Consider the following 57,671-nt stretch of genomic DNA (forward strand, 5'->3'; position numbering starts at 1 on the left):
GCACGAAGCGCGCCACCTCCTGGGCCACCAGCACACCGGCCTTCTGCGCCTCCTCGGCGCGGGCGGCGGCGTTCTCCGCCACGAACTTCTGGATGTCGTCCACGTCGTACGCGTGCACCCAGTCCAGCTCCCCCACCTCGGGGGCGATGTCACGCGGCACGGCCAGGTCCACCATGAAGAGCGTCCGGTGCTTGCGCGCCTTGCCCACCGCGCCCACGTTCTCCTTGGTGAAGATGGGCACCGGCGATGCCGTGCTGCACACCACCACGTCCGCCGCGGTCAGCAGCGTGAACAGCTCCTCGTAGGGACGCGCCGTGGCTCCCACCTCGGCCGCGAGCGCCTCGGCACGCGCCAGCGTCCGGTTGGCCACCAGCAGCTTCGTGGCGCCCGCCTGCTTCAGGTGACGCGCGGCCAGCTCCGCCATCTCGCCCGCGCCCACCAGCAGCACCGTCTTGTCCTTCAGCCCGTCGAATACCTTGCTCGCCAGCGACACGGCCGCGCTCGCCATGGAGGTGGCGGCCCGGCCAATCGCCGTCTCCGTGCGCACCCGCTTGGCGCAGCCGAACGCCGCCGCGCACACGCGCGTCAGCTCGCCACGCACCGCGCCCACGCCCTGCCCCTTCTCGAAGGCCTCCTTCACCTGGCCGAGGATCTGCGCCTCGCCCAGCACCATGGAATCCAGACTCGCCGCCACCCGGAAGAGGTGCACCAGCGCGTCCTCGCCGCGGTGCTCGTAGAGGTGCTCCAGCGCCTCCGGGCCACCCAGTTGTTGCAGCTCCTCGCGGGCGCTCTCGCGCACCCGGTTCATGTCCGGCGCGGCCATGTACAGCTCCACCCGGTTGCAGGTGGACACGAGGAACGCCTCGTTGGGGGACTGGGCCAGCCGCTGCAGCAATTCCACCTGCCGGGCATCCGGAAGCGCCAGGCGCTCACGCACCCCGAGGGGCGCCGTCCGGTGCGACAAGCCGATGCACAGGAACTCCATGGCTACTGCCCCCCTCCACTCACGTGGATGAAGTCATACGACGAGAGGAAGGACACCAGCAGCAAGCAGAACCCCGTCATGGTCAACAGCGCGACACGCCGTCCCCGCCACCCGCCAAAGGAGCGGGCACCCACGAGCGCGGCGAACACGGCCCAGGCCACCAGCGTGGCGATCTGCTTGGACGTCCACGTCCAGAAGAAGCCCGGCGCGGCGCTCGAGAAGAAGGCCCCGGTGACGAGCGTCACCGACAGGGCGATGAACCCCACCACCGCCAGCCGGCGGTTGAGGGTGTCGAGGAACTCCAGCGAGGGCAGGCGCGCGAAGAGCAGTCCGAAGCGCTTGCCCTTCACCTGCCGCTCCATCAGCAGGTACATGACCGCCACGCCCGTGGCCACCGCCGACGCCGCCACGCCCAGCAGGGCGATGGTGATGTGCACCGGCAACAGGGGCCGCTGCACGTCCGGGCTCATCACCTGCCCCTGGTCCAGCAACAGGCCCGGCATCAGCACGGCCACCGCCAGCGGGGTGATGAAGGCGCCAATCACCGGCTTGCGGTAGCACACATCCACCACCAGGAAGATGGTCAGCAGCAGGAAGGCGAAGGTGGAGAAGCCCTGGGCCACCCCGACCGGCCGGCCTCCCTGGGCGCCGAAGAGCCCGACGAGGGCCACGGCATGCAGGGCCAGCCCCGTGCCCACCAGCACACGGCCGCCGGTGGCGAGCGCGTCCATCTGCCGGACGAGGTAGACGAGGTAGACCAGCGCCGCGACGACATAGGCGTGGCAGGCGAGGGAGACCAGCGCGTGGTTCATGGTGGAGACAACCTACTGGACCGAGTGCGTCAGCCCATTTTGTTCAGGAGGAAGGCGGCGAGGAGATCCGTCTCGGAGCCCGGCTTGCCGTCCTTGGAGCCGGCATCCGAGGGAGAGAGAGAGACCTCGGCCACATAACCAGGGACGACCTCGTATGCCGTATCTCCGAGCAGCACGGAGTCGGCCATCTGCTCGGCCCCCAGGGCTTGGAGCTGGGCCTCGGTCTTCACCCGGGCCACCAGGTCATTGTCGTCCTCGCCAGTGACGAGCTGCACGATGTGCACCGCGGGTGTTACCGGGTACACACCTTCCTCACCGGTCACCACCAGCACCCCGTCCTTCACGTCCGCTTTGTCCTCCAGTGCCCACTCCTCGAGCTGGGCCTGGGGAAGGAAGAGCCTCATCACCCCGCTAGCTTACACCTCCTCGTCCCGAGCCGAAGCCACATCTACCAAGAAGACCCGGAACGGCTTGCGACGCTTCCGCCCCGTCCGCATCTAAGCAGGCAAAGGACCAGGAAGCGGGTTCTTGCAGGCACCCCGGGCACGTACTAGAGCACGCGCCCCTCTGCTTGGCTGCACGCCGAAGGAGACACCATGGCAGGCCCTGACGTGATGAACATCGGAGACGCGGATTTCGACAAGGAAGTGATCAAGTCCGACCAGCCCGTGCTGGTGGATTTCTGGGCCACCTGGTGCGCCCCGTGCCGGGCCATCGCTCCGAGCGTCGAGGCGCTGGCCACCCAGTACAAGGGCAAGGTGAAGGTCGCGAAGATCGACATCGACAGCAACCAGCAGGTCGCCGAGCAGTACGGCATCCGCTCCATCCCCACCCTGCTCGTCTTCAAGGGCGGCAAGGTGGTGGAGCAGCTCGTCGGCGCCGTGCCCAAGGCGAAGATCGAGGCGGCGCTCACCAAGGCGCTGTAGGCCCCATCCCGCGCGGAGTGCCTCCCGAGGGCTCCGCGCGGGAGGCTCACTCGCCGCGCCAGGTGTCCGTGGGGTTGTTGGCCTTGAGGAGCTCCCACGCGGCCAGGGCGTCCACCACCCGCTCCAGCTCGTTGGGCAGACCGCGGGCGCGGTTGGAGCGCAGGTACTCCTCGGCGAAGGTGCGCAGCCGCATGTCCAGGAAGAGGCGTGCCAGCGACACCTCCGTCTGCCCGTAGAATTCCTCGAAGCGGATGCCGAAGCCGGTGGGGTCGTCCTCGCGGCGCGGCCGCTGCTCGCGGACGATGCGGGCCCTCGCCTCCACGGGTGACGCGCCCTCTTCCAGGGAGAAGCGCACCCGCAGCTCGGTGTCCATGGGCAGGAAGAAGGTGCTCTCCAGGAAGGCCCCGCCCACGCTCACGTTGGCCGAGCGCAGGGTGGCGGTGAAGCGCCGCTCCCCCTCTTCGTCGATCCACAGCTCGAAGTTCGTGGTGAGCCGGGCGCGGGGAAAGTGCCGGTGCTCCACTTCCTCATCCGCCCCCACCTCGATGATGGGGGAGAAGAAGCTCCGGGGCGCGGCCGGGGCCGAAGGCGCCGGGGCGCGGGCGGGCAGCGAGGGCCGCGAGGGCGTCACGGTGGGGATGGGACGGCGGGACGGCTCCACGCGTGGGGCGGGAGCGGCGGGCGGTGCCGCCCGGGCCGGCTCGGGACGCGGAGCCTCTGGGATGACCTCCGTGCGCTCGGTGTCTTCTGCCTGGCCGGGAGCCTTCTTCCGGGAGCCCTTCCTGTCCATCTTCTCCTCCGGGGGAACAGACTCAGATTTCCATACCCCAACCGGCGGGTTTCATACACCATGCGCCGCCTCGTCCGCGCGCGGAGATTGTGATGCTGGGAAACCTCCTGAAGCCCGAGTTCGACGCGCTCATCGCCGCCAAGGACTGGAGTGCCCTGCGGGATGCGTTCTCGGAGATGGATCCAGCGGACGTGGCCGAGGTCATCGAGGATCTTCCCGCGGACGAGAGCGGCATCATCTTCCGGTTGCTGCCGCGCGACATGGCGGCGCTCGTCTTCGAGTACCTGCCCCCGCACCAGCAGACGGAAATCGTCGGGACGCTGGGCCGGGAGCAGTTGAAGAACCTGCTGGACGAGATGGCGCCGGACGACCGCACCCGCCTGCTGGAGGAGCTGCCGGCCGAGGTGACGAAGCGGCTGCTCACCTCGCTGTCACCGGACGAGCTGAAGGTCGCCCGCAACCTGCTGGGCTACCCGGAGAAGAGCGCCGGCCGGTACATGACGCCGGAGTACCTCACCATCCCGGGCAACCTGACGGCGGGTGAGGCGCTGGCGTACGTGCGCGCCCATGGCCAGGGCCGCGAGACGCTGCACGTGCTCTACATCGTGGACGAGAAGGGCCGGCTGCTGGACGACGTGCGGCTGGCGTCGCTGGTGCTGGCGGACCCGAACACGAAGGCGACGGACATCCACGACAGGCAGTTGGTGAGCATCCCGGCCACGGCGGACCGCGAGGAGTTCATCAGCATGTTCGAGAAGTACGACCGGGTGGCGCTGCCGGTGACGGACTCGCAGGGCGTGCTGGTGGGCATCATCACGGTGGACGACGTGCTCGACGCGGCCGAGGAGGAGGCCACCGAGGACATCCAGCGCATCGGCGGTATGGAGGCCCTCGAGGCGCCCTACCTGGACATCGGCATCACCGGCATGCTGCGCAAGCGCGTGGGCTGGCTGACGGTGCTCTTCGTGGGGCAGATGTTCACCGCCACGGCCATGGCCCACTACCAGGACGCCATCGCCCAGGCGGTGTTCCTCAGCGCCTTCGTGCCGCTCATCATCTCCTCGGGAGGCAACTCGGGCTCCCAGGCCACCTCGCTCATCATCCGCGCGCTGGCGGTGCGCGACGTGGAGCTCAAGGACTGGTGGAAGGTGGCGGTGCGGGAGGCGGCCAGTGGCGTTGCCCTGGGCGTCTTCCTGGGGGTGCTGGGCCTGCTGCGCATCCTCATGTGGCCGCAGGCCGGGACCGTCTATGGCCCCCACTACGCGTGGGTGGGCGTGGCGGTGGGCCTGAGCGTGGTGGGCGTGGTGATGTTCGGCACGCTGTGCGGCTCGATGCTGCCCTTCCTGCTGCGGCGGTGCGGACTGGATCCGGCCACCGCCTCGGCCCCCTTCGTGGCCACGCTGGTGGACGTCACCGGCGTGGTCATCTACTTCACCGTCGTCACCACCATCCTCACCGGCCGCGCCCTCTGAGCGCGGGGCCCCGCCGCGCCCTCTGGCCAGGCAGGCGGCCAGGCTCGCTCTCCCCAGGCCCGTTCTGACCTACGGGGTCGGCGTGAGCACCTTCCGAGCAAGAGGCTCGGTCCATGAGGCGATTCCTGCGCGACAACGGGCTGTCCCTGGTGATGTTCGGTTTGTTCCTGCTCTGCTGGCTCGGCCAGAGCCTCACGGGCTGGAGTCACTACAACCAGGACCAGCAAGAGCACGGCCAGCCCACCGTCACCTGGGGCCAGTACCTCACCTCGGGTGAGTTCATCGAGGCCACCTTCGAGAACTGGGAGAGCGAGTTCTTCCAGATGGGGTGCTTCGTCCTCTTCACCGTCTTCCTGCGGCAGAAGGGCTCGGGAGAGTCGAAGCGCTTCGAGCCGGAAGAGGTGGACAAGGATCCGCGCGCGGAACGAAAGCCGGACTCACCCGGACCGGTGCACCGGGGTGGGCTGGCGCTCCAGCTCTATAGCCACTCCCTCACGATCGCGCTCTTCGGCCTCTTCGCCTTCTGCTTCCTGATGCACGCGCTGGGCGGCATGGCCGAGTACAACGAGGAGGCCCGGGTCCATGGCCAGCCCACGCTCGGGCTGCTGGCCTTCATGGGGACCTCCGCGTTCTGGTTCCAGTCGTTCCAGAACTGGCAGAGCGAGTTCCTCTCCGTGGCCGTGCTCGTCGTGCTCTCCATCTTCCTCCGGGAGAAGGGCTCGCCGGAGTCGAAGCCGGTGCACGCCTCCCACGAGGAGACGGGCCGGTGAGCCCGCCCGCTCAGAACATGTGGCGGCGCATGCTGATGTTCACCAGCAGCCCGATGCTGAGCATCACGCTCACCAGCGAGGAGCCGCCGTAACTCAGCAGCGGCAGGGTGATGCCCGTCACCGGCAGCAGGCCGATGACCATGCCGATGTTCTCGAACACCTGCCAGAAGAGCATGGCCACCACCCCCACCGCGGTGAAGGCGCCGAATCTGTCCCGGGCGTTGAAGCCCACCCCCAGCCCGAAGGTGAATATCAGGCCATAGAGCACCAGCAGGAGCACGCACAGGACGTAGCCCTGCTCCTCGGCCCACACGGAGAAGATGAAGTCCGTGTGCTGCTCGGGGAGGAAGGACAGGCCCGTCTGCGTCCCCTCCTTCCAGCCCTTGCCGGACATGCCTCCGGAGCCCACGGCGATCTTCGACTGCGCCGCATGGTAGCCGCTGCCCCGCAGGTCCGACTCCGGATCCAACCACCCGGAGATGCGCTTGCTCTGGTGCGGCTTGAGATGGTGCCGGACGATGGTGGTGCGCGGCTCGGGCACATCCCGCACGTAGTCGTTCCAGATGACGATGGCTCCGGCGAGGATGCCCGCCACCATCACCGCCACCAGGTACCAGCGCACCTTGCCGAACAGGATGACCGTCAGCGAGGACAGGAAGATCATCAGCGCGGTGCCCAGGTCCGGCTGCACCAGCACCAGCGTGAAGGGCACCATCACCACGGCCACCGGCTTCACCAGCCGCTTGAGGCCGTAGGAGCCGTCTCCGGGCTTGAAGTCGTCGTGGTACACCTTGGCCAGCATCAGCAGCACGCCGATCTTCATGAACTCGGCGGGCTGGATGCGGATGGGTCCCACGACGAACCAGCTCTCGGCGCCCTTGGCCTTGTGGCCGATGAAGCGCAGCGCGATGAGCGCCAGGATGTTGGCGATGTAGATGGGCAGCGCCATCCGGTGCAGGACGCGGTAGTCCACCAGGCACACCACCATGCCGATGCCCAGGCTGACGCCGAGGTAGATGGCCTGGCTCGTCCACACCGGAGAGGCCTGCGCGCGCGAGGCCGAGGCCAGGTTGTAGATGCCCAGCCCCGACACCGCGAGCACGCTCAGCAGCAGCCCCCACGGAATGTGGGGCACCATGCGCCGCTCAATCCGCAGCTGCATCATCACCTCCAGCCACCGCGCGGGTGAGCACGTCATTCACGCTCGGCGCGTCCGGCAGCGTCGAGACGTAGGGCGTGTTCTGCCGAGGCGCCGGGTTGGCCGCGTCTTCCTTCTTCAGATCGAAGTACTTCTTGATGACCGCCATGCCGGCGGGCGCGGCGTCCGAGCCACCGTGGCCACCGTGCTCGTTGACGACGATCACGGCGATCTCCGGATTTTCCGCGGGCGCGAACCCGGCGAACCACGCGTGGTCACGCTGGAAGAAGTCCATCTGGTGCGTCTTGAGACGCACCGCGCCGATCTTCACCACCTGCGCGGTCCCCGTCTTGCCCGCCACCGAGATGTCCTTCAACCCCGACTGCACCATCGCCCTGTAGGCCGTACCACCGGGAACCATCGCCGTGGCGACCAGCCCCTCCAGCACCGCCTTGAGGTGCGCCTCGGGAATCTCCACCTTGTTCACCACCTGCGGGTCGAACTGTTGCAGGACCTCACCGTCCAGCCCCTCGATGCGCTCGACGAGCTGCGGCTTGTACAGCGTGCCCCCATTGGCGATGGCGGCGTACACCATGGCGAGCTGCAGCGGCGTCACGTTGTCATCGCCCTGGCCGATGGCGCTGTTGAGCGCCATGCCCTTGGTGTAGCCGCCCGGAGACACCTTGTCGTGGTACTGGCTGGACGGCATGATCCCCGGGACCTCGGCGAGCACGCCGATGCCCGTGGGCGAGCCCAGTCCCAGCGCCTTGCCCATCTCCGCGATGGGATCCAGGCCGAGGGTATCCGCCACCTTGAAGTACCAGGTGTCACACGAGTACTGCAGCGCCGTCTTGCCGTTCACCGGCCCGTGGCCGCTTTCCTTGTGGCAGCGCCACGTGCGCGCGCCGAGCCGGTAACCACCCGGGCAGTTCACCACCGTCTCCGGCCGGAAGAGGCCCGACTTGTAGGCCGCCAGCGCGGTAATCACCTTGAAGGTGGAGCCCGGGCTGAAGTGGTCCGCGGAGATGCGGTTGATCATCGGCTGGAGCGGATCCCTCGACAGCGAGGCCATCTGCGACGGGGTGATGCGGCCGGTGAGCAGGTTGGGATCGAACCCCGGGCGCGACACCACCGCGCGGATGAGGCCCGTCTTCACGTCCACCGCCACCACCGCGCCCGCGGCTCCCGGGAAGGCGCGCTCGGCCTCCTCCTGCAGACGCATGTCGATGGACAGCACCAGGTTGTTGCCCGGCCGCGAGGACACCACCGCGTCCTTGCCCAGCTTGTCGCTGAACTCCTCGAGCACCCTGCCTCGCGCGTTGACGACTTCCTTGCGCACGCCGTCCGTGCCCCGCAGCGTGGACTCGAAATAGCGCTCCAGGCCACGCCGGCCGATGTAGTCCCCCAGCGCGTAGCGGGCCCCCTCGGAGTTGAGCCTCTCCAGCTCGTCCGTGGTGATCTCGTTCATGTACCCGAGCACGTGCGAGAGCACGCTCCCGGTGCGGTAGTTGCGGTGCGGCACGGGCACCACTTCCACGCCGTCCAGCATGTCGCGCCGGGCGTTGATGCGGTCGTACTCGTCACGCGTCAGATCGATTCGCACCGGCAACGGATGGAAGGGAGCCGTGCGGCGCGCCGCTTTGATCTGATCCTCCATCTTCTTGCGCGTGGGCTCGTCCCAGCCGAGCAGCTCGCCCAGGCGCGGCAGCACCTCGACGGCGCAGTTGGTGCAGAAGGCCGGGGTGATGAAGGCGTCGAAGGAGGGACGGCTGTCCACCAGGATGCTGCCGCGCCGGTCCTTGATGAGACCGCGGTCCGCGCGCAGGCGCACCTCCTTGACGAAGTTCGCCACGCTCTTGGCGGCGTACTCCTCGCCCTGGATGATCTGCAGGCGGTAGAGCTGGACCGCGAGCGCCACCATGCCGGCGATCATGGCCAGACCCACCCACACGAAGCGGCGCTTGAGATCGCGCCCTGGAGTCGTCTCGGACAGCGTCGGAGGCGTCAACGCAGCAACCCCGCGGAAGAGGAACGATCCTGCGACGCCTCGAAGCGCCGCAACAGAGGATAGAGGAACACCGCCACCACGCCCGTGAGCGTCACCTGCAACGGCAGGCCCGGCAACAGGGACGAGGCCACGCCGCCTTCCTTCGTGGTCATCCACGTGAAGAAGCTGGCGAGCAGCCCATGGCCCACGTCCGCGCCCATGGCGAAGAGGACGAAGGCCGCGCGGCCGCGCACTTCCACCAGGCTCACCACCAGCTTGCCCACCAGGAAGGTCAGCACCGCCAGGAAGGTGAAGAGCCCCGTGGGCTGGCCGCTCATCAAGTCCAGCAGGTAGCCCACCGAGAAGGAGGAGATGGCGCCCTCCAGCGTCGTGGCGCGCACGGCCAGGAAGGCCACGAGCACCACCGTCACGTCGATGCGGCTGATGGCCAGGCCCAGCTGCTGCACCACCACCGACTCCAGGGTGAGCAACAGCAACGCCAGTCCGAGGGTGACCAGGAACTTCATCTAACGCTCACCTCCGGAACCACCAGCGGAACCCTGCACCAGGGCGCCGAACGGGCTGCCCATCACGAGCACCTCCTCCAACCGCGTGGTGTCCACCGCGGGCTCCACGTCGCCACCCAGGAACATGCCATGCTCCGTCTTCTCCAGGCGCGTCACCTTCCCCACCACCAGCCCCGGCGGGTACACCCCGTCCGTACCGGAGGTGATGATCTGATCTCCCTCCTGGACATCCTCGGTGCGCAACATGTTCTCCAGCCGCAGCGGACCCTTGCCCGCCCCGGCCGCCGTGCCCCGCGCCCGCGAGCGCTGGACCCGCACACCCACCCGGCTCTGCAGGTCCGTCACCAGGGCCACGTCCGCCCACCCGCCCGTGGCGCGCACCACCTGGCCGATGATGCCGTCCGGCGTCACCACGGACATGCCGCGGAACACGCCGTCCTTCTCACCCCGGTTGATGCGCACCGACAGCAGCTTGGCCACCGGATTGACGCCGATGACCCGCGCCGGAATCTCCGGCCCCGGCGCCGCCTCCGCGTAGCCGAGCAGGCCTCGCAGCCGCTCGTTCTCCGCCCGCGTCTCGCCCAGCGCCTGCACGGTGGCCCGCAGCTGCAGGTTCTCCGCGCGCAGTTCCTCGTTGGCCTGGCGCACCTCGCGCAGGTCGATATAGCCGTACACCACGGCCTTGACCCCATCGATGAGGCCAATCAGTCCGCGCTGCAGGGGGGCGGAGACACCAATGACCGCCCGGTCCACGAAATTGGGATCGCGCCCCCGCCGGCCCGTCGTCAGGAAAGCCCCGAACGGGTACAGCAGCAGCACACCCACGATGAGAAGCGTTCGGTAGCGCTTGAGAAGCGACAGCACTTCGTGAAGGTCCGTGTAGGAGAGAGGGAGCGGCAGCTACGACAGGGGGCTCGCTAACTACTCTGAATCGCTTGCATTTTCCGGGGTGTTGCTCTAGGCAGTCAAGGTCTTCACGGAGGGTGGCGTTTCATCGTCCACCATCCGGCCGGGCACCCAACACACGCGCGCCGCGAATCCTTCCACTGGGGGGGAAACACCCGGCGCGTCTCAAGGCAAAAGGCATCATGAAGGACGCTCTCGAGCCGCGGAAGGTTGTCGTCTACCTCTTCATCGCCGCGATCGCGGTGGTGTTCACTCTCCAGTTCGGACCTGGCAGCTCGGGGTTCAGCCGGGCCGACCCGAACGCCACGCCATCCTCCGCCGCGGTGGTCAACGGCAAGGAAATCTCGCTGATGGAGTTCCGGCGGGAGTACGTGAACCAGCTGCAGTACCTGCGCTCGCAGGGCCAGCCGGTGTCCGAGGCGCTCGCCCGCCAGTTCGGTCTCCCGCAGTCCGTGCTGGACCGGATGGTGAACACGGAGCTCCTGGCCCAGGCGGCCGAGCGTCACGGGGTGAAGGCCTCGGACGAGGAAATCCTGAAGATCCTCCAGCAGCGGCCCGACTTCCAGAAGGACGGCCAGTTCGACTACGCCATGTACCAGCAGACCCTCCGGGACTACTACCGGCAGACGCCCGCGGACTTCGAGGAGGACATCCGCCGGCAGCTGACGGCGCAGAAGATGATCGGCATGGTGCAGGGCGGCGCCGTGGTGTCGGACGACGAGGTCCGGACGAAGTTCGAGAAGGAGGGCAACCAGGCGCGCATCGTGTTCGCCCGCTTCCTGCCGAGCATGTACGCCGACAAGGTGCCGGCCCCGAGCGCCGCGGACCTGACCGCCTACAAGCAGGCCCACGAAAAGGAGATCAAGGAGTACTACGAGGCCAACCGCTTCGTGTACCAGCAGCCGGAGCGCATCCGCGCGCGGCAGATCCTCGTGAAGGTGGCCCCGGACGCCACGCCGGAGGCGAAGGCCAAGGCGATGGAGCGGGCCCAGGCGCTGAGCAAGGAGATCGAGGGCGGCAAGGACTTCGCCGAGGTGGCCAAGGCGAGCAGTGAGGACCAGGCGACGCGGCCGAGCGGCGGGGATCTGGGCTGGGTGGAGAGCGCCAACTGGGAGCCGGCACTGGCCAACGCGGCCTTCGCGCTCGAGCCGGGCAAGGTGACGCAGCCGGTGGAGACGAAGTTCGGCATCCACCTGGTGAAGGTGGAGGAGAAGAAGCCGGCGCAGGACAGGAAGCTGGAGGAGGTCCAGGACGAGATCGCCACCACGCTCTACAAGAAGGACAAGGCGAAGGAGACGGCGCGCGCCGAGGCCGAGAAGGCGCTGGCCACGGTGAAGGGCGGCAAGACGATCTCCGAGCTGTTCAAGCCGGAGAAGGAGCAGCCGGCGCTGCTGCGCTTCGAGACGGAGACGCGTCCGGAGGCGGTGCAGACGGACACCTTCAACGCGGCGAGCGTCAACGTGCCCCACCTGGGCCCGGCGCCGGACCTGCTCACGGCGGTGTTCGCCAGCAAGGGTCCGCAGGTGCTGGACCAGGCGTACGCGGTGGGCGATGGCTTCGTGATTGCCCAGGTGACCGAGCGCCAGCTGGCGGATGACACCAACTTCGCCCAGAAGAAGGAGGAGCTGCGCAAGCAGGCCGTGCAGGCCAAGCAGTACGAGGTGGCCGACTCCTTCCTCAAGTCGCTGCGCAAGAGCGGCGATGTGAAGACCAACACCGCGGCGCTCGAGCAGGTCTCCGGCGGGTAGCCGTCACGAGAGGCCCGGCCTCTCGGACCAGGGGGCGTCTCCCTTCGGGGGGCGCCCCCTTTTCATTTCCTGGCGGTGAGGCGCTCCAAAGGGGGCCAAACCCGCTCAGGTGTAGACGTCTACACTTCGTGTGTGTGTATGTACGCCGAGAATGTAGGCAAAAATCCCACCCCAAGTATAGACGTCTAAACTTGAGGAGCGCCGCGCCCTGTTTTCAGGCTCGGTGGACATCGCGCCAGGCTGGCCGCTCACGCGCCCGGAGCGGAGGAGGAGCCAACGGGTCATGTTAGCCTCCGAACCTCGGAGGTAGCTCCAGTGAGGAGAGCGTGGGTCTACAGACTGCCCCAGCCCGATGAAAAGGTGGGCCAGTACCGCGTGGTGGGCCCACTGGGCCGGGGCGGCCAGGGCCACGTGTTCCTGGCCGAGTGGGAGGGCCGCTCCTACGTCCTCAAGTTCTTCCGCTCGCTGCCGGTGAGCCACTCGGGCGAGCTGGAGCTGGATATCCTCCGCCACCTGGAGCACCCCAACGTGGTGCGGGTGCTGGGCCATGGGCGCTGGCCCGCCCCGGAGGAGGGCTACTTCTACCTCGTCATGGAGTACGTGAAGGGGCTGACGCTGCTGCGCCATGCGCTGGAGCACAACCCCTCGGCACGCACGGGCGCCACGCTGATGCTGGAGGCGGCGCGGGCGCTCGCGGTGGTGCACCGCCAGGGCGTGCTGCACCGGGACGTGAAGCCGGACAACCTGCTGGTGAGGGAGGCGGACGGCAGGCCGGTGTGGGTGGACTTCGGGGTGGGCCACCTGGAAGGCCGAGCCACGCTGCCGCGAATGAGGCGACTGCCGCCGGGGACGCCCGAGTACACCAGCCCCGAGGCGTACCGCTTCCTCGAGGAGCACCCGGAGGAGGAGGCGCGCTACCAGCCGGGCGTGGCCGATGAGGTATGGGCCTTCGGCGTCACCACGTACGAGCTGCTGACGGACGCGCTGCCCTTCGGCTCGCGCATGGGCAACCCGCGCATGGTGAAGGACATCCGCACCCGGACGCCGGTGGCCCCGCACGAGGACAACCCGCGCGTGCCGGTGGCGCTGAGTCAGGTGTGCCTGCGCATGCTGGAGAAGGAGCCCCGGGCGCGGCCGACGGACATGGATGCGGTAGCCGAGGCGCTGGAGGCGGCACTGGCCGGGGCCGGGGCGGACTGGGACGTGCCGATGATGGATCCGGACGACCCGCGGGTGCGCACCACGGAGCGGACCCCCAGCAAGGTGGTGGAGCGCGACTCGTGGGAGCGCGTCCTTCAACAGATGAAAGCGGCGATGCCGAGGCGTGGGCGGGTGCGCAAGGCCCGGCGCGAGCCGCCGCCTCGAGCGCCCGCTGCCGTGGCCCCGCTGGAGGAAGAGGCGCCGGCCGGAAGCTTCGAGGCGATGGCGGAAGCAGCGGAGGTGCGGCTGTATGCGCCGGCTCCGCCCGTGCCAGCACAGGAGGCCGTCACCGCACCCGCGCCCACCGCCGAAGCCAGACACGACACCCGACGCCCCACTCGAGCCTGGGCAGTGGCCGTGACACTGCTGCTGGTGTTGGCCGGTATGTGGGCCCTTCACTCCCGCCTGGAGTCCGGGGGCGAGCGCCCGTCGGCACCGGCCGCGTCAGCGGTATCGTCACCTGCCGGGTGGTGGGCGAGCAACCCCACGCTGCACGCCGCGCTCGTCCGCGAAGTGGCGGAGCCGGGTGAGGCGTCCGAAGCTGAAAGGAGCGCGGCTGCATTCCTGGACTCTTCCCCCGCGCTCACTTCCGCCACCATGTTCCGCGAGAACGACATCCGCTCGAAGCCCGACGAGAAGCCCGCCGCCCGGTCACAGCGCAAGGCGTTGCGCTGTGTGCCCGGACGACAGGAGGCATGCGTGGTGGGCTTCTGCACCGTGCTGCTCACCGGTTGCACCAGCACGCCCCAGGTGGTGCGCCCCCCGCCCCGGCCCGCCGACTGCCCTCCCGGTGCCGTGGAGACGATGAAGGAACTGGGCATCCGCATTGGCGACACGGCCAAGGTCCAGTTCCCCGTCGAGGGCGACGTGCAGCGCGTCACCGTGCGCGAGTCCACCCCGGTGTGGAGTGGCACCGCACTGGGGAAGTTGGGCAATTACGAGTTCACCGGGCGGCTCTACATCGGGCCGGAGCGCGTGTACGGCCGCTTCACCCACGCCAGGGGGCGGGCCAATCCTGACGAGACGTACCCCGTGTGTGTGGAGTTGGTTGAGCGCGATGGGGAAACGCTGGGCGCTCCCAGGGAAGATGTCGGCGGCCCCACTGACTCCGCCGTGGTCATCTCCACCCAGGCCCTCCGGGCCGTGGAGCGTTTCGACTAGCACTGGCACGGAGGGCACAGGGGCAGGCAGGTGTGGTAGAGGCCAACGCCTCCCGTCACCCCGCCCCGCCTTTCCTTGGAGGTTGACTTCCCGTGCTCCTCGCGTCCCCCGTGGGCCTGCTCGCGCTGGCCCTCCTCGCCACCTCCTCGCAGGCCGCTGAGCCGTCCCCACTGGACGCGTGTGAGACGGCGAGCCCCCTCATCATGCTGACGGCAGAGTTCCGAGCGAAGCCACCTGTGGTGTGTATCAGCCCGGACGTGCCCCTCACGCTCCGCTTCGACACGCCGCTGCGGCCCGGCTCCGAGAAAATCCAGCAGAGGGAGCGCTTCGCGGACGTGGCTCCTGGCCAGCAGAGCCTCTTGCTGGTGCCTCCGGAGAAGCTGGAGGCCGGGGAACACTTCCAGGTGGAGGTGTGCTTCGCGGATGGCGCGGCCCCTGCCTGTGCCACCTTCCTCTTGCTGGCCCACGCCGCCCTGGGCATGCAACAGGTGAAGGTGTTTCGCCACCCCCGTCCGGCGGCGTCCTTCCAGGAAGCGGAGAAGGAAGCCCAGGCCGAGGCCCGCCAGTGCCGGGAAGAGGTGCGCCAGTTGCGCGCCGAGCGCAGCGCCCCCGAGGGACTGAGTGGCGTGCTGGCCTCGGGGCTGCTGGTCAAGGGGCGCATTGCATTCAAGGATCTGACGGACATTGTCACAGCGCCGAAGGGCAACGCGCTGCGCTCAGACGAAGTCCATAGCTACCGCGCCAAGGGCCGAGTGGCAGTGGAAGTGTGGCTGCGAAACCCCGGCACGCTGCCCTGGACAGCGGCGGGCGCGGTGCTGCGCGGCCCCAAGGGCGAGGTGTTGAAGCCGTTGCCCCTCTGGCAGGCGGAGCCCATTCCTCCGGCTGGAGCAGCAACCAACGAGCAAGACCCCTGGCACCGCGTGGTGGTGGAGGTGCTGGCGTCGGAAACGGAGGCGCGGGGCACGTACACCCTCACCATCTGGGACGCGGACCAGAAGCGCACCGTCACCTTGGGGAACATCACCTTCCCGTAGCGCTCGTGTCCGCTGCCAACCCGCCACGTCGTCCACCGCTCTCCCTACCCGGCTGCTTGACGGCCGCGCTCGCGTTTCCGTGTACTCCCGGAAACCCCTGGCCCCAGCCCGCCCGGCTGGAGGGAGCGGTGCGGCATGTCCCCCCGTCTGAAGCATTCCCACCCGACAGGCTGGCCTCCGCGCCGCTGGTGGGTGTTGCTGGTGCCGTTGCTCTTCTCGGCATGTGCCACGGGCCATCCTCCGGGGAGCATGTTCTCGGGCCGGGGAGCCGCGCTGTCGCTCACCCCGCCACCGGCGCCCCCGGAGGAAAGCCCGTCGGCCTCGGACGCCGAGCTCGCGGGCGCGGAGGTGTACGAGGTGGCGGTGGTGGAGCCGGGCCGTGGCACCACCCGGCCGGTGCCGGTGGGCCGGGCGGACTTCCAGCGCGCCCTGCGGCACATCGCCCACCAGGTGCAACACGAGGGCAAGAGCCCGCGCGAGGCCGCACGCGAGTGGCTCAAGGGACAGCTGGCGCAGCACCCGGAGTGGGAGCAGATGAGTGGGACGTGGGTGGCCGAGGTGGACAAGGGCCGCGTCCTCACCCTGGTGCCCGAGGATGAGAACAGCCGGTTGAAGCCCGTGGCGGACGAGGCCCTGCGCGAGGGATACCTGCTGTGGTGCACCCGGGGCCAGGGCGGGGGCGACTGCCTGCGCCTGCTGGACGACGGGCCCTACCTCAAGGCGGACGACCGGCGCACGCTGGCGCTCGCCCTGGCCTTCGGCTCGGTGCTGGAGGAGACGAAGGCGGCGCTGGGGCGGGAGTTGGACCCCCAGGTGCTGGTGGCCTCGTGCATGTGGACGCTCGGGGCCTACCTGGCCCTCTGGCTGGTGCCCGAACCAACCACCAAGCTACTGGCCGCCGGGTTGTCCGTCGCGCTGGTGGCGTGGCTGGGCGTGGACACGCTGTGGGGGCTGATGGACGGCTGGGCGGCCATGGCCACGCGGGCGCACGAGGCCACCACCTTCGCGGAGTTGCGCGAGGCGGGTGAGGGCTTCGCCCGGGTGCTGGGCACGGACGCGGCGCGGGCGATGATTCTGGCAGTGGGGGCGTTGACGGGGCGCACGGTGGGGGAGGTGGCGGCGCGGGTGCGGGCGCTGCCGGGTTACGGCCTGGCGAGCGCGCAATGGCGGGCGCAGGGAGGGGCCGCGCTGCTGGGGCGGGTGGAGACCCTGGCGGCCCAGGAGGGCGCGCTGGCGCACGCGGTGGCGGCGGCGGAGACGGTGGCGGCCACGCCGCACGGCCCGCTGGCGGTGGTGATGCTCAAGAAGGGGCGGGGCGGTGGGGCCTCCTCCGGGGGCGGCTCCTCGGGAATTGTCGCCATCCGCCACCGGGGCGGTAACCTGCAGGTCCTTCTGCCCAATGGGCAGCGCTGGCACCTGCCCCGTGGCATGTCCCTCCACGACATCCCCTTCCAGGACGAGGTGGGCGACAGGCTCCAAAGGGCCGTCACCGAGGCAGCCCAGCAGTGGGGGCCACACCGGCTCACCGAAAACGAGTCTGCTGCCATCGAAAATGCCCTCAAGAAGGGCAAATACTGGCTGGCACGCCTGTTGGAGCGCGAGGCCCGGGGCCGCTTCGTGCAAAATACGGTGAAAGACCAGCTTGGACATCTCTACGACTTCAGCCTGAGCAAGGGTGTCGACGTCATTGACCCAGCGAACGGTCGCCGGTACGAGATTCTTTCCGGAACTGCGTCGAACCTCGCGCACCATGGCCGGCGCATGGCGGGCGAGTTCTTCCGGATGCTCACCTTCTGAAAGGGCGGCGGATGATTGCCAAGAAGGTTTTCTAYGAGAACACGCAGTTGGAACACGAGCGGCTGGGACTGACGGACAAAGGCACCCTCTACTTCCTGGGCCGCAATCTGACGCTGAAGAACTGCACCCTGGTGCTGAAGGTGGCCGCCAGCAACCTGTTCATTCGCGACGTACGGTTCACCGACTGCACCTTCGAGGTGAAGCAGGAACTGAAAAACCACCAGCAGTGGATAAGAGCCTCACTCAAGGGCTGCCAGTTCAAGGGGCGGCTGTCGGGATGTGACTTCGGGCACTGGCCCGAGTACGGAAAGGAGCCGGAGTACCAACTGGGCTCCATCGAGGACTGCGACTTCTCCGAGGCGCGCCTGGACGGCTGCCGCTTCCATGGTTGTGACACCCGGACCCTGCGGTTTCCCAGGTGGCCCTGTTTCACCTTCCTGGACCCTGTCGGCAACAGCCGTGAACTCTCCACCGTGCAGTGGCCTGGCAATATCGGCCCCGTTGTGATCGAGGATCTTGCCAGCTACCCGCCTTCTACAACTGCACTGACGTGGTTTGCTCCGGACTTCGCGAAGAGGAGCAGGTGCACCCCTGAGGAGCTCAAGGCCGTCATCGAGAAGTTCGACTGCATCGTCTTCTGACATGGCAACGATGCTCTCCGGAACGGCGTCGAACCTCACGCACCACGGTCGCCGCATGGCGGGCGAGTTCTTCCGGATGCTCACCTTCTGAAAGGGCGGCGGATGCTTGCCAAAAAGGTCTTCTACGAGGACAAGCACCTGGAGAATGAGCGGCTGGAACTGACGGACAAAGGCACCCTCTACTTCCTGGGCCGCAACCTGACGCTGAAGAGTTGCACCCTGGTGCTGAAGGTGGCCGCGCGGAACCTGTTCATCCGCGAAGTCCAGTTCATCAACTGCACCTTCGAGGTGAAGCAGGAGTTGATCAACCACCAGGACTGGATAACATCGTCACTCAAGGGATGCCGGTTCAAGGGGCGGCTGTCGGGGTGTGACTTCGGGCACTGGCCCGAGTACGGCAAGGAGCCGAAGTACCAGCTGGGCTCCATCGAGGACTGCGACTTCTCCGAGGCGCGTCTGGATCACTGCCGCTTCCACGGAGATGACCCCCGCTCCCTCCGGTTTCCCAAGTGGCCCGGCTTCACCATTCTGGACCCCATCCGTCACATTGCCGAGCTCCGCGACCTCGCCTGGCCGGAACGATTTGGCAGTTCGCTGCTCTCCTTGTTGGACCAGAGCCCGGAGAACCGCATCAAGCACCCGCGCTCCACGATGGCCCTGAGCTTCTACGCTCCCGTCGAGGCGAAGAAGTCGGGCACCGCGGAAGAGGTCTTCAAGGCCGCCATCGCGAAGTGCGACTTCATCGTCTCCTGACGCAGCCAGACCTCTTTCCTTCCACAACGGTGTCGAATCTCGCTCGGCATGGTCGCCGCATGGCGGGCGCGTTCTTCCGGATGCTCACCTTCTGAAGGGCACGGACATGGGATGGCTCACCCACGTTCTCACCAAGCACAAGGCTACTGATACATGTTGACCGCTGCCCAGTTCGCGCGTGTTCGTGACAGGATGATGAAAGCCCTTGTCGTGCCACGAGGGTTCGAGGCCAACCGCAGGACCTACACCCGCCGCGGTGAGCAGGTGCACATCATCTCCTTCAATGCCGCGAGGTTTGGTGGCAGCTTCACGGTGGATATCGGCGTGCACTTCGCGGAGGTGCCTCCGTTCCCGCCTCTGAGCGGCGTCCCTTGGGGGGCGAATGAGTGTTGGTTGATGCGCCGTCTCCGAGACCAAGAGCGCAACCAGTTCTTCGGCTATGGCAACAGCCACCAGGAAGCGGAAGAATTGGTTCGCGCCATGACCGAGGAGGCACTGGCGGACTTCGTCGCGTTCGCGAAGCGTTGGGGTGACGGGCTCGTACTGCTCGACATCCTCACGCCCCAGGTTCTGGATGAAGACCAGCAGATCTTCCGCCGAGTCCTCAACGCCAAACTCGATGAGGTTGAGCAACTGAGGCAGCAAATGACGATCTGCCGCCTCTTTCCTGGGTGGTTCCCCCTCGTGGGACCGACAGCAGTGATGCTCGCCTTCCTTTCTCTTGCATGCGGCAGGAAGGCGTTGGTTCGCGATTATCTCGCCTTCTACAATATCGATCACACCACATGCGGTCCGCATTGGGAGGCGCTGGTGCGGAGCCTCAAGCGCAAGGCGAGAGGGTAGCGCGGTAACTCGCCCACTCAGCGCAACAGGTCCGTCTCAAAGGATGGCTGTCGGGATACGACTCCGGTCATTGGCCCGAATACGGAGGACCCCCGCTCCCTCCGGATACGGCACCGCCCCTGAGTACTGGAAGCTGGCGGGGCTGGGACCCAGGCGCTACAACGCGCGCGATGACATCCCTCCACGTCGCCATCGTCGGAGCGGGGCCGGCCGGCTCCTCCGCGGCCACCTTCCTCGCGCAGCAGGGGGCCCGGGTGACGCTGCTCGAGCGCAACCGCTTCCCCCGGGACAAGATATGCGGGGATGGTTGCACACCCCGGACCCTGTGGATGCTCGAGCGCCTGGGACTCGGCGACCTGCCCACCAGCCCCGACTCGGCCCCCGTGGACTCCGTCTATGCCCTGTCCCCCGGCGGCGTCGTCCTGGAGGAGACCATCCCCTCGCGCCTCTTCGGCGGCAAGGCCAGCGTCATCGCCCGGCAGGTGCTCGATGAGCGGCTCGTCCGGCGTGCGGTCCAGGCCGGCGCCGAGCTGCGCGAGGGCGTGCTCGTGGAGGGAATCGAGCGGGACGCGCACGGCGTCCTCCTGCGCTGCCGGGACGGCGAGCCGCTGCGCGCGGACCTGGTGCTCGGGTGTGATGGCTCGCCCTCGGTGGTGCGGCGCGCGCTCGGGGCCCCCGACTTCCCGCGCCACGAGGGTGCCTTCGCGGTCCGCGCCTACTACGAGAACGTCCGCCTCTCGCACCCGCGCAGCTTCGCCTTCTTCTGGGAGCAGGAGCTGCTGCCGGCCTACGGGTGGATCTTCCCGCTGCCGGACGGCCGGGCCAACGTGGGGCTGGGCATGCGGGCGGACCAGCTCGACGCCTCCGCGGTGAAACTGCCCGCGCTGCTGGAGAAGTTCTGCACGCTCCCCCGGGTGGCGCCGGAGCTGGCCGGGGCCCGGCGCGTGGGCAAGGTGAAGGGGCACCACCTGCCCTACGGCTCCTTCTCCCAACACACCCAGTTCGATCGGGCCCTGCTGCTGGGAGACGCGGCCGGCTTCGTCAACCCGCTGACGGGAGAGGGCATCGAGTTCGCCCTGGAGTCGGGCGCCTTCGCCGCCGAGGCGGTGGCCGAGGCCGTGGCGGCGGGAGACTTCTCGGCGCGGGGGCTGGGCGGCTACGCGCGGCGCTGGGAGACGCGCTTCCGCACCGCCTTCCGCCTCAACCGGCGGCTGATGTGGGCCTTCGAACGGCCCTGGCTGTTGGACCGCGTCTTCCGCACGGCCAACCGCAGCACGACCGTGCGCAACGAGCTCAGCGACATCCTGGCGGGCGAGGCCACGCACATCTCCTGGCGCTTCGTCGCGGAAGTGGCACGCGGGGGCTGAGTAGCACACACCTCTGACACATGGATGACGTCTCGGGATGACGCATTGCGAAGGGGTCCGCGCCCCCTTGCACGCCCTTGGCACGTGGGCACATTCTTCTGGGGGACGGCCAACAGGGAGGTGGGCATGCTTTCCATCCACGAGCACGCAACGCTGGAAGAGGCGAGCACCGAATTGCTCGAGTTCGCCCTCGAGCCGTCCAACTGGACGACGCTTCCACCTGCCGAGCAGGCAGCCGCCTCCGTCTCGCAGGACGTGCGCTACCAGCGGCGCGTGGGCCCGCTGCGCATCTACACGGTGCTGGAGGTCGCGCCCTCGCTCGAGGTCTTCCTGCGCGTGGCCTTCCGAGCTCCCGGTCTCACGCCCGTGAAGGCCGCGGACCACCTGGAGGCCTTCCTCAAGCAGCGCCTGCCGCTGACGCCCAACAGTGAGTGGCAGGTGGAGGTGGACGAGCGGCGGTGGATCCACTTCGTGCGGCGCTACGCGGCCCCGCGCCTCCAGGCCTGACGGGCAGTACCGCCCCCCATCGGAGTGGACGTTCCTATCTTTGACTCCATGGCGGGGAGCGAGACACCCACCGGCCTCGAGGGGCCCCTGCGGTTGTGTGATTTCATCCGGAAGTACCGCGCCCAGGTGCTCGAGACGTGGGCCGGGGAAGCCTGTCTGTTGCCGGGCGCCCGGCGCCTCTCCCGGCCGCGGCTCCTGGACCATCTGCCGGCGCTCCTCGACCGCATCGCCAACGTGGTGGAGACGGTCCACACGGGAGAGCACGACACCCTGGAGGAGTACCCCGAGGAGCATGCGCTCGACCGGCTGGATGCCGGGTTCGACCTGGAGCAGGTGGCGAGGGAGTACGCCCTGCTGCGCACGTGCATCCTCCGGCTCTACGACGAGCACGTGGGAGAGCGGAACACCGGGGTGCTGGTGCGGGAGGTGTTGCGCTTCAACCAGGCCTTCGACACGGCCGTCATCACCGCCGTGACCCGTTACGCGCGCGCCCGCGAGCGGACGCTGGTGGCCCTGGATCGTCTCTCCGAGGTGGCCCTGGGCACGGAGGACCTGGACCGGTTCCTGCCCCGGCTGCTGCGGGTCATCCTGGAGAGCACCGAGTCGGTGGACACGCTCGCCCTGCTGCTGCGCGACGGGGACACGCTGCGGGTGCGCGCCTCGGTGGGACTCGGCGAGGAGCAGTCCACGGGCTTCAGCCTGAAGATGGGCGAGGGCTTCGCCGGGACGATCGCCGCCGAGCGGCGTCCGAAGGAGCTGCGCACGGCCGCGACGGATCCCCTGGTGAAGAACCCGGTGCTGCGCGCCCGGAACATCCAGGCCCTCTACGGCGTGCCGATGCTGGATGGAGAGCAGGTCGTCGGCGTGGCGCACATGGGGAGCCGCACCGCCCACGAGTTCTCCAACGAGGACAAGCTGCTCTTCCGGGTGATGGTGGGCCGGGCCGCCAGCCTCATCGTCCAGGCGCAGTTGGTGGCGCGCGAGCGGGAGGCGCTGGCGCGCGTGCGGGTGCAGGAGGAGCGCGCCGTGCGCCTCCAATCGGTGACGGCCGCCCTGTCCCAGGCACTCACCACGACGGACGTGGCGCGCGTGGTGTTGGACAAGGCGGTGCGGGCCCTGGGGGCCATGGGCGGCTCCATTGGCCTGCTCACGGAGGACCGCCAGTGGTTCGAGACGCTGGAGGCCCATGGCCACCGCGACGAGGAGCTGCGGGACTGGACACGCTTCCCGGCGGACTCACCGGTGATGTTCCGCCAGGCGGTGGCCACGCGCGAGCCCGTGCTCTACGAGACGGTGGAGCACTTCCTGGCGGACTACCCGCAGTGGGGGGAGATCGCGCGGAAGGAAGGCTATGGCGCGTTCGCCACCCTGCCCCTGGTGGCCGAGGGACAGGTGCTCGGGGCCATGGGCCTGACGTTCCGCGAGCGGCACACCTTCTGCCCGGAGGAGGTGGCCTTCATGCTCGTGCTGGCCGGCCAGTGCGCCCAGGCGGTGGAGCGCAGCCGTCTCTACGATGCCGCGCAGCGCGCACGTGCCGACGCGCAACTCCATCTGGTCCGGCTCGATCTCCTCATGGACACGGCGCCGGTGGGGCTCGTCTTCCTGGACACGGAGATGCGCTATGTGCGCATCAACGAGCGCCTGGCGGAGATGAATGGGCGCTCCGTGGCCAGCCACCTCGGGCGCACCGTGCGCGAGGTGCTGCCAGGGATCGGCTCCACCTTGGAAGCGATTCTCCGGGGGATACTGGAGACGGGACGGCCCGTGGTGGACCTGGAGGTGACGGGAGAGTCCCCCGCGACGCCCGGCGTCCCGCGCCACTGGCTGGTGAGCTACTACCGGGTGCAGGACGTGAGCGGTCCTCCGCTGGGCCTGGGCGGCGTGGTGGTGGAGATCACCGACCGCAAGCGGGTCGAGGAGGAGCTGCGCCAGACGGCGGAGTTCCGCGAGCGCTTCCTGGGCATCGTCTCCCATGATCTGCGCACCCCGCTCAACGCCATCCTCCTGTCCGCCAGCGCGCTGCTGCGCTCCGAAGCCGTGGAGAAGCGTCACCTGAAGGCCGTGCGCCGCATCACCACCAGCGCGGAGCGGATGGAGCGGATGATCTCGGAGCTGCTCGACTTCACGAGGGGGCGTCTGGGCGGCGGCATCCCCATCCACCCCCGGCCCGCCAACCTCCGGCACATCTGCCGCAACGTGGTGGAGGAGCTGGAGGCCAGCTACCCCGAGAGCAAGTTGAGGCTGAGCGCGGAAGGGCGGTTCCAGGGCACGTGGGACCCGGACCGGCTGGCGCAGGCGTTCGGCAACCTGGGCAAGAACGCACTCGAGTACAGCCCCGAGGGCACACCGGTGGACTTCATGCTCCGGGACGAGGGGGACACGGTGAGCCTGGAGGTGCACAACGAGGGCGCGCCCATTCCGGCGGAGGCACTCTCGTCCGTGTTCGAGCCCTTCCAACGGGCCGTGGAGCACTCCGCCTCCTCGGGACTGGGACTGGGCCTCTTCATCGTCCAGCAGATCGTCACCGCGCATGGCGGCACGGTGGAGGTGCGCTCCAACGAGGCGGAGGGCACCTCCATCACCGTGCGGCTTCCGCGCCACTCCAAGGAGAACGAGCGCGGCCATTTCCCCTCGCCCTCCGGGAGCTGATCATTAGTCACATCTGGACTGCCCCTCATTTCTCCCTCGGAGAATCCCCTTGGGCGGAGCAAGCAACCAAGCATCTCCCAGAGGGGCGCTCCGAGGGGGCGCTGGAGATGTGACTAATGATCAGCTCCGGGAGAGGGACGGGGTGAGGGGATATTCAGTTCAGCGCCCCACCGGGCACGTGCTTCTGTCCGCCCAACACCTGGCCGTCCTTCACCTCGATGACCCAATAGCCCTCGCGCCCCAACTGGGTGGAGGAACCCGCGCTGAAGATGTGCGGGCGCTGGGCGGTGGACGGGTGGTGGTAGCGCCTGTGGATGTGGCCGTGGAGCACCGCGTAGCGCGGCCCGGGGATGAGCCGGAAGAGCGCCTCGGCGTCGCGCAGCCCATGGAAGTAGTGGTCGGCCCGGCCGTGGTGGGTGAGCGGAGCGTGGTGCACCGCCACCAGCACGGCGCGGCCATCGAGCCTCGGATCCTTCACCAGCGCCGCGAGCCCCTCCAGTTGCGCCGGGCCGATATGCCCATGGGCGATGCCCGGCAGGGAAGGCACCCGCGCCGACAGCAGGCCCACCACCGCGGCCTCCTGGCCCACCAGCCGCACGAAGGGGAAGGCGCCCTCGCGGCGATACTCGGGCAGATCGCTCTCCAGCAGGTGGCCGAAATGCCGCGCGAAGCGGCCCTTGCGGTGGCTGCCCGGGGTGAAGACGTCGTGGTTGCCGGGGATGACGGTGCAGCGGCCCGGATCCTCGGCCAGCGCGCCGAGCGACTCGCGCGCCATCTGGAACTCGGGCTCCAGCGCGTACGCGGTGACGTCCCCGGAGAGGATGAAGTGGTCCACCCCGTGCTGCTCCGCGTCACTGGCGATGGCGGCGAGCGTCTCGGGAGCGCGCGCGTAGGCCTTCTTGCGCCCGCCCACGGACAACTCGGCCATGGCGACCCACCGCCGCCAGCCGAGCCGCCTGAAGGGCAGGGAGAAGTAGTCGGCGGTGATATGGACATCGGAACAATGGAGGAAGCGCATCCCGGTCCCCAGTTAACCTTCCGCGGCGCCCATGGCCACCCAAAGCTGCGCATGTCCGGCCCGGGGGCCAAGGAGGAAGCAGCCAGCCCTCCCCGGGCGCGTTAGTCTGCCAGCGACCTCCATGAGCTTCCGCGGACGCTTCGCCCCCAGCCCCACCGGCCGCATCCACCTCGGCAATGCCCGCAGCGCGCTGCTCGGCTGGCTCCAGGCCCGCGCGGCCGGTGGCCAGTTCCTGGTGCGCATCGAGGACCTCGACCGCGCGCGCTGCAAGCCGCAGTTCCTCGACGACCTGTACCGGGACATGGAGTGGCTGGGCCTGGACTGGGACGAGACGCCGCTGGTGCAAAGCCAGCGCGATGACGTGTACCGGGAGGCCCTGGAGGAACTGGAGCGCCTGGGCCGCGTCTACCCATGCTTCTGCACGCGCGCGGAGATCGCCCGGGCCGCGAGCGCCCCCCACGGCCTGAGCGACGAGGGGCCGCGCTACCCTGGCACCTGCGCCGTCCTGTCACCCGAGGCCGTGGCCGAGCGGGCCCGGACGCGCGTGCCCGCCCTGCGCTTCCGGGCCGCCCCCGGCGAGTGGTGTTTCGAGGACGGGCTGCATGGCCGCACCTGTCAGGACGTGGCCACGCTGGTGGGTGACTTCGTGGTGCGCCGCAACGACGGAGTGGCCAGCTACCAACTCGCCGTGGTGGTGGACGACGCCGCCAGCCACATCACCGACGTCCTCCGGGGCGATGACCTGCTGACGTCCACCCCGAGGCAGCTTCAAATCTACGAGGCGCTCGGCCTGACGCCGCCCCGCTTCTGGCACGTGCCCCTGGTCCTCGGAGAGGACGGCAAGCGGCTGGCCAAGCGGGAGGGCGCCTTCGCGGTGGCCGAGCTGCGCGAGCGGGGCATCGCCGTGGAGCGGGTGCTCGGGCTGCTCGCGGCGTGGAGTGGACTGGGGGATGGCACGCCGGTGACGATCCAGGAGCTGGTGCGGCGCTTCCGGCCCGAGCTGCTCCCCCGCTCGCCCGTCGTGGCCCGGGAGGCGCTATTGAAGGAGGCGCTGGGCCTCGGGGGTTGAAGGTGCACATGCCGGGCAGAGCCGTCTTCCTCTGGGTGGTCATCCCCTTCGTGGCCCTGAGCGCGCTGGCGCTCTGGCTCACGAGGGACACGCCGGCGCCCGCCGTGACGGTGGTGGACGTCCCGGCCTCGCCTCCGCCCGCGCCCCCCTCCCCTGCCCCCCCGCCAGAGGTGCCCATGGAGCGGACGCCCCCCGTGGCTCCGCCGCCCCCCGTCTCCCCACCGGAAGAGGAACCGAAGCTCGAGCTCCCGCCGGGCACGTGGAGCGAGGAGGAGGTCCGCGTGGCGCTCCAGTCCGTGCAGCGGTTGGTGCGCTCGTGCCTCGAGGACGCCTCGGTGCGCCACCCGGGTCCACAGACGGTGAGGGTGCGCTTCACCCTGGAAGCGAGGGGTGAGCGCGGCCACTTCCAGGACAGCGAGGTGGTGGAAAGCACCACCCAGGATCCTTTCGTCCTCGCCTGCCTGCTCGATACTTTCGCCGACACACAATTTTCCGCTCCCCCTGGGAAAGCGCCGCTGACGCTGACGCATCCGTTCCACTTCCGGCCCGGGAAGCGTGGAGCCCCTTGAAAACCCCGGCGGGACGTATGGTGTAGTAGGCCGGTCCTACCTCATGCCCATCACGGTCCAACAACTCGCCCCCTCGGACGCCGATGCGCTGCGGGCGCTGCTCGCGAAGGATCCAGCACAGAACCTCTATCTGTTGGGGTTGCTGCAGGAGTTCGGCATCGCGCCGGCGGAGCACCGCAGCAGCTTCTCGTACTGGGGACGCTTCGATGGGAAGACGCTCACGGCGGCGATCTTCGTGGGAGGCGGGGGCGGACTGATGGTGCCCTCGGCGAGCGACGGCTCGGCCACGGGAGTGATCGCGGACGCGCTGGCCGAGCGCGTGAGGCTGAAGGCCTCGGTGGGCGAGAAACCGGCGGTGGACGCGCTGGTGCGCAGCCTGTGCCCGGGCAAGCCACGGCTGTCGAAGAACTACCGGCTCTTCGCGGTATCGGCCGATGACATGGGGCCGTTCACCAACCCGCTGCTGCGGCTGGCGCGCGAGGAGGATGTGCCGCGCCTGATGCCGTTGGCGCTCGGGGCGGTGCAGGAGATCTACGGCCGGGACGCGCTGGCGGAGGATCCGCACTTCGAGGCGCGGGTGGCGCAGCGCGTGAGGGCGAAGCGCACCTACGTGCTGGAAGAGAACGGCGCGATGGTGTTCAAGGTGGACATCGGCAGCCGCTCGCAGTTCGGGGCGGAGCTGGAGAACCTGTACACGGTGCCCTCGGAGCGGGGGAAGGGGCACGCCACGCTGTGCCTGGGGCAGATCTCCCGCTTCCTGCTGTCCTCGCTGCCCAGGCTCACCCTCCGGGTGGAGGAGAAGAACGAGTCGCTGGCGCGGATCGCTCGCAAGGTGGGCTACCTGGCCGGCCGCACCCAGCGCCTGGTGCTGGCGGAGTAGCGTCCGCGAGCGGGGCGGTTACACTCCGCGCCCCCGCCGGAGTGCACCATGTCCCGTCCTACCCCTGAGCGCCGTCCCCTGTCCGGAGAGGGCCCCGTCATCCTCCGGGTCCCCTCGGATCCACGCTGGCTGCCGCTGGCGCTCGAGCGCTTCGACGAGGTGCTCGTGGACCATGCCCACTGCGAGAAGAAGGCGGCGGCCAACGCGCTCTCGCTGTTGCAGGTGTACCCGGACCTGCCCGGGCTGCCGGCGCAGATGGCGCGGTTGGCGCGCGAGGAGAGCGCGCACCTGGCCCGGGTGCTGGACCTGATGGCGGCCCGGGGCCTGACGCTGGGGCGGGACGCGGGAGACCCGTACGCCCAGGGACTGCAGAAGTTCGTCCGCACCTCCGCGGACGGGCGCCGGGTGGACCGGTTGCTGGTGGCCGCGGTCATCGAGGCGCGCTCGTGCGAGCGCCTCTCGCTGCTGGCCGAGGGACTCGAGGATCCCATGCTGCGCCGCTTCTACGGTGAGCTGGCGCAGTCCGAGGACGGGCACCAGTCCCTCTTCTACCGGCTGGCCGTCACCGCGGCGGGCGGAGACGAGGCCCCGGTGCGCACGCGGCTGGACGAGCTGCTCGTGCTCGAGGCCGAGGTGCTCGAGCGCATCGGCCTGCGCGCCGCCATCCACTGAGGCCGGGGGCCTACAGTTCGTGCAGGTAATGGTACGCCTGCCCATGACCCGGCACCTCGCGCACCGCGAATCCGAAGCGTTCCAGGACACGGCGCAGTTTCAGGTTCGGGTGGGCACAGTGGACCGCGTGGACGATCCACTCGACCGCATCCAACCCGCGGCTGCGTGCATAGCGCTCCGCCAGACTCCAGAGGGTCTGGAGGACGCCCTCCCCGCCCCCGTCGATCTGCGCCAGTTCCACGACGAGCCGCTTCGCGCGCACCTGGAACTGGCCCAGCACCTGCGCCGAGCCGGCCTGGAAGACGAGGGGCTCGTCCAGGAAGACGAAGGCTCGAAGCTCTTCATCGGAGAGTTGGAGGATTTCCTCGGGCGTATGGCCTTCGAGCAGGAGCTGCCGGTGGGTCGCCATGTCATGACCATGGCACCCATCCGTCCCATCAGGTGACTTCTCCTGAATCACTGATGACCCACCTTGCTTGATTTCCCGGGTGTTTCGGAATTGGGATGTGCGCCCCCCTCTCCTTATAGGAGAAGCCGCGCATGTTCCGACGCCCCTTGGCCCTGCTGTCCGCGCTCATGTTGTTCCCGGCGTGCAACCCGGTGACGGAGGAGCCACCGGCCGCCGCACCCGAACCCGTGGCCGCCGCCGAGCAGAAGCTGGCGGTGCCGGGTTTCGCCGAGCTGCACCACCACATGTTCGCCGAGGAAGCCTTCGGCGGCGGCTGGTTCCACGGCAGTCATACCGGCACGCTGGTGAGCTGTGACGGAGGCGCGCCCGAGAGTGACCACGCCCGGGTGCGCATGGACCTGAGCAACATGCTCGACCTGTGCCCCAACTCGGGGTCGGTTTTGGCGCGGACCTCAACGGCTTCATCCAGCAGACGCGGCCGCGCTTCGGCGACCACGGGGCGTGCTCGGCGGGCTTCAAGGCCGAGGCGGACGCGCAGGCCCACCAGCAGCGCCTGACGGGGCCGGCGCGGCTGGGCACGGACTTCGACGTGTACGGCCTGGCGCACGTGGGCCTGCTGCCGGACGTGGTGCGCGACCTCAAGCAGTTGGGGGCCAACACCACGGGCCTCGAGGGCTCCTCGGAGTCCTTCCTGCGCACGTGGGAGCGCGGCCTGTCTCCGCGCACGGGCATGGCGGACGCGGCGGCGGACATCGACACCAGCGGCGTGGCGCCCTACGTGGAGAAGGCCACGCGTGAGGCGCAGTACCCCATGGTGTGCGGCAAGACGTACGCACCGGACTCCAAGGTGCTGGGCCAGACGTGCCGCTTCAACGAGGAGTGCATCAGCGACAAGTGCACCTCGCTGGACTGCGGCAACATCACGGGCAGCTGCATCTGCGATGGGGACAACGACTGCACCAGCACCCAGTACTGCGGGTGGGGCCTCAACACGGGCAAGTGCCAGAACAAGAAGGCGCGCGGCGCGCTCTGCGCGGAGAACCGCGAGTGCCTCTCGGGCACCTGCCGCTGGACCTATACCTGCGCCTGAGCTGAGGGTGCCACGGTCCCCGGGTTCAACCCCTACCGTGGCACCATCCGCTCGCTCACCGGTTCCCGGGCGCGAACCGGCTCGGGCCCGGCCTTGTGGAAGGGCCACACCAGGGGAACCACGCCCACGAGGAAGGCGAGCAGCAACGCCGTCAGGGGCGTGCCGAGCCGGAAGAAGTCGGTGAAGCGGTAGTGCCCGGGGCCGTACACCAGCACGCAGCTCGGCTCGAGCGGAGTGATGAAGGAGCAGCTGGCCGCCAGCGTCACACCAATGGCGAAGGGCCTCGGGTCCACACCCAGCTTCGCGGCGGCGCCCACCGCCACCGGGAGGATCACCAGGGCCGCGGCCTGGTTGCTCATGGGGGCCGACAAGATGATGGTGAGCGCCATCATCAGGACCAGCACCGTGCGCGGGCCTCCGTACTCGCCGAGCCTCGCCACGTGGTTGCCCAGGAACCTGCCCGCCCCGCTCTCCTCCATGGCCAGGCCGAGCGCCAGCATGGAGCCGATGAGCAGCACCACGCGCCAGTCCACGCGGAAGGCCCGCCGCGCGTCCACGCACCCGGTGGCGATCATCGACAGCATCCCCGCCAGTCCCGCTACCGCCAGCGGCATCACCTTGAAGGTGCCCAGCGCGAGCGCTCCCAGGAAGAGCACCACCGCCAGCAGCGACTTGCCGTAGCGCGGCGGCTGGTACGCCACGTCCCCCAGGATGAGCAGGTTGACGCCATCCGACAGCTCCTGGACCTTCTCCCGCGGGCCGCGCAGCAGCAGCACGTCACCCACCGACAGCGGCAGTGTGGACAGCGACTGCCCACCGAAGAGCCGGCCGAGCAGTTGCAGTTTCGTCAGCCGCTGGATGGCGGGCTTGCGGTGCAGCGCCAGCGCCACCAGCCCGTAGCGCTCCAGGAAGAGCGTCTCCTTCAGGCTGCGGCCGATGAGCGGACTGCCCGTGGGCACCGTCGCCTCCACCAGCAGCGTGTCCCGCGGCCTCAGGTCCGTGTCCGACAACCGCATGTCCGGACGGATCTCGATGCCCCTCAAGTCCTTCACCCGCAGGATGTCCTCGCGGTTGCCCTCGATGATGAGCCGCTCGTCCCCCTCCAGCCGGTACGTCGGGACGGCTGGCTGCGACTGCCCCTGGCGGACCAGCCCGATGACACGCAGCCCCAGTCCCTCCGTGATTTCCGCCAGCGCCTTGCCCACGTAACGCGAGTCCGCCGGCAGCATCGCCTCGGTGAGGTAGTCGCGCAGGGACCAGTCGGCCACCGCCCCCTTGCCCACCCGCGCCGGCAGCAGCACCGGCCCCAGCAGCACCACCACGAGGATGCCCAGCACCGCCACCGGAAACCCCACCGGCGACAGCTCCGCCACCCCGATGGGCTCCAGCCCGAAGCGCGGAAAGGCCGCGGACGCCACCAGGTTGGTGGAGGTGCCGTACAGGAACACCATGCCCCCCAGCATGGAGGCGTACGCCAGCGGCAGCAGCACCTTGCTCTTGGGCACCTTGGCCCGCTGCGCCGCGCCAATGGCCACCGGCAGGAAGGCCGCCGTCGTCACCGTGTTGGAGACGATGGAGGAGAACACCGCCACCACCACCATCATCGCCAGCACGAATGTCTGGTGCCCGAAGCGCGCGAAGAAGGCGAGCCGCTGCCCCACCAGGTGCACCACTCCCGTGCTGGCCAGTCCCTCCGTCATCGCCAGCAGCGTGAAGATGAAGATGACCGTGTCGTTGCTGAAACCCTCGAAGGCCTGCTCCGGCGTCAGCACCCGGGTGGCCGCCAGCAGACACACGATGACCAGCGAACTCACCTCGATGGGCACCACGTCGATGGAGAAGAGCACCAGGGCAACCAGCACGATGCCCAGCACGATGGCGATGGTCATGGACGCCCCCAACGTGCGGCCTCGTGTGCCTGGAGGTGAGACCCCCTCCGCCCCGAACGTCCGCTAGCCGAAGGGCCCCTCCGCCTCGAACGTCTGCTACTGAATACTGGGGCTTCAATAAGTGAAATTGAAGGAAGGTGGCAGCGGCGGGACGGGATTCACCCGGGGCCGCTGTTGCTTTTACAAGGGGCTCCCGGGAAGGTTCGCCCACCAACTGAGGAGACAAGCGAATGGCTTCGACCCAAAACGCGGCGCTCCAGGGCGCTCCCACGAAGAACCCGGAGCTGCTGGCCTGGGTAGCCAAGATGGCGCAGATGACCCAGCCGGACAGCATCGTCTGGTGTGACGGCTCGGAGGAGGAGAAGAAGCGCTTCACCGACCTGGCGGTGAAGGAAGGCATCCTCATCCCCCTCAACCAGCAGAAGCGGCCGGGTTGCTACCTGCACCGCTCCAACCCCAATGACGTGGCGCGCGTGGAGCACCTCACGTTCATCTGTACCACCAACAAGGAGGACGCCGGCCCCACCAACAACTGGATGGAGCCCGAGGCGGCCTACACCAAGCTCGCCCACCTGTTCACCGGCGCCATGAAGGGCCGCACCATGTACGTGGTGCCCTACGTCATGGGCCCGCTGGGCAGCCCCTTCGCCAAGATTGGCGTGGAGCTCACCGACAGCGTCTATGTCGCGCTCAACATGCGGATCATGACCCGCATGGGGAAGGCCGCGCTGGACATGCTCGGCGACTCCAACGACTTCAACCGCGGCCTGCACAGCACGGGAGATCTCAACCCGGACCGCCGCTACATCTGCCACTTCCCCCAGGACAACACCATCTGGAGCTTCGGCAGCGGATATGGCGGCAACGTGCTGCTGGGCAAGAAATGCCTCGCCCTGCGCATCGGCAGCTACCTCGGCGAGCACGAGGGCTGGCTGGCCGAGCACATGCTGATTCTGGGCGTCACCAGCCCCAAGGGTGAGACCACCTACGTGGCGGCCGCCTTCCCGTCCGCGTGCGGCAAGACGAACTTCGCCATGATGATCCCGCCCAAGGAGTACGAGGGCTGGAAGATCGAGACCGTGGGCGATGACATCGCCTGGATGCGCGTGGGCCCGGACGGGCGCCTGTGGGCCATCAACCCCGAGGCCGGCTACTTCGGCGTGGCCCCCGGCACCAACTACAAGAGCAACCCCAACGCCATGGCCTCGGTGTCCAAGGACACCCTCTTCACCAACGTGGCCATGACGCCGGACGGCGACGTGTGGTGGGAGGGCATGGACGGCGAGGTCCCCGAGGAGCTCACCGACTGGCAGGGCCGCCCCTGGAAGAAGGGCAGCACGGAGAAGGCCGCGCACCCCAACAGCCGCTTCACCGCGCCCGCCTCCAACAACCCGGTGCTCAGCCCCAAGGCCAACGACCCCATGGGCGTGCCCATCTCCGCCATCATCTTCGGCGGCCGCCGCTCCAACACCGTCCCGCTGGTGCTCCAGGCCTTCAACTGGACCCACGGCGTGTTCCTCGGCGCCACCATGGGCAGCGAGACCACCGCCGCCGCCACCGGCAAGGTGGGCGTGGTGCGGCGTGATCCCATGGCCATGCTGCCCTTCTGCGGCTACCACATGGGTGACTACCTCCAGCACTGGCTGGACATGCAGAAGAAGATCACCCACCCGCCGAAGATCTTCCAGGTCAACTGGTTCCGCCAGGACAAGAACGGCAAGTTCATCTGGCCGGGCTTCGGCGAGAACATGCGCGTGCTCGAGTGGATCGTGAACCGCGTCCACGGCCGCGTCCCCACCGAGGAGACGCTGCTGGGCTGGGTGCCGCGCGCCGACCAGGGCCTCAACCTCAAGGGCCTGGACCTCTCCCAGGAGTCCGTCTCCGAGGTCACCTCCATCAAGGAGGACGAGTGGAAGGCCGAGCTCAAGAGCCAGGAGCCCTTCTTCGAGTCCCTGGGCCTCAAGGCCCCCGAGGCGCTCACGCTCCAGCGCAAGCTGCTCATCTCCCGCCTGGGAAGCTGAGCCCCCGGCCCGGGTAGGGTCCGCAGTCCTCCGGGGCCGTCCCGCCATCAGGTGGGGCGGCCCCGCCGTTTTTCCGGCCCCACCGTTTTTCCGGGCCCCCTTCGCCTGGCGGGGAGTTCAGGAGTAGGCTCCGCAACCATGCGATTGGTCTTGGTTTTATTGGCGGCCCTCCTGCTCGCGCCCGCCCCCTCCCATGCCCAGCGGGGTGGCTCGCGCAACCCCAGGGAGCTCATCAAGCAGGCCGAGCGGCTCTACGACCAGAAGAAGTACCTGGAAGCCGCCGCGCTGCTGGAGAAGGCGAACGAGTCCCTGAACGACACGCGCATCATCTACAACATCGCTCGCGCGTACGATCAGGCCGGTAAGGAGACGGAGGCCATCTCCTACTACGAGAAGTACCTGACGGACGGAGAGGACGCGCAGCTGCGCAAGCGCTCGCGGCTGTCCCTCGACCGGCTGCGGCTCCAGAAGGAGAAGGAGGAGAAGGCGGCGGCGGCGGCGGAGGCCGAGCGCAAGCGGATGCGCGCGGAGGCCGAGGAGGCCAAGAAGCGGGCAGAGGCGGAGCGGGCGGAGGCCCGGCGCACCGATGAGGCCAACCAGCAGCGGCTGAAGGTGGCGTACGAGGATGCTCAGGCCTCGCGCAAGCGCATGCAGGTGACGTCCATTGCCCTGGGCGGCGTGGCGCTGGCGGGCGTGGGCGTGGGGGCCTTCTTCGGGGTGCAGGCCAACGGCTCGCGTACCATGTTCAACTCCTCCACGGAGCTGGACCAGAAGCTGGCGGCGAAGAACGCCACCCGGAGCAGCGCGCTGATCGCGGACATCGGCTTCGGGGTGGGACTGGTGGGCGCGGTGGCCGCCGTCCTGCTGTACCCCAAGGAGCCCGTGAAGAAACCCGGCAAGGTCCGGCTGACGTCGGCCCCCCAGGGCACTGGAGCGGGTGTGGAGGTGAGTTTCTGATGCGCGCGCTGTTCCTGACGGGAGTGATTTCGGTGCTGGCCACCGGGTGCAGCCTCACCGCGGCGGGTGGGCTCGACGAGTGCGAGACGAGCGCGGACTGCCAGAGCGATCAGGTGTGCACGCAGCAGGTCTGTCTGCCGCTGCCCGCCGGCTGCAAAGCCGAGCCCTACGGCTCCACCGAAGCCGACGCCATCCGGATGGGCGGCCTCTTCCCCCTCCACACCAGCCCGGAGCCGGGCGCCAGCGAGGACGAGTCCGACGTCCAGGGCTTCAACGCCGCGCTGCTCGCGCTGGAGGAGGTCAACCAGCGGCGCGTGAACGGAAAGCAGATCGCCCTGTACTTCTGCGACACCGGGAGCAGCAAGGACGTCGCGGAGAAGCAGGCCCGGTGGCTGGTGAATGACAAGAAGGTGGCGGCGCTGCTGACGGCCGGCAGCAGCCAGACGCTCGCGGTGGCGGATGTGGCGATCCCCGCGGGCGTGCTCACCATGAGCTACAGCGCCTCCTCGCCGGAGATCACCGCGAAGCCGGACACCAACGGCGGGCCGGTGGGACTGCTGTGGCGCACCTCGCCCTCGGATGCCATCCAGGGCACCGTCATCGCGAACCTGCTGCGCTCGGACAGCCGCTTCGGCCTACCGGCCAAGGTGGGCATCCTCTATGTGGAGGATCCGTACGGCCAGGGCCTCTCCAACATCATCTCCGAGCAGCTCAGCACCGGCCCGACGCGGGTGGCCAACCGGCCCTTCCTCTACCAGCGCGGCGGCGATGTGAAGGCAGTGCTGGACTCGCTCGACATGTCGTACGACCCGGACGTCACCGTGCTGATCGGCTTCGCGGATGACGCGACGGCCATCCTCCGGGAGGCGTCCACCCGGTTCAACCTCAAGCGGGAGAACGGCCACCGCTGGTTGTTCTCCGACAGCGTGAAGGACGCGACCGTGCTGGCGGACTCGCTGGCGGCCAGCCAGGCCCAGGGCTTCTACGGCACCGCCCCGGCCCAGGGCACGGGCCAGGCCTTCAACACCTTCCGCGCGCGATTCCTGGACAAGTACAACAAGGAGCCGGCCGCGTACGCCTATACCTCCAACGCCTATGACGCCATGTACCTGCTGGCCCTGGGCGCGTCCTACTCCCTGAGCACCTCCAACGCGGTGACGGGAACGAAGATCGCCGAGGCGCTCAATCGCGTCTCCAGCGGCGCGAGCAGCACCAGCACCCAGCTCACCAACTCCAACTTCACCGGCCTCGCGGCGCAGCTGGCCTCGGGACAGAGCGTCAACATCGAGGGCGCCAGCGGCCCGCTGAACTTCGATGTCAACGGCGAGGCGCGCGCCCCCGTGGAGCTGTGGCAGGTGAGCGACACGGGCTTCGTGACCATCGCGAACAACCTCGAGCCGTAGCGTGGAGCCCCCCGCCCACGAACACGTGGACGGGGGAACGGCCATTCAGGGACTCGGGGCGGACTCCTCGAAGCCCCGGGTTCCCTGCTGGAACTGGGCCGGCACCCCGCTCCCCTCGAAGAAGAGGAGCGTCTTGCCGTCGTCCTGGTCCTCGATCTCCATGCAGTCGATGTTCCCGTCGTCGTCGATCTTCAGGTACACGCGCACCGCGTTGTCGATGCGGTGCATGAGCTCGCGGCGCTCGTCACCCACCGACACCTCGATGGCCCCGGCCTCGGAGCCCTTCGTCTCCAGGTCGATTCCCACCAGGGGGAGCTTGCGCGTCATTTCCTGATCGCCGATGTCCCGGTTCTCCACTTCGATCCGGACGGGTTCGTTCAACGCCCGCTTGCTCAGGTTGTCGAAGTAGACGGCCCAGGTCTCTCTCGGAATCTCGATCGTGCGTCCCATGACCTACCTCCGCACCAGGAAGGTAGGTCCGGAGACACGCACGCAACGCCCCTGACCGCGTGCCGGGGACATGGCGATTCCCCGTCCGGCCGCACCACCGGCTACCGGCTCGCCATGGCGTCCTTCCGCAGGTCGCGCGAGGACACGTCCGCGTCCGCGCCCTCTCCGCCCGGCGAGCCGTCCGCGCCATAGGTGGTGATGACGGGCTTGCCTCCCTCGTTCATGTACACGTACTCGTTGCCCCACGGATCCTTCGGCATCTGCTCCAACGCCTGCGTCTCCACCAGCGCGCGCAGGCCGGTGCTCGTGTCGGGGTACTTGCCCTTCTTGGCGTAGTAGAGCTTGAGAGCGTTGTGGATGGCGCCGATGTCCAGGCGTGCGGTGTCCCGCCTGGCTTCGTCGAGCTTCGGAATGACGGCCACGCCCACCGCGGCCATGATGAGACCGAGGATGGTGATCACCACCATGATCTCGATGAGGGTCATGCCGCGCTGGCGGCGGCGCTGCGGGTTGCGCGTCTTCTTCAGGCTCATGTCGTTGTCCTCGCGTGTGGCCTTCCGTCAGGCCACCGGGCAGCCTGTGCAACCCCCGCGCCCAACGCCCTTTCCCCGAGGGACACAGAGAGGACACGAGCGGTTCGAGGGGAAGCCAGGCAGGGCCCACCGCGCCAGCGTGTCGCGCCAACGGGGAGGCGGGCCTGACAGGCCGTCATGACAGTCCGTCAATGTGAGTGCGCGTGACTGCTCTCCGGGTCAACAGAGCCCGGATGATCGCCCACCAGGCGGCCAACCGGCCTACCTCCCTGGGCCGTGCCCGCCACCCAGGCGGGGCATGTACGCCCTTCACATCCCCCTCCACCTTACGAGCCGCGTGGTAGGATTGTTTTCCCCCGAGGCCGTCACCCAAGCAGGATCCCCCCTCCTGGGTTCGGCCCGGTCTACAGAGAGAACCTGTATGGATGCCATCGCCGTGGTAGGATTGGGCTGCGTCCTGCCGAACGCCCTCCGCGTCTCCGACTTCTGGGCCAGCGTTTCCACGGGCAGGGTGTCCCTCTCGAAGGTGCCCGCGCGCGCGTGGGACCACTCGCTCTACTTCCACCCGGACCGCACCATGCCGGACCGGGCGCATGCGGAGCTGGGCGGCTTCATCCACGACTTCGTCTTCGACTGGCGCAAGTACAAGGTCACCCCCGCGGACGCCCAGCAGGTCAACCCCTTCCAGTGGATGGTCCTCGAGGCCGGCACCCAGGCGCTCTCCGAGGTGCGCGTGCTGCCCCGGGACACCACCGGCATCATCCTCGGGGCCACCAGCCTGGGATGGCAGCGCGACAGCGGCATGCACGTCCGGCTCGAGGACATGCTGGACGCGGTGCGCTCCACGGACGAGTTCCACGCGCTGCCCGCCACCCGGCAGCAGGAGTTGCTCGAGGTCACCGCCCAGCGGGTGCGCTCGCGCCTCAAGGAGTGCAGCGACGACAACGTGGTGGGCTCCTCGGCCAGCGTGGCCGTGGGCCGCATCAACATGCAGTTCGATCTCAAGGGCCTGCACTACTCGGTGGATGCGGGGTACTCGTCCTCGCTCGCGGCGCTGGACCTGGCGGTGCGAGGGCTGCGCGACGGCGAGTTCGACCTGGCGGTGGCCGGCGGCGTGAGCGAGATGCTGACGCCGCTGGAGTTCATCGCCTTCTCCAAGCTGGGCGGGCTGTCCCACAAGGGCCACGTGAAGCCCTTCTCGGACGAGTGTGACGGCACGCTGCTGGGCGAGGGCGTGACGCTGTTCGCCCTCAAGCGGCTGGAGGACGCGGAGCGGGACGGGGAAACCATCTACGCGGTGCTGCGCGGCGTGGGCGGCTCGTCGGACGGGCGGGGCAAGTCGCTGGTGGCGCCCCGGCGCGAGGGCCAGGCGCTCGCCATGCGCCGTGCGATCGAGGACGCGGGCCTGTCGCCGGACTCCATCCAGTACGTGGAGTGCCATGCCACGGGCACGCCGGTGGGCGACGTCAGTGAGGTGCAGGCGCTGGCCAGCGTGTACTCGGGCGCGCCGGGCTCCATCGCGCTCGGCTCGGTGAAGGCCAACATCGGCCACCTGCGCGCGGGCGCGGGCGGCGCCGGACTCCTCAAGGCCGTGCTCGCGCTGCACCACGGGCAGATTCCGCCCCAGCCGGGCGTGGAGCGCGTCAACCCGAAGCTGGAGCTGGAGCGCACGCCCTTCTTCATCCCCCGCAAGGCGCAGCCGTTCCGCGCCGGCACCCTGCCGCGCGCGGCCGTCAGCTCCTTCAGCTTCGGCGGCAACAACTTCCACGCGGTGCTGGAGGCCTGGCAGCCCGGCACCGAGCGCAAGTCCGCCCCCCGCCAGCGCCAGAGCGAGCCGCTGGCCATCGTCGGCATGGGTGGCATGTTCCCCGGCGCCACCAGCGTCCAGGCGTTGTGGAAGCGGCTGCTCGAGGGCCACGACGCCACGCGCGAGGTGCCCAGGGACCGCTGGAAGGTGGAGCGCTACCACCACACGGACCGCAAGGACCGGACGTACACGAAGCTGGGCTGCTGGCTGGATGAGCTCCCCACGCCGACGATGGAGATGCGGATTCCCCCCGCGGCCTGGGCCTCGTTGGACCCCTCGCACGTGGTGACGCTGCTGAGCACCGAGCAGGCCCTCCAGGACGCGGGGTACTCGCCGGACAAGTGGAACCGGGACCGGGTGGCGCTGGCGCTGGGCTTCCTGCCCTACCAGGGCATCAAGTTCCTCGCGGACACGCGCGTGCGCTGGGCCGAGTTCGCCCGGGAGCTGCGCGAGACGATGGAGAAGTCCGGCCTGCCCGAGGAGCTGCGCGGCCTCATCCTGCGCAACGCCGAGGAGCGCTACAAGGCGGGCCTGCCGCCCATCAGCGAGGACAGCCTCACCGGCTACCTGGGCAGCCTCAACGCCGGCCGCATCTCCGCGCTCTACGACTTCCACGGGCCGCACATGGTGATGGACTCGGCCTGTGCCAGCTCGCTGGCCGCGCTCCACGGCGCCTGGAAGCTGCTGCAACACCGCGAGGCGGACGTGGTACTCACCGGCGGCGTGTGGGCCGACATGTCCCCCGAGTTCTTCATCGCAGGCTGCCGCTTCAACGCCCTGTCCGCCAAGGGGAGCCAGCCCTTCAACGCCCAGGCGGACGGCTTCGTCCCCGGCGAGGGCGCCGGCATCCTCGTGGTCAAGCGGCTGTCGGACGCCGAGCGCGACAAGGACCGCATCCACGCCGTCATCCGCTCCATCGCCGGCTCCAGCGACGGCAAGGGCCGCTCCGTGCTGCCCCCCAGCGAGATGGGCGAGACGCTCGCCATGCGCCGCGCCCTGGCCGCCGCCAACGTGCCTCCCGCCAGCGTGGACTACGTGGAGTGCCACGGCACCGGCACCGCGCTGGGTGACGTGGTGGAGACCAAGTCCACCCACAACGCCTACAGCGAGGGCCGCACCCGCCCCATCCTCATCGGCTCGGTGAAGTCCAACATCGGCCACCTCAACGCCGCGGCCGGCGCGGCCGGGATGATCAAGGTCACCCGCGCCATGCAGGAGCGCATCATCCCGCGCTCCCTCAAGAGCGAGCCGCGCAACCCGAAGATTCCCCAGGGCATCGAGGTGGTGACGGACAACCGCGAGTGGCCCGCTCCCGCGGGTGGCGCCCCGCGCCGCGCCGGTGTCAGCTCCTTCGGCGTCGGCGGCTCCAACTTCCACGCCATCCTCGAGGAGTACAAGGGACCGCCCTCGCGTCCGGACAAGAAGGAGAGCGAGCCGGCGGAGGGAGACCCGAAGCTCGTGGCCGTGGCGGGCGCGGATGCGCGCGCGTGCCTGGAGCAGCTCAACGCCCTGTGCGAGCAGCAGGGCCCGCTGGAGGACACGCGCCACACGTCCGAGGGCCCCTGGCGCGTGGCCATCACCGCGCGCACCCGCGACGAGCTGCGCAAGAAGCGCGACTTCCTGCGCAAGACGCTGGAGGCCGGCGGAGACACGGAGCCCCTGGGCCAGTCCGGCATCTTCGCGGCGGGCCCGGACGCGCCCCTGCGCGGCGCCAAGGTGGCCATCACCTTCCCCGGCCAGGGCGGCCAGTACGCCAACATGCTGCGCCCGCTCGCCCGCGCCTACCCCGTGGTGGCCCGGACGCTGGAGGAAGCGGACCGCGTCTACCTGCGCCTCACCGGCCGCACGCTGACGAGCAGCTTCTACACGGAGGACGCGAAGAACTACCGGCAGAACGACGAGGACATCCACGCGGCCGTCTTCCTGGTCAACGTGGCCCTCTACCGGCTGCTGGCGTCCCACCGCATCCACGCGGACATGGTCATCGGCCAGAGCGCGGGCGAGCTGGCCGCCCTGGTGGCCGCGGGCAGCCTCTCCCTCGAGGAGGGCCTGCACGCCATCCACTCGCGCACCGTGGCCGTGCTGGAGATGCCCACCGAGGACCCCGGGCAGATGGCCGCGCTCGCGTGCCCCTCCGAGGAGGTCCCCGCCCTCATCGAGGGCCTGCCCGGCTACGCCACCCTCGCGGCGGACAACGGGCCGCGCGCCTGCATCGTGTCCGCGGACCGCAACGCCCTGCCCGGCCTGGTGGAGCGCTGCACCGCCCGGGGCATCGAGTGCACCGTGCTCGCCGTCTCCCACGGCTACCACTCGGAGCTCATCGGCGCGGCGCGCCCCGCCTATCTGAAGGTGCTGGAGGGGCTGACCTTCCACGCTCCGGCGGTGCGCCTCGTCTCGACCATCGACGCGGCGGAGTATGGCAACCGGCCGCTGCGTGAGTACCCGTCGTTCCTGATCAGCCAGTTCGTCGAGCCCGTGCGCCTGCGCCAGGCCATCGGCGAAGCCCACAACCAAGGCGCCCGCATCTTCATCGAGGCAGGCCCCAAGTGGTCTCTCACCCAGTTCACCCGGGAGATCCTCAAGGGGAAGCAGCACGGCGCCATCGCATCGATTCATCCCAAGGTAGGTGACATGGAACAGTTCAAGCGCGTGGTGGGATATTCATTCGTGAATGGCGTCGGCCAGCTCTCGGAGGACGCCACGGCCGCCACGTCCGAGGTGGAGCAGGCGCTGCTGCAACTGCCCCTCGAGGGAGTGCTCGAGCCCGCCACCGCCTTGAAGGTGGCCATCGCCCTGGGCCGCGAGTTCGGCGTGGACGCCTCGGTGGCCCAGCCGGAGAACCTGCGGACGTTCGAGGCCATCATCTCGCTCGTGGAGCAGCTGCGCACGGGCCAGGCCGCGGTGGCCAGCGCCCCCGCTCCCACGAAGGCGCCTCCGGCCGAGCCCGCTCCGGCCGCCCCGCAGGTCACCACGGTGCAGAAGTCCATCGCGCTGGAGGAGGAGGTCCGCCGCGTGCTGCTGGACACCGTGGTGGCCAAGACGGGCTACCCGGAGGACATGCTGGAGATGAACCTCGATCTCGAGGCGGATCTCGGCATCGACACCGTCAAGCAGGTGGACATCTTCGCGCGCACCCGCGAGCACTTCGGCGTCACGCGCGATCCCAACCGCGCCCTGCGTGACTTCAACACGCTGAACAAGGTCGTCGAGCACATCGTCGAGCGCATCCTCACCACCGGCGGTGGTTCCGCCCAGGCCGCCGCGCCCGCTCCGGCTCCCGCCCCCGTGGCGGCCCGGCCCACTCCGGCGGCTCCGGCCCCCGCTCCGGCCCCGGCCGCTGGCCCGGCGATGCCCACCTCCACCATCGCCGCCTCGTTGGATCTCTTCGAGCAGGTGCGCGACGTGCTGATGCGCAACGTGGTGGAGAAGACGGGCTATCCCGAGGACATGCTGGAGCTCGACCTCGACCTCGAGGCGGACCTCGGCATCGACACCGTGAAGCAGGTGGACATCTTCGCGCGCACCCGCGAGGCCTTCGGCGTCACGCGTGACCCCAGCCGCGCCCTGCGTGACTTCAACACCCTGCGCAAGGTCATCGAGCACATCGTCGAGCGCATCCAGAGCACGGGCACCCCCGCCGCGCCCGCCCGGGCCGCCGCGCCCGCCCGGGCCCCCGCCCCCGCTCCCATTTCCGAGCCGCCCGCGAAGCGCTCCGGAAACGGCGGTCCGCGCTCCGTCCGCGACGCGCTCCTCTCCCTGGATCTCCGGCTGGCCGGAGTGAAGGACGGGGAGCTGCGCAAGCTGGCCGAGGCGATGTCCTCGCAGCTGGGCATCACCGCGCCGGAGACGGAGCCGGTCCACTCGCTGAGCGAGCTCGCCCAGAAGATCGTGAAGGGCCGCTAGACCGTGCAACCCGATACCTCCCAATACCCACTGCTGGAGGATGTCTCCGAGGTGTTCCGCGGCGAGAGCGCGGTCGCCAAGCGCGACGTGCACCTGCCGCGGGAGCTCGACGAGGAGATGCGGCCGCTGCCCGCCTCGATGGAGCTGGAGTTCCTGGCCGAGGTGGGCGCGCTCGTGTACCCGGACCGCGTGCTGGTGGGGATGAGGGACGTGCGCTGGTTCCTGCGCGCCTCCCAGCCCTCGTCCGCCGCGCGGCTGGTGGGGCGTGCCCGCCGCGAGGGGGACGGTGAGGTCTCGGTCTTCCTGTCCATGGAGGTGGTGAACACCAGCGCCAACGCGGCGCACGAGGAGGCCTCCGAGGAGCCCATCCCCGTCTGCCGCGCCGTGCTCCAGTTCGCCCACGCGTACGGGCCCGCGCCCTGGCCCCAGCAGCAGCAGATGCTGGCCCCCAAGTCGGAGAACCTCCAGAACGGCCGGCAGCTCTATACTTCCGCGGGCGGACAGGGCGATGTGCCCGAGTCGCTCCAGGTCATCTCCTGGGCCCGGCTGTGCGAGCTGGGCCGCATCCAGGGTGGGCTCGTCCACCCGCGCGTGTTGTCCAAGGTGCTGCCCGCCAGCCGCATCCAGGTGGCGCCCGCCGCCATGGAGGGCGCGCTGCACATGGTGAAGTGGCTCTGGTACGCCTTCTCCGGAGAGGGCTCGCGCGAGATGGCCATCTCCGACGCCACCTGGTTCCGAATGCCCCGGCGCGACGAGCGCCTCATGTGCGACGCCCGTCTGAGCGGCGCCAGCAGCGGGCTCGCTTCTTTCGACGCCCACCTCCTGGGCCAGGACGGTATCCCCGTGCTGGAGTTGCGCGGCATCGGCATGGCCTCGCTGCCCACCGAGGACGTCGCCCCCACCCTTCCCCGTCTCGCCTGGCAGTCGTTCGTCAAGAGCCTCTCACCGCGATGACCTCTTCCACGCACATCCCCCTGGCCATCATCGGGCTCGGGTGCCGCCTGCCCGGCGCCGACTCCCCGTCGCGTTTCATGAACCAGTCCCTGGAGGGGATGCGCGCCCTGACACGGGCCCCGGCGGAGTGGGGCGCGGGCCTCGGCCTGCACCATCCGCTGGTGGGCGGCTTCGCCCCGGAGGAGGGCAAGGACTGGAAGCAGTTCCGCCTGCCGCCCAACCAGGTGGAGAAGATGCACCGCATGGAGCGGCTGCTCCACCTGACGCTGCTGCAGGCGGCGCAGGACGCGGGCTATGGCCCCGACAAGAGCCCCGGCGGCCGCTGCGCCATCTACCTGGGCGCCACGGGCCTGGGCGTGGACGTGAAGGTGGACCAGACGGTCCGCATCCGCTCGCCGGAGTTCCGCGAGCACCTGTCCGCCATCCTCCAGGGCCGGAGCGACCACGCCCGCATGCTGGAGGCGGTGGATGGCTACATCGCGCAGCACGCCCCGCCCATCACCCCCGAGTCCGTCCCCACCACGGCCACCATCGTGGCCGGCCGGCTCTCCGGCCTGCTGGACACGCGCGGTGGACACCTCGCGGTGGACGCGGGGACGGCCTCCTCGCTCGCGGCGCTGAAGTTCGCCTCGCTCTCGCTGCAGCTCGGCCACAGTGACGTGGCGGTGGTGGGCGCGGTGTCCCCGCTGCTCAGCCCCTCCTCCTTCGGCATGCTCTCCGCGCGCGGCTGGCTGGCCGAGCAGGAGCTGCTCGCGCTGGATGGGCGCGCCTCGGGCACGCTGCCCGGTGAAGGCGCCGTGGCCCTGGTGCTGTGCCGGCTGGACGACGCGCTGGCGGACAAGCAGCGCATCTACGCCGTCCTGCACGGCGTGAGCGCCGAGGTGAACCTCAAGCAGGGCCTCTCGCGGTTGTCGCGCATGGTGGACAAGGCCGCGCGCAACTGTCTGGACATGGCCGGTATCGAGGCGGAGCTGGTGCGGCACGTGGAGCTGCAGGCGTGCGGCGTCCCGGGCCTGGAGGACCAGGAGCTCATCGGCCTCAAGGCCGCGCTCAACGCCATGCGCACCGAGCCTCTCACCTTCTCCACCGCGGCCCCGCAGGTGGGCTTCCAGCAGGCGGCCAGCGGGCTCGTCTCGGTGATGCGCGCGGCGCTGTCGCTCCATGGAGGCGTGCGCGCGCCCGTGGCCGGCCTCACCTCGCCGCGGCATGGGACGGAGGGCTCGCTGGAGTGCCTCACCCGCCCCATGAAGCTGACACCGCGCAGCTACGTGGGCGTCAGCTCGCTGGGGTGGAGCAACATCGCCTACCACGCGCTGCTCGGGCCCGCGCCGTCCCACGAGACGTGGGCGGACATCCGCCCGGTGCGTCCGCCCAACCAGAAGTTCGCCATCGTCGGCATGGGCGCCATCACCCCGGGCGCCTCCGACTCGCAGGCCCTGTGGACCAACATCGTCTCCAAGGCGGACGCCATTGGAGATCTGCCCACCTCGCGCTTCGACGCGCAGCACCTGCTGGGCGCGCTCATGGGGCCCAAGGAGATGGTGCCCCGGCTGGCCGGTACGGTGGAGCTGCCCTCGCCGGATGCGCGCTGGCTCCGGCTGCCGCCCAACCAGGCCGCGGCGCTCGACCCCGCCGTGCCCCTCTTCGTCAAGGCGGCGGAGGAGGCACTCGGACAGGCGGGCTACGAGCCCGGTGGGTGGAACGGGCGGCGCGTGCAGGTGGTGGTGGGCCAGCTGCCGGTGCGTGCCAAGGAGTTCGAGACCGAGCTGCGCTTCGTCCTGGAGCGCTACCTGTCCATGGCTTCCGAGGCCCTCCGGGCCCAGGGCATGTCCGCCGAGCACGTGGCCCCGCTGCTCGACGCGGTCCGCCAGCGCGTGGTGGGCAAGCTGCCCCCGCTGGATGAGAACACGTCCCAGTACTACTCCAGCCTGCCCGTGGCGGCGCGGCTGGCCGCCATCCACGACTTCACCGGCGGCGTGCTGATGGTGGACGCGGCCTGTGCCAGCTCCCTGGCCGCGGTGCACACCGCGATGATGTCGCTGGCCAACCGCGAGGCCGACATCGTGGTGGCCGGCGGCGTGGCCTTCAACCTGGTGCCGGAGTACTCCGCCTCCCTGGCCGTGCTCGGCTTCCTGTCCCCGCGCGGCACCTTCCCCTTCGACGATCGCGCGGACGGCTTCGTCCCGGCCGAGGGTGCCGGCGCGGTGGTGATCAAACGGCTGGAGGACGCGGAGGCGTCGAAGGACAAGATCCTCGCCGTCATCTCCGGCATCGGCTTCTCCAGTGACGGACGCGGCACCACCCTGCTCTCCCCCAATCCCAAGGGACAGGCGCGGGCGGTGGAGCGCGCGCTGCAGGAATCGCACGTGCGGGCGGATCAGATCGGCCTGCTCGAGGCGCACGGCCCAGGCACGAAGGTAGGCGACAAGACGGAGGCAGATGCCTACGGCGAGGCCTACCAGTCGCGTGGCCGCGACAACCCGGTGCCCATGGGCACCCTCAAGTCGCAGATTGGCCACACCTCGTCGGCCTCCGGCCTGCTGGGCCTCATCAAGACGGCCTTCGCGGTGAGCGAGCACTTCCTGCCGCCCATGAACGGCGGCGAATTCCCCAAGGCGGACATCCCCTTCGACCGGTTGCCCATCTCCCTGTCGCTGGAGGGACGCCCGTGGCCCGTCCCCCGCGAGGGCCGGCGCTACGCGGGAGTGAGCGCCTTCGGCCTGGGCGGGTCCAACTACCACGTCATCCTCGAGGAGCACGACAACGCCCACCGCAAGCCGTGGACGGCGGATCCGCTGAGCGCCACCGCCAGCTACCCCCTCCCCAGCCGAGGCCTGTCCGCGCAGCGCTGGCGCGTGGACCTGGTGCCGTTGGCGCTCTCCTCGGAGAAGCGCTACCAGTTGCAGGGCAAGAAGCTGCTGCTCGTGGGTGACGAGCCGGGCCTGGTGGCCGCCTTCACCCGTCTGCTGCTGGGCAAGGGCGTGCGCGTGGCCACGGTGTCGGTGGCGGGCACCACGGATGCCATGGAAGTGGAGCGCCGGGTGCGCCGCGCCAGCGAGGAGCTGGGCGGAGCCGATGGTGTCATCGACCTGGGCGCCTTCGGTCCGGTCGAGTACTTCCTCACCCTGGGCAGCGCGCGCTTCGGGCGGCGGATGGCGGAGACCACCGCGCGCTGGCACGGCACCGGCCGCGCCATGTACGAGCGCCTGCGGGACGCGAAGGGACGCACCGCCTGCTACGTGGCCGTCACCTCCATGGGCGGTGACTTCGGCTTCGTGGGGGATGGCGGCAACGTGATGGGCGGCTCCATGTCCGGCTTCCTCAAGGGGATGAAGCAGGAGCTGCCCGGCGCCGTCATCAAGACGATCGACTTCGAGCCGCGCGCCTCGCACTGGGTGGTGGCCGAGACGGTGGCCCGCGAGCTGGAAGAGGGCAGCGACCGGACGGAGATCGGCTACATGGCCAGCCGCCGCTTCGTGGTGGGCCTGCGCCGGGCGGACTTCCCCAAGGAGGGCAGCCAGGTGCTGCGCCGGGTGGACCCGAGCTGGGTGCTGCTCTTCTCCGGTGGCGGGCGCGGGGCCGTCTTCGAGGTGGCCAAGGCGGTGGCGCGGCTGGGCCCCAAGGTCATCGTCACCGGGCGCACCCCGGCCCCCACGGGCGACGAGCCCTACCTGGCGCTGGACGACACCGACTTCAAGACCTTCGAGAAGGAGGAGATGATCCGCCGCAAGAAGGCGGACCCCACCCTCACTCCGGTGAAGTTCAAGGAGGCCTTCGAGCCCTACGAGCGGGCACGCGAGCTGTGGCGCAACCTCCAGGAGGTCTACGCCCAGGGCCTGTCCATCGAGTACGAGACGTGTGACTTCCGCAACGCCGCGGACGTGCGCGCCATGGTGGACCGGGTGCGCGAGTACCACGGCCACATCGACGGCATCGTCCACGGCGCCATGGTCGAGGCCTCCAAGAGCCTGCCGGACAAGACGACGGGCATCGTCGCCGCCACCATGGAAGTGAAGGTGCTCGGCCTCATCAACCTGCTGGAGGCCACGCGGCGCGATGACCTGAAGCTGATGATGTGCTTCGGCTCCGGCGCGGGCCGCTTCGGCAACAAGGGCCAGACGGACTACAGCGCCGCCAATGATTTGATGAGCAAGTGCGCCATGGCGTACGCGCACCGGGCGCGCCCGCACATGCGCTGCGTCACCATCGACTGGACGGCGTGGGAGAGCGTGGGCGCCGCGGCACGCAACATGGACGTGGTGCGGAGCACCGGCGTCTCGTACATCACCCCCGCCGAGGGCTCGTACTGGTTCATCAACGAGCTGCTGCTCGGCCGCACCGAGCGCGAGGTGGCCATCTTCGAGGAGCGGCTCTTCCGCGAGTGGCCCTTCCTCGGCGCCTCCGCAGACGGCCCGGACGCCCGCACCGTCTACGACGATCGCGGCTTCCTGCTCGTGCCCTCCGACTACCCGATGATCGACTGCGTGGAGCAGCACGGGGCGGAGACGTTGGTGGCCACGCGGACGTTCGACCTGAACACGGACCCGTTCGTCCTCCAGCACCAACTGGACTCGGTGCCCATCATGCCGGGCACGTTCGGCTTCGAGATGCTCGGCGAGGCCGCCGCCCTCTTCCGGCCAGACCTGGCGGTGCTGCGCGCGGAGAACCTGCGGATCGAAACGCCGCTCAAGTTCTTCAAGGCCCCGCACGGCTCCAAGGGCAAGCCCGTCCACATCACCCTCACCGCCCGGGTGCTCAAGCAGCAGGGCGACGAGGTGACGCTCTACGTCGAGTCCGCGAGCGATCTCGCGCTGGGTGGCCGCTCGGACCAGACGCAGCGCCGCATCCACCAGCAGGGCATCTACGTGCTCGGGCCGCCGCCGCGCCACGAGCCGGGCAACGGCAAGCTGCCGGAGGCACTGCCGGGCTCGCGCGCGCGCTCCATCTTCCACCTGGCCAAGGAGCCGCTGTACCTCGGCCCCCTCTTCTGCCGCGCCGAGTGGGTGTACGTCGGTGAGATCGAGGTGGAAGGCATCATCCGCGCCCCGCGGCAGCGGGAGATCTTCACCCACGTGGCGCGGCCGCGCTTCCAGTTGGATCCACTGCTGCTCGACGCCGCCTTCCAGGTGGCGGCCAACTGGGACGGCCACCACAACAACCTCGTCTCCGTGCCCATGGGCGTGGAGCAGTTGGTGCGCGGGCGGCAGCGGCGCCTGGGCGAGTCCGGGCACGTGAAGGCGAGGATGGTGAAGGTGGAGGGCGATGACGTCCTCTACGACTTCGAGGTGCGTGGCGAGGACGGCGCCCTGCTGCTGGGAGGCACGGGGCTGTGGTTCCGCCGGCTGCGCCGGGGAGAGCGCCGGAGTGCGGAAGGCTGAGCGGCTGCGGCTGCCCGGCGGCCGGGAAGTCGTGCTCGGATGGGGCGAGGTGGGGCGGGAGGACGGCTCCACCCTCTCGCCCCTGGAGCGCGCGGGGCTCGCCCTATGCAGGACGGACAAGCGGCGGCGGGAGTTCGTGGCGGGCCGGCTCGCCGCGCACCGGGCCCTCGCGTTGCTGGAGCCAGAGGCGCGCGCGGAGGTGACGGCGCGCGCGGACGGGCCGGATTCCGGGAGGCCCCTCTTCTCACCCGCGCGAGGGCTCGCGCTCTCCATCTCCCACAGTGGGGAGCTGGCGGTGGCGGCGGTGTCGCGCGGGGGAGCGCTGGGCGTGGACCTGGAGCAGCGGGTGGAGGCCGGCGGGGCCTTCCTGGAGGAGGCCTTCGCGCCGGGCGAGCTGCAAGGCTACGTCCCCGTGTGCGCGGGGCACCTGGACCCGGTGACCGCCGCGTGGGCCCTGAAGGAAGCAGTGCTCAAGGTGTGGGGCGTGGGGCTGCGCGCGCCCCTGCAGAAGGTGGCGCTGCGGCCGGTGCTGCTCCAGGCCGGGGGGGACGCGCTGTCCCTGCGGGTGACGCTCGAGACGTGGGCGCTTCCACCCGGACTGGGGGAGCCGCCCCCGGCACTGGCCGCGCTCCTGGTGGCGTGGCCGGCCGGGGGGGTGCTGGCCCTGGCGGGCTAGCTCAGGCGACCGACTCGCCACCACCCGTCCCCGGAAGCGGCGGGGGGAGGGAGGCCGCGGCGGCGGCGGCGCGTTCCTTGCGGCTCTGCCAGTCGTACTCGCCCACGAAGGTGCTCACGCGCTCGGCCACCAGCCGCATCTGATCCGCGGCCTCGTCGCTGGTGCGCAGGCTCGCCATCGTCTGGTCCATGATCTTCGTCAGGTCGTTCACCGCCTGGAAGATCTGCCCGATGCCCTGGTTCTGCTGCGTCACGGCGGCGGAGATCTGCCGCACGGAGCTCACGTTGTCGCGCACGATGCCGGACAGCTGCCGGATGTTCTCACCGAAGGACTGCAGCTGCTGCACGCTGCCCTGCACCTTCACGGAGCCGCCTTCCGTCATGTCCGCCGTGACGCGGATGGCCTCGCTCAGGTCCTGCAGGATGCCCTGCACGCTGTAGGTGGCCTTGATGGACTGGTCCGCCAGGCTGCGGATTTCGCGCGCCACCACGCTGAAGCCCTTGCCGTGCTCGCCCGAGCGCACCGCCTCGATGGCGGCGTTGAGCGCCAGCATGTTGGAGCGGTCCGCCAGGCTCTTCACCGTGGTGGTGATGTTGGCGATCTGCCGCGCCCGCTCGTCCAGCGAGCGGATGCTCTGCGCCATATCCATCACCTGCTTCTGGATGTCGTGCATGCCCGAGAGGCTCTTCTCGAGCGCGGACTCACCGGCGCGGCCGATCTGATCCGCGCGCTCGGCCTGCTGCAGCACGTCCTCCGCCTTCTGGGCGGCCACCATCGACGTCTGCTTGATTTCCTGCGCGGTGACCTGCGTCTCCTGGAGCGACGCGGCCTGGATGGAGAGCGCCTCGGTCTGATCCTTGTGCGAGTCGTTGAGCGCCTCCGCGGAGGTGCCCAGCAGCTGCGCCGAGTCACTCAGCGAGGAGGAGAACGTCCGCAGCCGCTCGAAGGCCGACGCGGTGGAGATGGACAGGTCACCCACCTCGTCCGTGGCCACCCAGTCCGGCAACGAGGGCCGGCCCGAGGCAATCGACTCGATGGACTTCTGCACGGCCTCGGTGCCCTGGCTCTGCTGGCGCGCCAGCTCCCAGGCGCACCACGCGGCCGCGAAGATCATGAAGCCACCGACGCACACCACCGGCACCACGATGGTGCCCAGGATGCTGGCCACGTCCGCGCGCAGCTGCGTCAGCACCGTGGCCGGCACCAGCCGGGCCAGGTTGGTGAACAGCTCTCCGAAGCCGTACTGCGTCTTCTTGTAGACGATGATGCTCGTCACCGTCAGCGTGGCGAGCACGAAGAGGGCGAAGCAGTAGGGCAGGAACCAGCGCATCTTGGGCCACGAGAACCCGCTGTCGTCCACGCGCGCCTGCGGGTACTTGTGGAACTCCTCGAGCGCGTAGGGGCGCAGCAGCCGCTCCATCCTCAGCGCCATGCGGATGCCCACCACCTTCGCCAGCACCAGGAAGGAGGCCACCGTCAGCGGCACGTCCCAGGGATCCAGCCCGTACAGCACCGTGGGCCAGCCCGCCCACAGCACGCACGACACGCCGTAGCCCATCCACGCCCCCATCTCGATGCGCCGGGGAGCCTTGAGGATGCGCTTCAGCCTCTCGCCGGGCATCTCGTCCGCGCGAGCCGTGAGCGCGTTCTTCAGCTCGAACCAGATGAGCGCCAGGGGAAGGAGGACGCCAAACACCGGCGTCAGCGTGCCAAAATTGACCCAGGTGACGAACCAGGCCCGGTCCGGAGGCAGTCCCAGGGTCAGCGTGATCATGTAGGCGACGGGGCCCAGGGCCGTCAGCATCGCCAACTGCTGCTCCAGGACGAACTTGAGAACCAGCCGCTTCAACTCAGCGTTGCTCATGGATGGGCGGCATCCTAACACTGTTCGCCTGAAATGCCGTTTTCCGTCCGCGCTGCTCGGCACGCACATGGCGTGAAGCCGCTCCCTCGGCAGGAGTGTCGCCATCCACCCTGTAGCATCGCGTCAAAGCGACCCGCCGTATCGGGGAGGCCTCTACCCTCTCCGAGCAGTCAACACGCACCAGGAGACCGTACCGGTTCTTTTCGGCTTCACATATCCTCGCAAGCCCCCACAGCAGGCAGTCGATCAGCCGCACATCAGGAGGTGTGAGTGCTTCCCAACCAGCGAGGACCCGGACAAGCCATTGTCATTGGCGGCAGCATGGCGGGACTCTTGAGCGCCCGGGTGCTCTCGGAGCATTTCGAGAAGGTCATCATCCTGGAGCGGGAGCGGTTGCCGGAGGGCCCCGAGGCGCGCAAGAACGCGCCGCAGGGACGCCACATCCATGCCCTGCTGGAGGCCGGGCTGACGGTGCTGGACGGCCTGTTCCCCGGGCTGGTGCAGGACCTGGTGCAGGAGGGAGCGGATCTCGTCGACCTGGCCCGGGACGCCGCCTGGTTCCAGTCCGGCAGCTGGAAGGTCCGCTACGAGGGAGGCCCCCGCTCCATCCTCGTCTCCCGGCCCTTCCTGGAGTGGAAGGTGCGCGCGCGGGTCACCGCCCTGCCGAACATCGAGGTGTGGCAGGGCTATGGCGTGGAGGAGCTGCTCACGGACGCCTCGCGCACGCGCGTCACCGGGGCGAAGGTGAAGGGCCCCGAGGGCGAGCAGACGCTCGAGGGCGGGCTGGTGGTGGACACCAGCGGCCGGGGCTCGCGGGCCCCGCACTGGCTGGAGGCGATGGGCTACGGCCGCCCGGAAGAGGAGCAGGTGGGCATCGACCTGGGCTACACGAGCCGGCTCTACGAGCGCCCCGCGAACTTCGACGCGTGGAAGATCCTGGTCGTGAACGGCCGCGCCCCCGAGGCGAAGCGCTCGGGCTTCATCTCCAACGTGGAGGGCGGACGGTGGATCGTCAGCCTCAACGGGTACTTCGGAGACCACGCGCCCACCGATGACGCGGGCTTCCTGGAGTTCGCGCGCGGGCTGCCCTCGCCCCACCTCTATGAATACATCCGCGACGCGAAGCCGCTGACCGCGCCCGTCTCGCACAAGATTCCGACGAGCCGCTGGATGCACTACGAGAAGATGGCGCGCTTCCCGGAGGGCTTCGTGCTCCTGGGCGATACCGTCTGCGCCCTCAACCCCGTCTTCGGCCAGGGCATGACGGTCGCCTGCCTCGGGGCGAAGCTGCTCGGGGAGAAGGTGGCCCGGGCGCGCACCTCGCCGGAAGGCCTGCACGCGGGGCTGGCGCGCGGCTTCCAGAAGGAGCTCAGCAAGATCGTCGGCCTGTGCTGGTTCCTCACCACCACCATGGACCTGGCCTACCCGGAGACCCGGGGCAAGCGGCCCTTCGGGCTGAAGGCCGTGCAGTGGTCCGTGCAGAACATGATCGACCTGACCTCGTTGGACGCGAAGGCCTGCCACGCCTTCTACGAGGTGCTGCACATGCGCAAGGGGATGGAGGGGCTGCTGCAACCGGGTTTCGTCTCGGCGCTGATGGCCTACAACCTCAGGAGCCTGTTCGTCCCGAGGGAGCAGCGGGCCAACCTCACCACCCTGCCCCCCGCGCCCGGGCGGACGGTGCCCCCGGCGGCGCCCGGCGAGCGGGACGTCGCCGCATAGCGTCACGCACGCCTGCCCGGGCTCCGGCTCCCAGCGGTCATTTGGCGGACCGGGGAGGGAGTTGTAGAACTCCACCCCCGACACGGTCGTCCCCCTTCTGGGAGCCCCCAATTGAAGCCTGAAGCAGCCAAGTCCGAGGCGGTTCGGAGCGTCGCCGTCGCGGCCGCCTCCGCCCCGAGCGAAGTCACCAAGACAGCGGAGTTCCAGCCGTACATCCCCGCCGAGCGGAGCGACGTCGCCGAGTTCACGCCCAAGGCCATCGGCATCGGCGTGCTCTTCGGCGTCATCTTCGGCGCCGCCACGGTGTACCTGGCCCTGAAGGCCGGCCTGACGGTCTCCGCCTCCATCCCCATCGCGGTGCTCGCCATCTCCCTGCTCAAGAAGCTGGGGGGCTCGACGATCCTCGAGAACAACGTGGTGCAGACCATCGGCTCGGCGGGCGAGTCCATCGCCGCGGGCGTGGTGTTCACCCTGCCCGGCTTCCTCTTCCTGAGCACCGACAGCAAGGGCTCCAGCTTCTTCGAGTACTGGACCATCTTCACGCTGGCGCTGCTGGGCGGTGTGCTGGGCACGCTGATGATGGTGCCGCTGCGCCGCTCGCTCATCGTGAAGGAGCACGGCAACCTGCCCTACCCCGAGGGCACGGCGTGCGCCTCGGTGCTCATCGCCGGTGAGAAGGGCGGCAACCTGGCGAAGATCGCCTTCCAGGGCGTGGGCTTCGCCTTCGTGTACGCGCTGCTGCAGAAGATCGTGAAGCTCATCGCCGAGACGCCGGCGCTGGTGACGAAGCAGACCAACAAGTACTTCCCGTCCGCCACGCTCAACGGCGACATCACCCCCGAGTACCTGGGCGTGGGCTACATCGTCGGCCCGAAGATTGCCGGCGTGCTGGTGGCCGGTGGCGTGCTGGCGTGGCTGGGCATCATCCCGCTGCTGGCCACGCTCGTGCCGCCGGATGCCATCGCGCGGCAGCTGGTGAAGCTGGGCAACCTGCGCAGCCTCACCACGGCGGGTGGCCCGGGCGGGTGGGACCCCGCGACGCACACCTTCGGGAACATGGCCACCGCCATCTACTTCGCCTATGTGCGGCAGATCGGCGCGGGCGCGGTGGCGGCGGGCGGCTTCATCACGCTGCTCAAGACGCTGCCCACCATCGTCGCGGCCTTCAAGGAGAGCCTGACGTCGTTCAAGGAGGGCACCGGTGCCACCGCGCAGAAGCGCACCGAGCGCGACCTGCCCATCACCATCGTGCTCTTCGGCAGCGCGGGCCTCATCCTGGTGATGGCCGCCCTGCCCTTCCTGCCGGGTACGGTGTTCGGCCGGCTGCTGCTGGGCATCCTCATCGTGGTGTTCGGCTTCTTCTTCGTGACGGTGGCCTCGCGCATCGTGGGCATCATCGGCTCATCCTCCAACCCCATCTCCGGCATGACGATCGCCACGCTGATGGCCACCTGCCTCATCTTCGTGGGCATCGGCTGGACGGGGGACATCTACCAGCCCATGGCGCTGTGCGTGGGCGGCATGGTGTGCATCGCCGCGGCCAACGCGGGCGCCACGTCGCAGGACCTGAAGACGGGCTACCTGGTGGGCGCCACCCCGAGGGCGCAGCAGCTCGGCCTGATGATCGGCGCGGTGGCCGCGGCCATCGTCATCGGCCTCACCATGAAGCTGCTGGACACCCCCACCGCCGAGATGCGCGCCCAGGGCATCGAGCACATGATCGGCTCGCCCGCCTTCCCCGCCCCGCAGGGCACGCTCATGGCCACCCTCATCAAGGGCCTGCTGTCCTTCAACCTGGACTGGCAGTTCGTGCTGGTGGGTGTCTTCCTGTCCATCACGATGGAGCTGTGCGGCGTCAAGTCGCTCTCCTTCGCCGTGGGCGCCTACCTGCCGCTGTCCACCACCGCCCCCATCTTCGTGGGCGGCGCCATCAAGGGCCTGTCCGACTACATGGCGAAGCGCAAGGGCGAGCACGTGGAGGAGTCCGAGCTCGGGCCCGGCAACCTCTTCTCCACGGGCCTGGTGGCCGGCGGCGCGCTGGCCGGCGTCGTGGTGGCCATCCTCTCGGTGAACGAGGGCGTCAACACCGCCATCTCCAAGCTGTCGGTGGAGCACACCCTCCAGGGTGCGGTGGGCGCGGGCGGCTATCATCTGATCGGCGTCATCGCCTTCGCCCTCATGGGCTTCCTGCTGTACCGCATCTCGCGCCGACCCTCGCAGGCGTAAGCACTCCCCTTCGTCAGTCCGGAGCGCCCGGTGGGAGAACATCCCACCGGGCGCTTCGCTTTTCTTCAAGGGAATAGGACTCCAACTTAGCTGTAGAATTTCAACGGGACTTCAGTTAAAACTCAGAAGACAGGAGAGTCCTGAGGATCCGGTCGGCATCCGCGAAGGAGGAGAGTCCCATGTATGAGCTCAGCCAGCGTGTCGTTCTGCTCGTCGAGGACAACGCCGATGACGAGTTGATGACCCTCCGGGCGTTCCGCAGGAGCAACCTGCACAACCCGGTGGTGGTGGTGCGCGACGGGGCCGAGGCGCTCGACTACCTCTTCGTGCAGGGCAAGCACGCCCATCGGGATCCCTCCATCCGGCCGCAGGTGGTGCTGTTGGATCTGCACCTGCCGCGCATCGACGGCCTGGAGGTGCTGCGGCGCATCCGCGCCAACGAGCAGACGCGCATGCTGCCGGTGGTGGTGCTCACCTCCTCCAAGGAGGAGCGCGACCTGGTGGAGAGCTACGAGCTGGGGGTGAACAGCTTCGTCCACAAGCCGGTGGACGTCACCGCCTTCTTCGAGGCGGTGCGGCAGCTGGGCATGTACTGGCTGGTGCTCAACGAGCTGCCGTCCGCGGCCGCCGCGCCCCGGAGGACGGCGTAGGAGGCGCTGTTGGATGGGACACGCTGCCTTCCCCGTGGGGCAGCGGTCTGCCAGATGGAGAACGCTCGCCTGCTCATTCGCATGAAGATCGAGCGGGCAGTCCTTATCTCGCGTCAGGCGCATCACGTCGCTGCGTCAGGCGTCTCCAAATAATGAATGGAGACATGGGCCCACTTCCGGGCCTCTGGGGAGGAGCCGATGAGCACAGCCCTGGTGAATCGAGCCTCGGTGCGCGCTGAGGAGGCGCGTGCCCTGGATGCACGGGAGCAGCGCAACAAGGTGCGTCAGGAGCTCGCCCGGAACATGTCCGGCCGCTCGATCATCGAGCTGGCGCTGGATGTGCCCCGGGGCACCGCGTCCAACGAGGACTGCCAGCACCTCTTCCTCGCCGGGCTCCAGCGCCTGGAGCAGGAGCTGGGCACGGCGCCGGCGGAGATGTTCGAGGACGCGGCGGGCTACTACGGCCTCTTCGTCACGGAGCTGCCCGCTCTGCTGGCGCGCCGCCGGGCCAGCCGTATCGAGGGCGAGGCCGCGTGGGACCGCCAGCTGGGCATCGAGTGCTACGGCCTCGCCGGGAGCCTCGGGACCACGGGCAAGGTGCCGCGTGAGGCGGTGGGCGGCCCCGCCTCCCGGTAGCCGAGGCCGCTATCCGCTCGTGGCCAGCACGCGCACGAGCGGCTCCATCGCGGCGTTGAAGACCTCCGGTGCCGGCAGCAGGGACAGCACCAGGAAGGCTCCGCCGGTGAAGTCGTAGAAGTAGCCCGGCTGCACGCACACGCCCGCGTCGAGCAGGGCCAGGCACGTAGCCTCCTCCCCGGGCTCCAGTGGAACGCGCAACACGGTGCTCCATCCCCCCTGAGCGGGCAGGACGTCCCAGCGGGCATCCGCCGGGCGGGCCTGGAGCAGCCGGCGCCGGTTCTCCTTCACCCGGGCCAGCAGCGCCCGTTGGAAGCGCGGCGCGTGCGCCAGCAGCCCCGGCAGGGCGAGCTGCACGGGCGTGTTCACCGGCAGGTACGTGTCCGCCACCAGCTCGAGGCGGGCCAGGGCCTCCTCGCGGAGGGCGCCGGGCCCACCCACGTGTGTCCACCCCAGCTTGAGGCCGGGCAGCCCCGCCACCTTGGACAAGCCGGAGAGGGAGAAGGTGAGCATGGGCAGCTCGCGCCCGGCCACGGTGGGTACCCGGCCCGGCTCCTCGTCCCAGGCGAAGTCGGAGAACACCTCGTCCGAGAGGAGTGCCAGCCCGGCCTCCGCGCACAGCCGCCCCAGGGCCGCCAGCTCGCCCTCGTGGAGGTAGTGGCCGGTGGGGTTGCCGGGGTTCACCACGAGCACGGCGCGGGTGCGGGCGTCCCGTGCGGCGGCCACCTCCTCCACGTCCAGGCCGAAACCGTGCGCGCGCGGCAGGCGGTAGGTGCGCGCCTCCACGCCCTCCAGGCGCGTGAGGTACTCGAAGAGGGGGTAGCTGGGCGCGGGGACGAGCACGTTGTCCCCGGGCTCGCACAGCAGCTTGAAGAGCCAGCC

43 protein-coding genes and 1 pseudogene (2 of these 44 cut by a window edge) are annotated in these 57,671 nt (G+C 69.3%); 29 read left to right on the forward strand and 15 right to left on the reverse strand.

The window, feature by feature from the left end; genetic code table 11:
* The 3 genes in view from hemA to BO221_RS32560 are tightly spaced (at most 29 nt apart) and all read right to left on the reverse strand, a layout consistent with a single transcriptional unit that may run on beyond the window.
* A protein-coding gene (hemA, locus tag BO221_RS32550) for a glutamyl-tRNA reductase (protein ID WP_073564714.1) crosses the window boundary here: on the reverse strand, window positions 1–985 show its 5' portion. Its footprint begins 326 nt before the window's first position; the window shows 985 of its 1,311 coding nt (coding positions 1–985); it begins with the start codon at window positions 983–985; its stop codon lies off the left edge, out of view.
* Window positions 986–987: 2 nt separating this feature from the next.
* A complete protein-coding gene (locus BO221_RS32555) occupies window positions 988–1,797 on the reverse strand; it encodes an inner membrane protein YpjD (protein ID WP_073564715.1) in 810 nt (269 codons plus the stop codon).
* A 29-nt stretch (window positions 1,798–1,826) separates the two neighbouring features.
* The gene (locus BO221_RS32560; protein ID WP_073564716.1) at window positions 1,827–2,201 is read right to left on the reverse strand and encodes a hypothetical protein; all 375 of its coding nucleotides are present in this window, start codon (window positions 2,199–2,201) and stop codon (window positions 1,827–1,829) included.
* 192 nt (window positions 2,202–2,393) lie between these two features.
* Between BO221_RS32560 and trxA the strand changes: the two genes are divergently transcribed.
* Window positions 2,394–2,723 (forward strand): thioredoxin, encoded by a 330-nt coding sequence (gene trxA, locus BO221_RS32565; protein ID WP_073564717.1) that lies wholly within the window; start codon window positions 2,394–2,396, stop codon window positions 2,721–2,723.
* Window positions 2,724–2,769: 46 nt separating this feature from the next.
* Here the strand turns inward: trxA and BO221_RS32570 are convergent, their stop codons facing one another.
* A complete protein-coding gene (locus BO221_RS32570; protein ID WP_073564718.1) occupies window positions 2,770–3,513 on the reverse strand; it encodes a PilZ domain-containing protein in 744 nt (247 codons plus the stop codon).
* A gap of 92 nt (window positions 3,514–3,605) precedes the next feature.
* Between BO221_RS32570 and mgtE the strand changes: the two genes are divergently transcribed.
* Window positions 3,606–4,985: a magnesium transporter gene (gene mgtE, locus BO221_RS32575; RefSeq protein ID WP_073564719.1), complete on the forward strand. Its 1,380-nt coding sequence runs from the start codon at window positions 3,606–3,608 to the stop codon at window positions 4,983–4,985.
* Between the two features lie 113 nt (window positions 4,986–5,098).
* Window positions 5,099–5,755, forward strand: coding sequence for a DUF6766 family protein (locus tag BO221_RS32580; RefSeq protein WP_073564720.1), 657 nt, complete (start codon window positions 5,099–5,101; stop codon window positions 5,753–5,755).
* A 10-nt stretch (window positions 5,756–5,765) separates the two neighbouring features.
* Here the strand turns inward: BO221_RS32580 and rodA are convergent, their stop codons facing one another.
* From rodA to mreC, 4 genes are read right to left on the reverse strand one after another with little or no spacing between them, the layout of a single operon-like run.
* Window positions 5,766–6,917: a rod shape-determining protein RodA gene (gene rodA, locus BO221_RS32585; RefSeq protein WP_073564721.1), complete on the reverse strand. Its 1,152-nt coding sequence runs from the start codon at window positions 6,915–6,917 to the stop codon at window positions 5,766–5,768.
* Complete coding sequence (gene mrdA, locus BO221_RS32590) at window positions 6,901–8,901, reverse strand: penicillin-binding protein 2 (protein ID WP_073564722.1); 2,001 nt, start codon at window positions 8,899–8,901, stop codon at window positions 6,901–6,903. Before mrdA ends, rodA begins: the two co-directional genes overlap by 17 nt.
* A complete protein-coding gene (locus tag BO221_RS32595; protein WP_073564723.1) occupies window positions 8,898–9,407 on the reverse strand; it encodes a hypothetical protein in 510 nt (169 codons plus the stop codon). Before BO221_RS32595 ends, mrdA begins: the two co-directional genes overlap by 4 nt.
* Window positions 9,408–10,271 carry a rod shape-determining protein MreC gene (gene mreC / locus BO221_RS32600; protein ID WP_073564724.1) on the reverse strand — a complete coding sequence of 288 codons (864 nt, stop codon included), beginning with the start codon at window positions 10,269–10,271 and terminating at the stop codon, window positions 9,408–9,410. It abuts the gene before it with no gap.
* A gap of 224 nt (window positions 10,272–10,495) precedes the next feature.
* Between mreC and BO221_RS32605 the strand changes: the two genes are divergently transcribed.
* The 10 genes from BO221_RS32605 to BO221_RS54135 all read left to right on the forward strand — a co-directional run bounded on the left by BO221_RS32605 (window position 10,496) and on the right by BO221_RS54135 (window position 24,013).
* Window positions 10,496–12,061, forward strand: a complete 1,566-nt coding sequence (locus BO221_RS32605; RefSeq protein WP_073564725.1) for a peptidylprolyl isomerase — start codon at window positions 10,496–10,498, stop codon at window positions 12,059–12,061.
* Window positions 12,062–12,376: 315 nt separating this feature from the next.
* A complete protein-coding gene (locus BO221_RS32610) occupies window positions 12,377–14,422 on the forward strand; it encodes a serine/threonine-protein kinase (RefSeq protein ID WP_143195803.1) in 2,046 nt (681 codons plus the stop codon).
* Window positions 14,423–14,514: 92 nt separating this feature from the next.
* The gene (locus BO221_RS32615; protein WP_073564727.1) at window positions 14,515–15,456 is read left to right on the forward strand and encodes a DUF2381 family protein; all 942 of its coding nucleotides are present in this window, start codon (window positions 14,515–14,517) and stop codon (window positions 15,454–15,456) included.
* Window positions 15,457–15,591: 135 nt separating this feature from the next.
* The gene (locus BO221_RS55560) at window positions 15,592–17,253 is read left to right on the forward strand and encodes a hypothetical protein (RefSeq protein WP_073564728.1); all 1,662 of its coding nucleotides are present in this window, start codon (window positions 15,592–15,594) and stop codon (window positions 17,251–17,253) included.
* Between the two features lie 11 nt (window positions 17,254–17,264).
* Complete coding sequence (locus BO221_RS32625; RefSeq protein WP_073564729.1) at window positions 17,265–17,894, forward strand: pentapeptide repeat-containing protein; 630 nt, start codon at window positions 17,265–17,267, stop codon at window positions 17,892–17,894.
* A gap of 102 nt (window positions 17,895–17,996) precedes the next feature.
* Window positions 17,997–18,647, forward strand: a complete 651-nt coding sequence (locus BO221_RS32630) for a hypothetical protein (protein ID WP_073564730.1) — start codon at window positions 17,997–17,999, stop codon at window positions 18,645–18,647.
* Window positions 18,648–18,800: 153 nt separating this feature from the next.
* Window positions 18,801–19,490 carry a hypothetical protein gene (locus BO221_RS32635; protein WP_073564731.1) on the forward strand — a complete coding sequence of 230 codons (690 nt, stop codon included), beginning with the start codon at window positions 18,801–18,803 and terminating at the stop codon, window positions 19,488–19,490.
* A 170-nt stretch (window positions 19,491–19,660) separates the two neighbouring features.
* Window positions 19,661–20,857, forward strand: coding sequence for an NAD(P)/FAD-dependent oxidoreductase (locus tag BO221_RS32640; RefSeq protein ID WP_073564732.1), 1,197 nt, complete (start codon window positions 19,661–19,663; stop codon window positions 20,855–20,857).
* Between the two features lie 126 nt (window positions 20,858–20,983).
* Window positions 20,984–21,364 (forward strand): hypothetical protein, encoded by a 381-nt coding sequence (locus BO221_RS32645; protein ID WP_043402627.1) that lies wholly within the window; start codon window positions 20,984–20,986, stop codon window positions 21,362–21,364.
* A 48-nt stretch (window positions 21,365–21,412) separates the two neighbouring features.
* On the forward strand, window positions 21,413–24,013 hold the full coding sequence (locus BO221_RS54135) for a GAF domain-containing protein (protein ID WP_073564733.1): 2,601 nt from the start codon (window positions 21,413–21,415) through the stop codon (window positions 24,011–24,013).
* A gap of 154 nt (window positions 24,014–24,167) precedes the next feature.
* Here the strand turns inward: BO221_RS54135 and BO221_RS32655 are convergent, their stop codons facing one another.
* Window positions 24,168–25,031, reverse strand: a complete 864-nt coding sequence (locus BO221_RS32655; RefSeq protein ID WP_073564734.1) for a metallophosphoesterase — start codon at window positions 25,029–25,031, stop codon at window positions 24,168–24,170.
* A gap of 121 nt (window positions 25,032–25,152) precedes the next feature.
* Here BO221_RS32655 and gluQRS point away from each other — a divergent pair, with 121 nt between their 5' ends.
* Genes gluQRS through BO221_RS32675 form a run of 4 tightly spaced genes read left to right on the forward strand, consistent with a single transcriptional unit; the run spans window position 25,153 to window position 28,221 of the window.
* Window positions 25,153–26,100 (forward strand): tRNA glutamyl-Q(34) synthetase GluQRS, encoded by a 948-nt coding sequence (gene gluQRS / locus BO221_RS32660; RefSeq protein WP_073564735.1) that lies wholly within the window; start codon window positions 25,153–25,155, stop codon window positions 26,098–26,100.
* Window positions 26,101–26,108: 8 nt separating this feature from the next.
* A complete protein-coding gene (locus BO221_RS32665; protein ID WP_073564814.1) occupies window positions 26,109–26,669 on the forward strand; it encodes an AgmX/PglI C-terminal domain-containing protein in 561 nt (186 codons plus the stop codon).
* 43 nt (window positions 26,670–26,712) lie between these two features.
* The gene (locus BO221_RS32670; protein ID WP_073564736.1) at window positions 26,713–27,549 is read left to right on the forward strand and encodes a GNAT family N-acetyltransferase; all 837 of its coding nucleotides are present in this window, start codon (window positions 26,713–26,715) and stop codon (window positions 27,547–27,549) included.
* A 48-nt stretch (window positions 27,550–27,597) separates the two neighbouring features.
* The gene (locus BO221_RS32675) at window positions 27,598–28,221 is read left to right on the forward strand and encodes a tRNA-(ms[2]io[6]A)-hydroxylase (protein ID WP_043402614.1); all 624 of its coding nucleotides are present in this window, start codon (window positions 27,598–27,600) and stop codon (window positions 28,219–28,221) included.
* 10 nt (window positions 28,222–28,231) lie between these two features.
* Here the strand turns inward: BO221_RS32675 and BO221_RS32680 are convergent, their stop codons facing one another.
* Window positions 28,232–28,630 carry a hypothetical protein gene (locus tag BO221_RS32680; RefSeq protein WP_073564737.1) on the reverse strand — a complete coding sequence of 133 codons (399 nt, stop codon included), beginning with the start codon at window positions 28,628–28,630 and terminating at the stop codon, window positions 28,232–28,234.
* A gap of 424 nt (window positions 28,631–29,054) precedes the next feature.
* On the opposite strand from BO221_RS32680, the pseudogene BO221_RS57680 reads away from it, so the two are divergent.
* A pseudogene (locus tag BO221_RS57680) lies at window positions 29,055–29,720 on the forward strand (Dickkopf N-terminal cysteine-rich domain-containing protein); the annotation flags it as partial.
* Between the two features lie 32 nt (window positions 29,721–29,752).
* Here BO221_RS57680 and BO221_RS32690 read toward each other — a convergent pair.
* A complete protein-coding gene (locus BO221_RS32690) occupies window positions 29,753–31,609 on the reverse strand; it encodes an SLC13 family permease (protein WP_073564738.1) in 1,857 nt (618 codons plus the stop codon).
* Between the two features lie 230 nt (window positions 31,610–31,839).
* Here BO221_RS32690 and BO221_RS32695 point away from each other — a divergent pair, with 230 nt between their 5' ends.
* The 3 genes from BO221_RS32695 to BO221_RS32705 all read left to right on the forward strand — a co-directional run bounded on the left by BO221_RS32695 (window position 31,840) and on the right by BO221_RS32705 (window position 35,990).
* On the forward strand, window positions 31,840–33,630 hold the full coding sequence (locus tag BO221_RS32695) for a phosphoenolpyruvate carboxykinase (GTP) (protein ID WP_073564739.1): 1,791 nt from the start codon (window positions 31,840–31,842) through the stop codon (window positions 33,628–33,630).
* A gap of 138 nt (window positions 33,631–33,768) precedes the next feature.
* Window positions 33,769–34,587: a hypothetical protein gene (locus BO221_RS55025; RefSeq protein WP_073564740.1), complete on the forward strand. Its 819-nt coding sequence runs from the start codon at window positions 33,769–33,771 to the stop codon at window positions 34,585–34,587.
* Entirely contained in the window at window positions 34,587–35,990 is a 1,404-nt protein-coding gene (locus tag BO221_RS32705) for an ABC transporter substrate-binding protein (protein WP_073564741.1), read from the forward strand. The genes BO221_RS55025 and BO221_RS32705 overlap by 1 nt, the downstream gene beginning before the upstream one ends.
* 45 nt (window positions 35,991–36,035) lie before the next feature.
* Here BO221_RS32705 and BO221_RS32710 read toward each other — a convergent pair whose 3' ends face one another.
* On the reverse strand, window positions 36,036–36,440 hold the full coding sequence (locus BO221_RS32710; protein WP_073564742.1) for a DUF5335 domain-containing protein: 405 nt from the start codon (window positions 36,438–36,440) through the stop codon (window positions 36,036–36,038).
* A 101-nt stretch (window positions 36,441–36,541) separates the two neighbouring features.
* The gene (gspG, locus tag BO221_RS32715) at window positions 36,542–36,973 is read right to left on the reverse strand and encodes a type II secretion system major pseudopilin GspG (protein WP_073564743.1); all 432 of its coding nucleotides are present in this window, start codon (window positions 36,971–36,973) and stop codon (window positions 36,542–36,544) included.
* A gap of 421 nt (window positions 36,974–37,394) precedes the next feature.
* Here gspG and BO221_RS32720 point away from each other — a divergent pair, with 421 nt between their 5' ends.
* Genes BO221_RS32720 through BO221_RS32735 form a run of 4 tightly spaced genes read left to right on the forward strand, consistent with a single transcriptional unit; the run spans window position 37,395 to window position 49,691 of the window.
* On the forward strand, window positions 37,395–42,683 hold the full coding sequence (locus tag BO221_RS32720) for a type I polyketide synthase (protein ID WP_073564744.1): 5,289 nt from the start codon (window positions 37,395–37,397) through the stop codon (window positions 42,681–42,683).
* Window positions 42,684–42,686: 3 nt separating this feature from the next.
* Window positions 42,687–43,637, forward strand: a complete 951-nt coding sequence (locus BO221_RS32725; RefSeq protein WP_073564745.1) for a hypothetical protein — start codon at window positions 42,687–42,689, stop codon at window positions 43,635–43,637.
* Window positions 43,634–49,015, forward strand: a complete 5,382-nt coding sequence (locus tag BO221_RS57430) for an SDR family NAD(P)-dependent oxidoreductase (RefSeq protein WP_073564746.1) — start codon at window positions 43,634–43,636, stop codon at window positions 49,013–49,015. Before BO221_RS32725 ends, BO221_RS57430 begins: the two co-directional genes overlap by 4 nt.
* A complete protein-coding gene (locus BO221_RS32735) occupies window positions 49,002–49,691 on the forward strand; it encodes a 4'-phosphopantetheinyl transferase superfamily protein (protein ID WP_073564747.1) in 690 nt (229 codons plus the stop codon). The genes BO221_RS57430 and BO221_RS32735 overlap by 14 nt, the downstream gene beginning before the upstream one ends.
* A gap of 1 nt (window position 49,692) precedes the next feature.
* Here BO221_RS32735 and BO221_RS32740 read toward each other — a convergent pair whose 3' ends face one another.
* Window positions 49,693–51,555: a methyl-accepting chemotaxis protein gene (locus tag BO221_RS32740; RefSeq protein ID WP_073564748.1), complete on the reverse strand. Its 1,863-nt coding sequence runs from the start codon at window positions 51,553–51,555 to the stop codon at window positions 49,693–49,695.
* 321 nt (window positions 51,556–51,876) lie between these two features.
* Here BO221_RS32740 and BO221_RS32745 point away from each other — a divergent pair, with 321 nt between their 5' ends.
* The 4 genes from BO221_RS32745 to BO221_RS32760 all read left to right on the forward strand — a co-directional run bounded on the left by BO221_RS32745 (window position 51,877) and on the right by BO221_RS32760 (window position 56,789).
* Window positions 51,877–53,277 carry an NAD(P)/FAD-dependent oxidoreductase gene (locus tag BO221_RS32745; protein ID WP_073564749.1) on the forward strand — a complete coding sequence of 467 codons (1,401 nt, stop codon included), beginning with the start codon at window positions 51,877–51,879 and terminating at the stop codon, window positions 53,275–53,277.
* 111 nt (window positions 53,278–53,388) lie between these two features.
* Window positions 53,389–55,503, forward strand: coding sequence for an OPT family oligopeptide transporter (locus BO221_RS32750; protein ID WP_083681707.1), 2,115 nt, complete (start codon window positions 53,389–53,391; stop codon window positions 55,501–55,503).
* 179 nt (window positions 55,504–55,682) lie between these two features.
* Window positions 55,683–56,153, forward strand: a complete 471-nt coding sequence (locus tag BO221_RS32755; RefSeq protein WP_073564750.1) for a response regulator — start codon at window positions 55,683–55,685, stop codon at window positions 56,151–56,153.
* Between the two features lie 198 nt (window positions 56,154–56,351).
* Window positions 56,352–56,789 (forward strand): citrate lyase holo-[acyl-carrier protein] synthase, encoded by a 438-nt coding sequence (locus BO221_RS32760; RefSeq protein WP_073564751.1) that lies wholly within the window; start codon window positions 56,352–56,354, stop codon window positions 56,787–56,789.
* Window positions 56,790–56,798: 9 nt separating this feature from the next.
* Here BO221_RS32760 and BO221_RS32765 read toward each other — a convergent pair whose 3' ends face one another.
* Window positions 56,799–57,671, reverse strand: the 3' portion of a protein-coding gene (locus BO221_RS32765; protein ID WP_073564752.1) for a pyridoxal phosphate-dependent aminotransferase. The gene runs 300 nt beyond the window's last position; the window shows 873 of its 1,173 coding nt (coding positions 301–1,173); the start codon falls outside the window, past its right edge — the gene reads right to left on this strand; the stop codon is at window positions 56,799–56,801.

This window comes from Archangium sp. Cb G35 (assembly GCF_001896145.1).
GTDB classification, from domain to species: Bacteria; Myxococcota; Myxococcia; order Myxococcales; family Myxococcaceae; genus Archangium; species Archangium violaceum.

Excerpts from the sequence above, each read along its gene's own strand:
- BO221_RS32555 (WP_073564715.1), bottom strand. The coding sequence starts at position 1,797 with ATGAACCACGCGCTGGTCTCCCTCGCCTGCCACGCCTATGTCGTCGCG.
- BO221_RS32560 (WP_073564716.1), bottom strand. The coding sequence starts at position 2,201 with ATGAGGCTCTTCCTTCCCCAGGCCCAGCTCGAGGAGTGGGCACTGGAG.
- trxA (WP_073564717.1), top strand. The coding sequence starts at position 2,394 with ATGGCAGGCCCTGACGTGATGAACATCGGAGACGCGGATTTCGACAAG.
- BO221_RS32570 (WP_073564718.1), bottom strand. The coding sequence starts at position 3,513 with ATGGACAGGAAGGGCTCCCGGAAGAAGGCTCCCGGCCAGGCAGAAGAC.
- mgtE (WP_073564719.1), top strand. The coding sequence starts at position 3,606 with ATGCTGGGAAACCTCCTGAAGCCCGAGTTCGACGCGCTCATCGCCGCC.
- BO221_RS32580 (WP_073564720.1), top strand. The coding sequence starts at position 5,099 with ATGAGGCGATTCCTGCGCGACAACGGGCTGTCCCTGGTGATGTTCGGT.
- rodA (WP_073564721.1), bottom strand. The coding sequence starts at position 6,917 with ATGCAGCTGCGGATTGAGCGGCGCATGGTGCCCCACATTCCGTGGGGG.
- BO221_RS32595 (WP_073564723.1), bottom strand. The coding sequence starts at position 9,407 with ATGAAGTTCCTGGTCACCCTCGGACTGGCGTTGCTGTTGCTCACCCTG.
- BO221_RS32605 (WP_073564725.1), top strand. The coding sequence starts at position 10,496 with ATGAAGGACGCTCTCGAGCCGCGGAAGGTTGTCGTCTACCTCTTCATC.
- BO221_RS55560 (WP_073564728.1), top strand. The coding sequence starts at position 15,592 with ATGTCCCCCCGTCTGAAGCATTCCCACCCGACAGGCTGGCCTCCGCGC.
- BO221_RS32630 (WP_073564730.1), top strand. The coding sequence starts at position 17,997 with ATGCTTGCCAAAAAGGTCTTCTACGAGGACAAGCACCTGGAGAATGAG.
- BO221_RS32635 (WP_073564731.1), top strand. The coding sequence starts at position 18,801 with ATGTTGACCGCTGCCCAGTTCGCGCGTGTTCGTGACAGGATGATGAAA.
- BO221_RS32640 (WP_073564732.1), top strand. The coding sequence starts at position 19,661 with ATGACATCCCTCCACGTCGCCATCGTCGGAGCGGGGCCGGCCGGCTCC.
- BO221_RS32645 (WP_043402627.1), top strand. The coding sequence starts at position 20,984 with ATGCTTTCCATCCACGAGCACGCAACGCTGGAAGAGGCGAGCACCGAA.
- BO221_RS54135 (WP_073564733.1), top strand. The coding sequence starts at position 21,413 with ATGGCGGGGAGCGAGACACCCACCGGCCTCGAGGGGCCCCTGCGGTTG.
- BO221_RS32655 (WP_073564734.1), bottom strand. The coding sequence starts at position 25,031 with ATGCGCTTCCTCCATTGTTCCGATGTCCATATCACCGCCGACTACTTC.
- gluQRS (WP_073564735.1), top strand. The coding sequence starts at position 25,153 with ATGAGCTTCCGCGGACGCTTCGCCCCCAGCCCCACCGGCCGCATCCAC.
- BO221_RS32665 (WP_073564814.1), top strand. The coding sequence starts at position 26,109 with ATGCCGGGCAGAGCCGTCTTCCTCTGGGTGGTCATCCCCTTCGTGGCC.
- BO221_RS32670 (WP_073564736.1), top strand. The coding sequence starts at position 26,713 with ATGCCCATCACGGTCCAACAACTCGCCCCCTCGGACGCCGATGCGCTG.
- BO221_RS32675 (WP_043402614.1), top strand. The coding sequence starts at position 27,598 with ATGTCCCGTCCTACCCCTGAGCGCCGTCCCCTGTCCGGAGAGGGCCCC.
- BO221_RS32680 (WP_073564737.1), bottom strand. The coding sequence starts at position 28,630 with ATGGCGACCCACCGGCAGCTCCTGCTCGAAGGCCATACGCCCGAGGAA.
- BO221_RS32690 (WP_073564738.1), bottom strand. The coding sequence starts at position 31,609 with ATGACCATCGCCATCGTGCTGGGCATCGTGCTGGTTGCCCTGGTGCTC.
- BO221_RS32695 (WP_073564739.1), top strand. The coding sequence starts at position 31,840 with ATGGCTTCGACCCAAAACGCGGCGCTCCAGGGCGCTCCCACGAAGAAC.
- BO221_RS55025 (WP_073564740.1), top strand. The coding sequence starts at position 33,769 with ATGCGATTGGTCTTGGTTTTATTGGCGGCCCTCCTGCTCGCGCCCGCC.
- BO221_RS32705 (WP_073564741.1), top strand. The coding sequence starts at position 34,587 with ATGCGCGCGCTGTTCCTGACGGGAGTGATTTCGGTGCTGGCCACCGGG.
- BO221_RS32710 (WP_073564742.1), bottom strand. The coding sequence starts at position 36,440 with ATGGGACGCACGATCGAGATTCCGAGAGAGACCTGGGCCGTCTACTTC.
- gspG (WP_073564743.1), bottom strand. The coding sequence starts at position 36,973 with ATGAGCCTGAAGAAGACGCGCAACCCGCAGCGCCGCCGCCAGCGCGGC.
- BO221_RS32720 (WP_073564744.1), top strand. The coding sequence starts at position 37,395 with ATGGATGCCATCGCCGTGGTAGGATTGGGCTGCGTCCTGCCGAACGCC.
- BO221_RS57430 (WP_073564746.1), top strand. The coding sequence starts at position 43,634 with ATGACCTCTTCCACGCACATCCCCCTGGCCATCATCGGGCTCGGGTGC.
- BO221_RS32740 (WP_073564748.1), bottom strand. The coding sequence starts at position 51,555 with ATGAGCAACGCTGAGTTGAAGCGGCTGGTTCTCAAGTTCGTCCTGGAG.
- BO221_RS32745 (WP_073564749.1), top strand. The coding sequence starts at position 51,877 with ATGGCGGGACTCTTGAGCGCCCGGGTGCTCTCGGAGCATTTCGAGAAG.
- BO221_RS32755 (WP_073564750.1), top strand. The coding sequence starts at position 55,683 with ATGTATGAGCTCAGCCAGCGTGTCGTTCTGCTCGTCGAGGACAACGCC.
- BO221_RS32760 (WP_073564751.1), top strand. The coding sequence starts at position 56,352 with ATGAGCACAGCCCTGGTGAATCGAGCCTCGGTGCGCGCTGAGGAGGCG.